52 protein-coding genes, 1 tRNA gene, 1 other RNA gene and 1 pseudogene (2 of these 55 only partly in view) are annotated in these 56,783 nt (G+C 69.7%); 30 read left to right on the top strand and 25 right to left on the bottom strand.

Going from position 1 to position 56,783, the window contains the following annotated elements:
* The 3 genes in view from G6N60_RS17500 to G6N60_RS17490 are tightly spaced (at most 10 nt apart) and all read left to right on the top strand, a layout consistent with a single transcriptional unit that may run on beyond the window.
* Window positions 1–1,069, top strand: partial view of an NAD(P)H-dependent amine dehydrogenase family protein gene (locus tag G6N60_RS17500; protein WP_163739625.1) — the 3' portion only. Its footprint begins 5 nt before the window's first position; 1,069 of the gene's 1,074 nt are visible here — the last part of the coding sequence; the start codon falls outside the window, past its left edge; it ends in the stop codon at window positions 1,067–1,069.
* Between the two features lies 1 nt (window position 1,070).
* Entirely contained in the window at window positions 1,071–2,783 is a 1,713-nt protein-coding gene (locus G6N60_RS17495) for an Hsp70 family protein (RefSeq protein WP_163739623.1), read from the top strand.
* Window positions 2,784–2,793: 10 nt separating this feature from the next.
* Entirely contained in the window at window positions 2,794–4,539 is a 1,746-nt protein-coding gene (locus G6N60_RS17490) for an acyl-CoA dehydrogenase family protein (RefSeq protein ID WP_163739621.1), read from the top strand.
* Here the strand turns inward: G6N60_RS17490 and G6N60_RS17485 are convergent.
* On the bottom strand, window positions 4,521–5,609 hold the full coding sequence (locus tag G6N60_RS17485; protein WP_163739619.1) for a class I SAM-dependent methyltransferase: 1,089 nt from the start codon (window positions 5,607–5,609) through the stop codon (window positions 4,521–4,523). The two genes, G6N60_RS17490 and G6N60_RS17485, sit on opposite strands and share 19 nt — an antisense overlap.
* Before the next feature lie 48 nt (window positions 5,610–5,657).
* Between G6N60_RS17485 and G6N60_RS17480 the strand changes: the two genes are divergently transcribed.
* Window positions 5,658–6,404, top strand: coding sequence for an SHOCT domain-containing protein (locus tag G6N60_RS17480; RefSeq protein ID WP_163739617.1), 747 nt, complete (start codon window positions 5,658–5,660; stop codon window positions 6,402–6,404).
* Window positions 6,405–6,406: 2 nt separating this feature from the next.
* On the opposite strand, the gene G6N60_RS17475 is transcribed toward G6N60_RS17480, so the two are convergent.
* Entirely contained in the window at window positions 6,407–7,042 is a 636-nt protein-coding gene (locus G6N60_RS17475) for an MBL fold metallo-hydrolase (protein WP_163739615.1), read from the bottom strand.
* A 28-nt stretch (window positions 7,043–7,070) separates the two neighbouring features.
* On the bottom strand, window positions 7,071–8,156 hold the full coding sequence (locus G6N60_RS17470) for an S-(hydroxymethyl)mycothiol dehydrogenase (protein WP_163739613.1): 1,086 nt from the start codon (window positions 8,154–8,156) through the stop codon (window positions 7,071–7,073).
* Window positions 8,157–8,232: 76 nt separating this feature from the next.
* Here G6N60_RS17470 and G6N60_RS17465 point away from each other — a divergent pair, with 76 nt between their 5' ends.
* From G6N60_RS17465 to G6N60_RS17455, 3 genes are all read left to right on the top strand, one after another.
* Window positions 8,233–9,087, top strand: coding sequence for a hypothetical protein (locus G6N60_RS17465; RefSeq protein WP_163739611.1), 855 nt, complete (start codon window positions 8,233–8,235; stop codon window positions 9,085–9,087).
* 3 nt (window positions 9,088–9,090) lie between these two features.
* Window positions 9,091–9,915, top strand: coding sequence for a serine hydrolase domain-containing protein (locus tag G6N60_RS17460; protein ID WP_163739609.1), 825 nt, complete (start codon window positions 9,091–9,093; stop codon window positions 9,913–9,915).
* 111 nt (window positions 9,916–10,026) lie between these two features.
* The gene (locus G6N60_RS17455; protein WP_163744139.1) at window positions 10,027–10,539 is read left to right on the top strand and encodes a DUF3145 domain-containing protein; all 513 of its coding nucleotides are present in this window, start codon (window positions 10,027–10,029) and stop codon (window positions 10,537–10,539) included.
* A gap of 46 nt (window positions 10,540–10,585) precedes the next feature.
* On the opposite strand, the pseudogene G6N60_RS29110 reads toward G6N60_RS17455, so the two are convergent.
* From G6N60_RS29110 to G6N60_RS17440, 3 genes and pseudogenes are all read right to left on the bottom strand, one after another.
* A pseudogene (locus G6N60_RS29110) lies at window positions 10,586–11,742 on the bottom strand (IS30 family transposase).
* 312 nt (window positions 11,743–12,054) lie between these two features.
* Window positions 12,055–12,936, bottom strand: a complete 882-nt coding sequence (locus G6N60_RS17445) for a diacylglycerol kinase (RefSeq protein WP_163744137.1) — start codon at window positions 12,934–12,936, stop codon at window positions 12,055–12,057.
* 2 nt (window positions 12,937–12,938) lie between these two features.
* A complete protein-coding gene (locus tag G6N60_RS17440; RefSeq protein WP_179969708.1) occupies window positions 12,939–14,519 on the bottom strand; it encodes an FAD-binding oxidoreductase in 1,581 nt (526 codons plus the stop codon).
* 50 nt (window positions 14,520–14,569) lie between these two features.
* On the opposite strand from G6N60_RS17440, the gene G6N60_RS17435 reads away from it, so the two are divergent.
* The 3 genes from G6N60_RS17435 to G6N60_RS17425 are packed head-to-tail and all read left to right on the top strand — an operon-like array spanning window position 14,570 to window position 17,485.
* Complete coding sequence (locus tag G6N60_RS17435) at window positions 14,570–15,154, top strand: TetR/AcrR family transcriptional regulator (RefSeq protein ID WP_179969799.1); 585 nt, start codon at window positions 14,570–14,572, stop codon at window positions 15,152–15,154.
* Entirely contained in the window at window positions 15,151–16,689 is a 1,539-nt protein-coding gene (locus tag G6N60_RS17430) for a glycerol-3-phosphate dehydrogenase/oxidase (RefSeq protein WP_163739603.1), read from the top strand. The genes G6N60_RS17435 and G6N60_RS17430 overlap by 4 nt, the downstream gene beginning before the upstream one ends.
* Before the next feature lie 22 nt (window positions 16,690–16,711).
* Entirely contained in the window at window positions 16,712–17,485 is a 774-nt protein-coding gene (locus tag G6N60_RS17425) for an RsiV family protein (protein ID WP_179969707.1), read from the top strand.
* A gap of 14 nt (window positions 17,486–17,499) precedes the next feature.
* Here the strand turns inward: G6N60_RS17425 and G6N60_RS17420 are convergent, their stop codons facing one another.
* The 7 genes from G6N60_RS17420 to aceE form a co-directional block, all read right to left on the bottom strand.
* Window positions 17,500–18,921: an acyl-CoA carboxylase subunit beta gene (locus G6N60_RS17420; RefSeq protein WP_163739601.1), complete on the bottom strand. Its 1,422-nt coding sequence runs from the start codon at window positions 18,919–18,921 to the stop codon at window positions 17,500–17,502.
* A gap of 17 nt (window positions 18,922–18,938) precedes the next feature.
* A complete protein-coding gene (gene kasB, locus G6N60_RS17415) occupies window positions 18,939–20,210 on the bottom strand; it encodes a 3-oxoacyl-ACP synthase KasB (RefSeq protein WP_163739598.1) in 1,272 nt (423 codons plus the stop codon).
* A gap of 37 nt (window positions 20,211–20,247) precedes the next feature.
* Window positions 20,248–21,498, bottom strand: a complete 1,251-nt coding sequence (gene kasA, locus G6N60_RS17410; RefSeq protein ID WP_163739596.1) for a 3-oxoacyl-ACP synthase KasA — start codon at window positions 21,496–21,498, stop codon at window positions 20,248–20,250.
* On the bottom strand, window positions 21,495–21,788 hold the full coding sequence (acpM, locus tag G6N60_RS17405; RefSeq protein WP_163739594.1) for a meromycolate extension acyl carrier protein AcpM: 294 nt from the start codon (window positions 21,786–21,788) through the stop codon (window positions 21,495–21,497). The genes kasA and acpM overlap by 4 nt, the downstream gene beginning before the upstream one ends.
* 73 nt (window positions 21,789–21,861) lie before the next feature.
* Window positions 21,862–22,761 carry an ACP S-malonyltransferase gene (locus G6N60_RS17400; RefSeq protein ID WP_276028651.1) on the bottom strand — a complete coding sequence of 300 codons (900 nt, stop codon included), beginning with the start codon at window positions 22,759–22,761 and terminating at the stop codon, window positions 21,862–21,864.
* A 169-nt stretch (window positions 22,762–22,930) separates the two neighbouring features.
* Complete coding sequence (locus G6N60_RS17395; protein WP_163739589.1) at window positions 22,931–24,187, bottom strand: PucR family transcriptional regulator; 1,257 nt, start codon at window positions 24,185–24,187, stop codon at window positions 22,931–22,933.
* 48 nt (window positions 24,188–24,235) lie between these two features.
* On the bottom strand, window positions 24,236–27,028 hold the full coding sequence (aceE, locus tag G6N60_RS17390) for a pyruvate dehydrogenase (acetyl-transferring), homodimeric type (RefSeq protein WP_163739587.1): 2,793 nt from the start codon (window positions 27,026–27,028) through the stop codon (window positions 24,236–24,238).
* Window positions 27,029–27,202: 174 nt separating this feature from the next.
* On the opposite strand from aceE, the gene G6N60_RS17385 reads away from it, so the two are divergent.
* The 8 genes from G6N60_RS17385 to G6N60_RS17350 all read left to right on the top strand — a co-directional run bounded on the left by G6N60_RS17385 (window position 27,203) and on the right by G6N60_RS17350 (window position 31,154).
* Window positions 27,203–27,754 carry an Rv2240c family protein gene (locus tag G6N60_RS17385; RefSeq protein WP_246240798.1) on the top strand — a complete coding sequence of 184 codons (552 nt, stop codon included), beginning with the start codon at window positions 27,203–27,205 and terminating at the stop codon, window positions 27,752–27,754.
* Window positions 27,755–27,838: 84 nt separating this feature from the next.
* Window positions 27,839–28,261, top strand: coding sequence for a DUF3052 domain-containing protein (locus G6N60_RS17380; protein WP_163739585.1), 423 nt, complete (start codon window positions 27,839–27,841; stop codon window positions 28,259–28,261).
* 1 nt (window position 28,262) lies between these two features.
* Window positions 28,263–28,745 (top strand): redoxin domain-containing protein, encoded by a 483-nt coding sequence (locus G6N60_RS17375; protein WP_163739584.1) that lies wholly within the window; start codon window positions 28,263–28,265, stop codon window positions 28,743–28,745.
* 13 nt (window positions 28,746–28,758) lie between these two features.
* Window positions 28,759–28,833: transfer RNA gene (locus G6N60_RS17370), tRNA-Val, on the top strand.
* 176 nt (window positions 28,834–29,009) lie between these two features.
* A complete protein-coding gene (locus G6N60_RS17365; RefSeq protein ID WP_246241263.1) occupies window positions 29,010–29,861 on the top strand; it encodes a hypothetical protein in 852 nt (283 codons plus the stop codon).
* Window positions 29,862–29,928: 67 nt separating this feature from the next.
* Window positions 29,929–30,075 carry a hypothetical protein gene (locus G6N60_RS17360; protein WP_163739580.1) on the top strand — a complete coding sequence of 49 codons (147 nt, stop codon included), beginning with the start codon at window positions 29,929–29,931 and terminating at the stop codon, window positions 30,073–30,075.
* 220 nt (window positions 30,076–30,295) lie between these two features.
* Window positions 30,296–30,526: a microaggregate-binding protein 1 gene (mbp1, locus tag G6N60_RS17355; protein ID WP_163739578.1), complete on the top strand. Its 231-nt coding sequence runs from the start codon at window positions 30,296–30,298 to the stop codon at window positions 30,524–30,526.
* Window positions 30,527–30,656: 130 nt separating this feature from the next.
* On the top strand, window positions 30,657–31,154 hold the full coding sequence (locus G6N60_RS17350; protein ID WP_163739576.1) for a MarR family winged helix-turn-helix transcriptional regulator: 498 nt from the start codon (window positions 30,657–30,659) through the stop codon (window positions 31,152–31,154).
* Here G6N60_RS17350 and G6N60_RS17345 read toward each other — a convergent pair.
* Genes G6N60_RS17345 through G6N60_RS17335 form a run of 3 tightly spaced genes read right to left on the bottom strand, consistent with a single transcriptional unit; the run spans window position 31,149 to window position 33,110 of the window.
* On the bottom strand, window positions 31,149–31,973 hold the full coding sequence (locus G6N60_RS17345) for an SURF1 family cytochrome oxidase biogenesis protein (protein WP_163739574.1): 825 nt from the start codon (window positions 31,971–31,973) through the stop codon (window positions 31,149–31,151). The two genes, G6N60_RS17350 and G6N60_RS17345, sit on opposite strands and share 6 nt — an antisense overlap.
* Window positions 31,973–32,470, bottom strand: a complete 498-nt coding sequence (locus tag G6N60_RS17340) for a low molecular weight protein-tyrosine-phosphatase (protein WP_263992864.1) — start codon at window positions 32,468–32,470, stop codon at window positions 31,973–31,975. Before G6N60_RS17340 ends, G6N60_RS17345 begins: the two co-directional genes overlap by 1 nt.
* Entirely contained in the window at window positions 32,463–33,110 is a 648-nt protein-coding gene (locus G6N60_RS17335; RefSeq protein ID WP_163739570.1) for an HAD-IA family hydrolase, read from the bottom strand. Before G6N60_RS17335 ends, G6N60_RS17340 begins: the two co-directional genes overlap by 8 nt.
* 104 nt (window positions 33,111–33,214) lie before the next feature.
* On the opposite strand from G6N60_RS17335, the gene G6N60_RS17330 reads away from it, so the two are divergent.
* From G6N60_RS17330 to G6N60_RS17320, 3 genes are read left to right on the top strand one after another with little or no spacing between them, the layout of a single operon-like run.
* Window positions 33,215–34,339 (top strand): Nif3-like dinuclear metal center hexameric protein, encoded by a 1,125-nt coding sequence (locus G6N60_RS17330; protein WP_163739568.1) that lies wholly within the window; start codon window positions 33,215–33,217, stop codon window positions 34,337–34,339.
* Window positions 34,340–34,343: 4 nt separating this feature from the next.
* Window positions 34,344–35,081, top strand: a complete 738-nt coding sequence (locus G6N60_RS17325) for a zinc ribbon domain-containing protein (RefSeq protein ID WP_163739566.1) — start codon at window positions 34,344–34,346, stop codon at window positions 35,079–35,081.
* Window positions 35,078–36,160 carry a bifunctional RNase H/acid phosphatase gene (locus G6N60_RS17320; RefSeq protein ID WP_163739564.1) on the top strand — a complete coding sequence of 361 codons (1,083 nt, stop codon included), beginning with the start codon at window positions 35,078–35,080 and terminating at the stop codon, window positions 36,158–36,160. The genes G6N60_RS17325 and G6N60_RS17320 overlap by 4 nt, the downstream gene beginning before the upstream one ends.
* Here G6N60_RS17320 and G6N60_RS17315 read toward each other — a convergent pair.
* The gene (locus G6N60_RS17315) at window positions 36,157–36,744 is read right to left on the bottom strand and encodes a type II toxin-antitoxin system RelB family anti-toxin (protein WP_163739562.1); all 588 of its coding nucleotides are present in this window, start codon (window positions 36,742–36,744) and stop codon (window positions 36,157–36,159) included. The genes G6N60_RS17320 and G6N60_RS17315 overlap by 4 nt on opposite strands.
* A gap of 47 nt (window positions 36,745–36,791) precedes the next feature.
* On the opposite strand from G6N60_RS17315, the gene G6N60_RS17310 reads away from it, so the two are divergent.
* Window positions 36,792–38,357, top strand: a complete 1,566-nt coding sequence (locus G6N60_RS17310; RefSeq protein WP_163739560.1) for a bifunctional NAD(P)/FAD-dependent oxidoreductase/class I SAM-dependent methyltransferase — start codon at window positions 36,792–36,794, stop codon at window positions 38,355–38,357.
* Window positions 38,358–38,462: 105 nt separating this feature from the next.
* Window positions 38,463–38,860: RNase P RNA component class A (rnpB, locus tag G6N60_RS17305), an RNA gene on the top strand.
* 7 nt (window positions 38,861–38,867) lie between these two features.
* On the opposite strand, the gene G6N60_RS17300 is transcribed toward rnpB, so the two are convergent.
* Entirely contained in the window at window positions 38,868–40,385 is a 1,518-nt protein-coding gene (locus tag G6N60_RS17300; RefSeq protein WP_163739558.1) for a CYTH and CHAD domain-containing protein, read from the bottom strand.
* Window positions 40,386–40,495: 110 nt separating this feature from the next.
* On the opposite strand from G6N60_RS17300, the gene G6N60_RS17295 reads away from it, so the two are divergent.
* Complete coding sequence (locus G6N60_RS17295; RefSeq protein WP_163739556.1) at window positions 40,496–41,275, top strand: enoyl-CoA hydratase/isomerase family protein; 780 nt, start codon at window positions 40,496–40,498, stop codon at window positions 41,273–41,275.
* 3 nt (window positions 41,276–41,278) lie between these two features.
* On the opposite strand, the gene panB is transcribed toward G6N60_RS17295, so the two are convergent.
* A complete protein-coding gene (panB, locus tag G6N60_RS17290) occupies window positions 41,279–42,121 on the bottom strand; it encodes a 3-methyl-2-oxobutanoate hydroxymethyltransferase (RefSeq protein WP_163739554.1) in 843 nt (280 codons plus the stop codon).
* 156 nt (window positions 42,122–42,277) lie between these two features.
* Between panB and G6N60_RS17285 the strand changes: the two genes are divergently transcribed.
* The 5 genes from G6N60_RS17285 (at window position 42,278) to G6N60_RS17265 (ending at window position 51,264) form a co-directional block, all read left to right on the top strand.
* Entirely contained in the window at window positions 42,278–43,669 is a 1,392-nt protein-coding gene (locus G6N60_RS17285; protein ID WP_163739552.1) for a WS/DGAT/MGAT family O-acyltransferase, read from the top strand.
* 54 nt (window positions 43,670–43,723) lie between these two features.
* Complete coding sequence (locus G6N60_RS17280; protein ID WP_163739550.1) at window positions 43,724–45,232, top strand: alpha/beta hydrolase; 1,509 nt, start codon at window positions 43,724–43,726, stop codon at window positions 45,230–45,232.
* A gap of 113 nt (window positions 45,233–45,345) precedes the next feature.
* Complete coding sequence (locus G6N60_RS17275; RefSeq protein ID WP_163744132.1) at window positions 45,346–46,878, top strand: alpha/beta hydrolase; 1,533 nt, start codon at window positions 45,346–45,348, stop codon at window positions 46,876–46,878.
* Between the two features lie 48 nt (window positions 46,879–46,926).
* Window positions 46,927–48,267, top strand: coding sequence for a type I glutamate--ammonia ligase (glnA, locus tag G6N60_RS17270; protein ID WP_163739548.1), 1,341 nt, complete (start codon window positions 46,927–46,929; stop codon window positions 48,265–48,267).
* Window positions 48,268–48,300: 33 nt separating this feature from the next.
* A complete protein-coding gene (locus G6N60_RS17265; protein WP_163739545.1) occupies window positions 48,301–51,264 on the top strand; it encodes a bifunctional [glutamine synthetase] adenylyltransferase/[glutamine synthetase]-adenylyl-L-tyrosine phosphorylase in 2,964 nt (987 codons plus the stop codon).
* A 381-nt stretch (window positions 51,265–51,645) separates the two neighbouring features.
* Here the strand turns inward: G6N60_RS17265 and G6N60_RS17260 are convergent, their stop codons facing one another.
* Window positions 51,646–52,026 carry a CDGP domain-containing protein gene (locus tag G6N60_RS17260; protein WP_246240796.1) on the bottom strand — a complete coding sequence of 127 codons (381 nt, stop codon included), beginning with the start codon at window positions 52,024–52,026 and terminating at the stop codon, window positions 51,646–51,648.
* Window positions 52,027–52,279: 253 nt separating this feature from the next.
* A complete protein-coding gene (gene glnA / locus G6N60_RS17255) occupies window positions 52,280–53,716 on the bottom strand; it encodes a type I glutamate--ammonia ligase (RefSeq protein ID WP_163739543.1) in 1,437 nt (478 codons plus the stop codon).
* A gap of 127 nt (window positions 53,717–53,843) precedes the next feature.
* Here glnA (G6N60_RS17255) and G6N60_RS17250 point away from each other — a divergent pair, with 127 nt between their 5' ends.
* On the top strand, window positions 53,844–54,338 hold the full coding sequence (locus G6N60_RS17250; RefSeq protein WP_163739541.1) for an RDD family protein: 495 nt from the start codon (window positions 53,844–53,846) through the stop codon (window positions 54,336–54,338).
* Between the two features lie 13 nt (window positions 54,339–54,351).
* On the opposite strand, the gene G6N60_RS17245 is transcribed toward G6N60_RS17250, so the two are convergent.
* The 4 genes in view from G6N60_RS17245 to G6N60_RS17230 are tightly spaced (at most 26 nt apart) and all read right to left on the bottom strand, a layout consistent with a single transcriptional unit that may run on beyond the window.
* Window positions 54,352–55,107 carry a DUF4191 domain-containing protein gene (locus G6N60_RS17245; protein ID WP_163739539.1) on the bottom strand — a complete coding sequence of 252 codons (756 nt, stop codon included), beginning with the start codon at window positions 55,105–55,107 and terminating at the stop codon, window positions 54,352–54,354.
* A 4-nt stretch (window positions 55,108–55,111) separates the two neighbouring features.
* Window positions 55,112–56,056 (bottom strand): lipoyl synthase, encoded by a 945-nt coding sequence (gene lipA, locus G6N60_RS17240; protein ID WP_163744128.1) that lies wholly within the window; start codon window positions 56,054–56,056, stop codon window positions 55,112–55,114.
* 26 nt (window positions 56,057–56,082) lie between these two features.
* On the bottom strand, window positions 56,083–56,763 hold the full coding sequence (gene lipB / locus G6N60_RS17235) for a lipoyl(octanoyl) transferase LipB (RefSeq protein ID WP_163739536.1): 681 nt from the start codon (window positions 56,761–56,763) through the stop codon (window positions 56,083–56,085).
* A gap of 18 nt (window positions 56,764–56,781) precedes the next feature.
* A protein-coding gene (locus tag G6N60_RS17230) for a TIGR01777 family oxidoreductase (protein WP_163739534.1) crosses the window boundary here: on the bottom strand, window positions 56,782–56,783 show a 2-nt sliver of it. Its footprint extends 934 nt past the window's final position; just 2 of its 936 coding nucleotides fall inside the window; the start codon falls outside the window, past its right edge; the stop codon is cut by the window's right edge — 2 of its three bases fall inside, at window positions 56,782–56,783.

Below are 56,783 nucleotides of genomic sequence, written 5' to 3'. Positions count from 1 at the left end.
CAAGCGAATCGTGGTGTGGGGCACCGGTTTCGTGGGGAAGATGGTGATCGCCGAGATCGTCGGACACCCGGGCTTCGACCTCGTCGGGGTGGGCGTCGGCAATCCGGAGAAGGTCGGCCGCGACGTCGGTGAGATCTGCGGGCTGCCTGCGCCGATCGGCCTGGCCGCGACCGACGACGTCGACGCGCTGATCGCGCTGGCGCCGGACGCCGTCGTGCACTACGGGCCGACGGCCGCGCACGCCGACGACAACATCGCACTCATCACGCGGTTCCTGCGGGCGGGCATCGACGTCTGCTCGACGGCGATGACGCCGTGGGTCTGGCCGGCGATGAAACTCAACCCGCCGAACTGGATTCAACCGGTCACCGATGCCTGCGAGGCGGGCGGGTCGTCGTGCTTCACCACCGGCATCGACCCCGGCTTCGCCAACGACCTGTTCCCGCTCACGCTGATGGGGTTGTGCGCCGAGGTGCGCACGGTGCGCGCGTCCGAGCTGCTCGACTACACGAACTACGAGGGGGACTACGAGTTCGAGATGGGCATCGGCATGCCGCCCGAGCACCGCCCGCTGCTGCAGACCCCTGAGATCCTCGTCTTCGCTTGGGGCGCAACGGTTCCCATGATCGCCCACGCCGCGGGCATTGAGCTCGACGACATCACCACCACGTGGGACACGTGGGTCACCGACCAGGAGATCAAGACCGCGAAGGGCGTCATCCAGCCCGGCAACGTCGCCGCGGTCCGCTTCACCATCAACGGCGTGTTCCGGGGCGAGACCCGCATCCAGCTCGAGCACGTGAACCGGGTGGGCGAGGGCTCGGCGCCGGACTGGCCGTCGGGCCAGCAGAACGACGTCTACCGCGTCGACATCGAGGGCACCCCGAGCATCTTTCAGGAGACGGCGTTCCGGTTCACCGACGGTTCGGGACGCGACGCCGCGGCGGCGGGCTGCCTGGCGACGGGGCTGCGGGCGCTCAACGCCGTGCCCGCCGTCAACGACCTGCCGCCCGGCTGGGTGACGGCACTGGATTTACCCCTGATTCCGGGAGCTGGCACGATTCGATGACGTGGCACACGGCATAGGGCTCTCGATCGGGGCCACGACGCTGCGGGCGGTGGCGGTCGGCCGGTCGGCACTGACCCGCTCGCCGGTGCTGACCCGCTATCCCCACCGGCCCGCCGAGGTCGGCGTCCCGGCCGAGAACCCGAACCTCGTCGAGCGCGGACTGGTGATCACCGGTTTCGTGGACCGCGTCGGCGACCCGGTGCCGATCGTGGCGGCCGACGGCTCCTCCCATCGCGCCGAGACGGTGCTCGCCGAGGCGCTGCGGGCACTGCGCGACGCCCTGCCCGGCCGCGGGCCCGTCGACGAACCGCTCGGCGTCACCCATCCTGCGCACTGGTCGCCGTCGGCGGTCGCCGCGCTGCGCCGGGCGCTGGAGGAGCAGACGCTGCTCACCTCCGACGCCGTCGCGGGCCTGCTGGCCGTGGGCGACGATCCGGGCCTGCCGACGCGCGGTGTCGTCGCCCTGTGCGACGTCGGGGGCAGCGGCGCCAGCCTGGTGCTCGCCGACGCCGCCAACGGCTACCAGCCGATCGGGCCGGCGATTCGGTCGACGGACTTCTCCGGTGACCTCGTCGATCAGGCGCTGCTCAGCCGCGTCGTCGGCGACCTGGGTGCGGTGGATGCGTCGAGCACGTCGGCGATCGGCAATCTCGGCAGGCTGCGCGGGGAGTGCCGCGCCGCGAAGGAGCGGTTGTCGACGACGGCCGCCACGTCGCTGCCGGTCGAGCTGTCCGGGCGCCGCACCGAGGTCAGGGTCACCAGGACCGAGCTCGAGGACGCGATCCGCGGGCCGCTCGACGGGTTCGTCGATCTGCTGCAGGAGACGTTGCAGCGCACCGGGATTCGCGGTGCTGATCTCGCCGCCGTGGCGACGGTGGGGGGCGGTGCGCGGCTGCCGATGCTGACGACGACGCTGTCGGAGCGGCTCCGGGTGCCCGTCGTGACGCCGGCCCAGCCGGAGCTGGCCGCGGCGATCGGCGGCGGCCTGAGCGCGGCGCGGGCCCGCGTGCCCGACGTCGCGACGGCGCTGGCGCCCGCCGCGCCACCACCCGCGGCCGCCGCTGCGGACCCGAGCGCGGGACCGGCATCGTCGACGTTCCGGGCCCTGGCGTGGTCGCAGGCCGACGACTCACCGGAGCCGGCGCTCGTCGAGCCCGCCCCCGACGAGCCCTACGAGCCCCGCCCCCGGCTGGCGTTCACCGAACCCGAGGACGAGGCCGTCCGCGCCACGCCGGCGCCCTGGTACCGCGGTCCGGCCGGCTACGTGGCCGCCGGCGCGCTCGCGGCACTGCTGGCCGTCGGCGGCGCGGCCTACTACCTGCTGCGCGACGACGGGTCGCCCACCACGACGGCACCCTCGACGTCCGCGCCCGCGTCGTCGTCCCCGGCGACGGCCACCACCACCCCGTCGGCCTCCGACCAACCGTCGGCGGTGCCCGCGCCGGCGCCGGAGCAGACGGTCTATCAGCAGGCGCCCCCGCCGCCCGCCAGCACCGTGACCCAGGAGGCGCCGCCGGCGACCGAGACCCCGGCGCCCACCACCGAGGCCCCGCCGCCCCCGACGACGACCGACGCGCCACCGACGACCGTCACCGAGACGACGACGGAGAGCCCCGGTCCCACGACGCGGCAGCGGATCATTCCGTCGCTGCCGTACCAGACCATCCCCGGCCTGCCGTTCGTCCCCGCCCCGATCCAGCCGCCATCCCCTTAGGAGAACAACCATGACCGCGACCGACGGCCTGCTCTTCGATCCGAACACCTACGACCCGCAGGAGTTCGACGCCGAAACCCGTCGCCTGCTGCGCGCGACCATCGACTTCTTCGAGGGCCAGGGCAAGAAGCGCCTCCTCGACGACGACCTGAAGGCGCAGTGGCCCGCCGACTTCGTCGACTTCGTGAAGCGGGAGAAGCTGTTCGCGACGTTCCTGACCCCCGCGGAGTTCGCCGGTGCGAACCCCGACAAGCGGTGGGACGGCGCCCGCAACGCCGCGCTGGCCGAGATCCTCGGGTTCTACGGGCTCACCTACTGGTACACCGAACAGGTCACCATCCTCGGTCTCGGACCGGTCTGGCAGAGCGAGAACAAGGACGCCAAGCTGCGGGCCGCCGACGACCTCGAAGCCGGTGAGGTGATGGCGTTCGGGCTCTCCGAGCGCGCGCACGGCGCCGACGTCTACAGCACCGACATGGTGCTGACGCCGGCCAGCGAGCAGGACCAGGCCGACGGCATCCTGTACCGCGCGTCGGGGGCGAAGTACTACATCGGCAACGGGAACGTCGCGAGTCTGGTCTCGGTGTTCGGCCGTCGCGACGACGTCGACGGCCAGGACGGGTACGTGTTCTTCGCCGCGGACAGCCGCCACGAGGACTACCACCTGATCGACAACGTCGTGCACATGCAGATCTACGTGAGCACGTTCCGGCTGGAGAACTACCCGGTGCGCGCCGAGGACATCCTGCACACCGGCGTGGAAGCCTTTGCGGCCGCCCTGAATACGGTCAACGTCGGCAAGTTCAACCTGTGCTCGTCGTCGATCGGCATGTGCGAGCACGCCTTCTACGAGGCCATCACCCACGCCCAGAACCGCATCCTCTACGGCAAGCCGGTCACCGACTTCGGTCACGTGCGCGCCAACTTCGTCGATGCCTACTCGCGCATGATCGCCATGAAGGCGTTCAGCAGGCGCGCGGTCGACTACTTCCGCAGCGCCAGCCTGCAGGACCGGCGCTACCTGCTGTTCAATCCGATGACCAAGGCCAAGGTCACGATGGAGGGCGAGACCGTGATGCGTGCGCTGCACGACGTCATCGCCGCCAAGGGCTATGAGAAGAACACCATGTTCCGCGAGGTCGCCCAGCTCATCGGGTGCCTACCGCGACTGGAGGGCACGGTGCACGTCAACGTCGGCCTGGTGCTCAAGTTCATGCCCAACTACATGCTGAATCCCGCTGTCTACGATGATGTTCCGACGCGCAACGACCCGAGCGACGACACCTTCTTCTGGCAGCAGGGACCGACCCGCGGCGCCGGTAAGATCCAATTCGCCGACTGGACGCCGGTGTACGAGAACCACTCCCGCATTCCGAACGTGGCACGGTTCTACGAGCAGGCCCTGGCATTCCGGGAGTTCCTGCTGACCGCCGCACCCGACGCCGACCAGGTGACGGATCTGGACTTCATGCTCGACGTGGGTCACCTGTTCTCGCTCATCGTCTACGGGCAGTTGATCCTCGAGCAGGCCGCGCTGACCGGGCTCGACGACGACGTCGTCGACCAGATCTTCGGCTTCCAGATCACCGACTTCAACGCCTACGCCGTTGCGCTGCAAGGCAAGCCGACGTCGACGCAGGCGCAGCAGCAGTGGGCGCTCGGGGCGATCCGCAAGCCGGTGGCCGACGCCGAACGGTTCGACCGGATGTGGCAGCGGGTGCGCGCCTACGACGGCGCCTACGAGATGGCGCCCTGAGCGCGCTGCTTCTTCTCGATCACCGCCAGCGCCATGGGAATTCGCATCTCCGCCGGTGCTGCGCTCAACCGTTGCGCGACGCCCTCGCGCAGCGCGTCGAGCAGCCCCGCACGGCGCTCGGCGGGCAGGGTCGCGGCGAGGGTGGGAAACGCCGACGCCACCAGGAAGTCCGCCCAGCGCGCACCGAACGCGTCGGCCTCGTGGTCGAGCCGGTACTGCGCCCAGAACCGGTCCTCGGCGTCGAAGACCTCGAGGTGCTCGACGGTGAGCTTCTCGAACGTGCCCGACGGGGCGAAGGGGGACAGGAAGTCCCGTGCCTTGCGTCCGACGACCGGGATCGTCAGGACCCGTGCCTCGTCCTCGGTGAGCACGTCGCGCGCGACGAGCTCGCTCAGCGTCTCGGTGACGGCGTCGAGCAGGGGCCCGTACCCGAAGTCACCGTCCTCGCCGAGGGCCATCGTCATCACCACCAGCCGCCCGCCCGGGCTCAGCTCGCGACCGCGGAACGCCACGAACTCGTGCCAGTCCCGCGCCGCCTGCTTCTGGTAGGCGGCGCGGACGGCGTCGTCGCGGCTCAGCGCCACCACCACGTGATCGGGAACCGGCGCAGGCGTGTGCGCCAGCCACTGCACCGACCACGCCGACCACGCCAGGTTGACGCTGTTGGACGGCACGATCTGGGTGTAGTAGGACCGGCCGACCGCCGAGGCGAAGCAGGCCGCGTCGCTCTTCAGGTAGCTGTCGGGATCGTCGGCCAGGGTGCGGAACAGGGCCGTGAAGTCGTTGTCCGGCACGTCGGTGTGGGTGACGAGAATGGAGTGCTCGGGACGGGTCCGCGTGCGCACCGCGGCCACCGCGGCGCCGATCGGCAGCAGCGAGTTGTGCCCGGTCGCGGCCCCGTAGTCGGCGATCACGATGGGCCTCGGCGAGCGGGGGAGTGGCACCACCGCGGCCGCCTGTTCGAAAAGGCTTGTCGCCCGCCGCAATCCGGCCGCCTGCAGCCGCGACGCGGTTGAGTGAGGGCCGCCATCCCTGGGCTGCGGTCGCACCACGACACTCGATTCCGGCATGATCAAACGGTAACCCGATATCGGCGCCGACGTGACAGACTGCGGTCCATGAAGACCCCGACCGCGACTCGGATCCTGACCACCGCGGCCGTCGTGACCATGGTCGTCTCGGCCGTCGGGTTCGTCGCGATGCTGAGCCTCAACGCCTTCGTCCTCGACGACTACGCCAAGTACGGCGAGGTGCCGATCCCCGGGTCGGCCAGCGTGCAGCTGCCGGCGGGCGACGTGACGGTCACGTTCCACACGATGCTCGTCGGCGGTGGCGGTGGCGGCGGGCTGCCCGTGCCCCCGCTCACCTACAGCATCACCGGACCCGGCGGCGCCGACGTGGTGCTCAGGGAGGACTACGGCGGCACGACCACCGTCAACAACGATGCGCGGGTGCGCATCGGGTACCTGCACCTGCCCGCGGCGGGCACCTACGACGTCAAGCTGGACGGCAAGGTCAGCGCGTACGTCGAACCGAGGCTGGCGTTCGGCACGGGCAGCGCCTTCAGTTCCCTGCCGTGGATCTGCGCGGTGGTCTTCGGGTGTGCCCTCGTCGGCCTGATCGTGGTGCGGGTCGTGGCGGCGCGCACCCGGCGCCGCGCGGTGACGCCACCGCCGCCGCCGACGTCGACCTGGATTCCGCGATCGGTGCCGACGGAGTCACCGCAGCAGTCGGCCTCGTTCAGCCCGTCCGACGAGGGCATTCGCGTACAGACCCTGGAAACGCTTGCCCGCCTCCATGATTCGGGTGCGCTGACCGACGACGAGTACGAGGCGGAGAAGAAGCGCGTCCTGGACGGGCGCTGAACTCAGCTGCCGCGCGCGACCCAGTCGTCGTAGTGGACGATCTCGTCGCCGACGGTGGTGGTGTCGCCGTGACCGGTGTAGACCACCGTCGGGCCGGGCAGCGTGCCCAGGCGGTCCTTGATGGACTCCAGGATCGTGGGGAAGTCCGAGTAGGACCGACCCGTGGCGCCGGGCCCGCCGCTGAACAGGGTGTCGCCGCTGAAGACGGCGCCGAGGTCGGGGGCGTACCAGCACACCGAGCCCGGTGAATGACCAGGGGTGTGCAGAGCGCGCAGCTCGACCCCGCCGACGGTGAGCACCAGACCGTCGGTGACGGCGCGAAAGTCGTCGTCGGGGTGGGTCATTCGCCACAGCACGTCATCAGCCGGGTGCAGCAGCACCGGCGCGTCGAGCGCCGCGGCGAGCTCCGGGGCGACGGTGACGTGGTCGTTGTGGCCGTGGGTGCAGATGACGGCGACCACGTTGCGGCCCCCGACGGCGTCGATGATGGGCTGGGCGGTGTGGGCGGCGTCGAACACCACCACGTTCTTCTCGTCGCCGACGATCCAGATGTTGTTGTCGACGTCCCAGCTGCCGCCGTCGAGTTCGAACGTGCCGCTGGTGACCAGTCGTTGGATGCTGGTGGGGGCGGCGCTCATGAGAGTCCGTTCTTCGCGCAAGCGCTCATCACAGGATCACCACGGAGCGCAGGACCTCACCGGCGTGCATCTTGTGGAACGCGTCTTCGACGTCGTCGAGCCCGATGCGCTCGGAGACGAACTTCTCCAGCGGCAGGCGGCCTTCGCGATAGAGGCTGATGAGGGTGGGGAAGTCGCGTTCGGGCAGGCAGTCGCCGTACCAGGAGGACTTCAATTGCCCGCCGCGGGAGAAGAAGTCGACCAGCGGCATCTCCAGGGTCATGTCGGGGGTGGGCACGCCGACCAGGACCACGGTGCCGGCCAGGTCGCGGGCGTAGAACGCCTGCTTCCAGGTCTCGGGGCGTCCGACCGCGTCGATGACGACGTCGGCGCCGTTGCCGCCGGTGAGGTCCTGGATGGTCTCGACGACGTCGAATTCCTTGGCGTTGATGGTGTGGGTGGCGCCGAAGTCGCGCGCCCAGTCCAGCTTCTGGTCGTTGGTGTCCACGGCGATGATCTGCTTGGCGCCGACGAGGCGGGCGCCGGCGATCGCGGCGTCCCCGACGCCGCCGCAGCCGATGACCGCGACGGTGTCGTCGCGCTGCACGTTGCCGGTGTTGATGGCCGCGCCGATGCCGGCCATCATCCCGCAGCCCAGCAGGCCCGCCACCGCGGGATCGGCCTCGGGATCGACCTTGGTGCACTGCCCTTCGTGGACGAGGGTCTTGTCGGCGAAGGCGCCGATGCCCAACGCGGGGGTCAGCTCGGTGCCGTCGGTGAGCGTCATCTTCTGGGCGGCGTTGTGGGTGTCGAAGCAGTACCAGGGCCGTCCGCGCTTGCAGGCCCGGCACCGCCCGCACACCGCGCGCCAGTTCAGCACGACGAAGTCACCGACCGCGACGTTGGTGACGCCCACGCCGATCGACTCGACCGTGCCGGCGGCCTCGTGGCCCAGCAGGAACGGGTACTCGTCGTTGATGCCGCCCTCGCGGTAGGTCAGGTCGGTGTGGCACACCCCGCAGGCGATGACGTCGACCACCACCTCGCCGGGACCCGGATCGGGGATCACCACCTCGACCACCTCGACGGGCTGCTTCCTACTCCTCGAAATGACACCGCGCACCGTCTGACTCATGGGCTACAACCTAACGGGTCTGGCCAACGGGGCGGGGGAGCTGGTGAGATGAGGGCAACCGTCGAGGAGGTGCGCCATGGATCTGATGACCGACCATCTCGCCGAGGCGCGCAGTGCCCACCAGCGCCGCGACTGGGACGCCAGCCACGGCGCGTATGCCCGGGCGGACGCCGTCGGACCGCTCGCGACCGACGACGTCGAGGCGTATGCGGCCACCGCGTGGCGACTCGGGCACGCCCAGGAGGCCGTCCGACTCGCAGAGCGGGTGTACGGGCGCGTGGTGCGCGCCGACCCGGCGGCCGCGGCGCAGGCGGCGGTCGACCTCGCCCAGAAATGGCTGACCCGCGGCGACGTCAACATCTGCCGGATCTGGATGGATCGCTCGCGTCGTCTGCTCGATCCGGCGTCGGCCGTGCCGACACACGGCTACCTCGGCTATCTGGAGGCCGTCGTCGCCCTGCGCACCCGCGCCGTCGAGGGCCTGCCGGCCCGGGCCCTGCACGACACCGCCACGGCGACCGGCGATCCCGCCCTCCTCGTACTGTCGTCGGTCGTCGCGGGCTGCGAGGCCTGGGCTGCGGGCCGCGTCGACGACGGACGGGCACTGATCGAACGGGCCATCCCGGCACTCGAAGCGGGTGAGGTGCGCCTGGAGTGGGCGGGTGATGCCTACGCCCTGGTGCTCTTCGACTGTCGCGAGCTCGTCGACCCGCCGACGCTGACCCGCTGGGCCGCGTCGATGGCGACGTGGTGCGGTATGCACGACGCACCGATCTACCACCGCGTCCTGCGGGTCCATCACGCCGACTCCGATGGTGAATTGCTCACCGCGGCATCGTCGTTGAACGGCGTGCACGCGGGCGCCGCGGCGGCGGCCCTGCGTCGGCTCGACGAGCTGCGGCGGCGCGGCGACGCCCGCGGGACCGGCTGACGCGTGGGTGCACTCGATGCGCTGGCCGACTGGCCGGTGCCCAACGTCGCGGCCGCGGTGGTCGGACCGTCGGGCGTGCGGGCCGAGTTCGGCGACGGGGAGCGCACGTTTGCGCTCGCGTCGGTGACCAAGCCGTTGGTGGCGCGTGCCGTGCAGGTCGCGATCGAGGAGGGCGTCGTCGACCTCGACTCGCCGCTGGGGCCGCCGGGGTCCACCGTGCGCCATCTGCTCGCCCACGCCTCCGGGTTGGCGATGCGCTCGGCGGACGTCATCGCCGCGCCGGGCACGCGGCGGGTCTACTCGAACGCGGGCTTCGGCGTGCTGGCCGAGGGCATCGAGCGGGCGTCGGAGATTCCGTTCGACCGGTACCTGACCGAAGCCGTCTTCGCACCGCTCGGCATGGGCGCGTCGACGCTGGCCGGTGGCGCCGCCGCCGCCGGCTATGGGGCCGAGTCCACGGTGGCCGACCTCGCCCGCTTCGCCGGTGACCTGCTGCGCCCCGCGCTGGTGTCCGAGCCGATGCACGCCGACGCCGTCGCGGTGCAATTCCCCGGACTGGCGGGCGTGTTGCCCGGCTACGGCGCCCAGCGGCCCAACGACTGGGGGCTGGGCTTCGAGATCCGCGACGGCAAGTCGCCGCACTGGACGGGCTCGGCCAACGGCGCGTCGACGTACGGCCACTTCGGTCAGACCGGCACGTTCCTGTGGGTGGATCCGGCCGCCGACCTGGCCCTGGTCGTCCTCACCGACCGCGACTTCGGCGAGTGGGCGCAGCCGCTGTGGCCCGCCATCTCTGATGGAGTACTGAGAGAATTCGGGGCACCCTAGCGCAACACACGTCCCACAGGGCACAATGGACACGCACGAAACAACTGCAACTTGTGGCAGTCCAGCAGGTCGTCGGGGAAGACGTCCCTTTTGGAGCCGAAGGAGCAGATGATGCGTGCGTCGAACCAGTTCGCCGACACGGCCACCGGTGTGGTGTACGTCCACGCCTCGCCCGCGGCGGTATGTCCACACGTGGAGTGGGCGCTTTCGTCGACCCTGTCGGCGCGGGCGAACCTCAAGTGGACGCCGCAGCCGGCGCTGCCTGGGCAGCTTCGTGCTGTCACCAACTGGGTGGGTCCCGTGGGGACCGGTGCTGCGCTGGCCAATGCGCTGCGGTCGTGGTCGGTCCTGCGCTTCGAGGTCACCGAGGATCCCAGCGAAGGCGTCGACGGGCACCGCTGGTGCCACACCCCGCAGCTCGGACTGTGGAGCGGCGCGATGAGCGCCAACGGTGACGTCATGGTCGGAGAGATGCGCCTGCGCGCACTGATGGCCTCGGGTGCCGACGCGCTGGCCGCCGAACTCGACACCGTGCTGGGCACCGCGTGGGACGAGGCGCTGGAGGCCTACCGCGGTGGCGGCGACACCGGTGAGGTCACGTGGCTGAACCGAGGCGTGGGCTAGCGGGTCGCGCGAGATTGCACTCACGCGAATGGCTTCTCGCTTGGATTCAGGCGGTCGCTGCAACGAATGTGGACGGGTCTGAGAGTAACCGGTCGAGTTCTTCGGCGGGGGTGCGGAAGCCGAGGCGTTTGCGGGGTCGGGCGTTGAGTTCGGCGGCGACTTCGTCGAGCCAGCCGGGTCCGTAGAACGACAGGTCGGTGCCTTTGGGGAAGTATTGGCGGAGTAGGCCGTTGGTGTTTTCGTTGGTGCCGCGCTGCCAGGGGCTGTGCGGGTCGCAGAAGTAGATCGGCAGTCCGGTGGCCTCGGTGATCGTGGTGTGCAACGCCATCTCACTGCCCTGATCCCAGGCCAGTGAGCGGCGCAGCACCTCGGGGATCTCGGGGATCCTCGTCGTCATCGCCTCGGCCAGGGTGGCCGCGGTGCGGTCGCCGCGCAGGTGCAGCAGCATGACGAACCCGGTGGTGCGCTCCACCATGGTGCCGATCGCGGAGTTCGTCGCGGTGGCACCCAGGATGAGATCGCCCTCCCAATGGCCCGGGATCGCGCGGTCGTCGGCTTCGGCGGGTCGTTCGCTGACGTTGACCATGCCCTTGAGCTTGCCTACACCGGAGGTGTTGCGGCCCTGCGCCTTTCGGCGAGTGCGCCCGGTTCGCAACGCGTCCTGACCAACCTGGCCAACTCCCCGCGTGGCTGCACGTACAGCGCCTGATAGATCGTCTCGTGTGACACCCACATCTCCGGATCCTCGGGGAAGTCCACCCGCAGCCGGCCCGCGATCTGCTCGGGACTGTGCCGCGACCTCAACCCTTTCAGAACCTCGGCCAACACGACAGGATCGCCTTCGAGCTTGCGCACCTTCGGACGGCGACGATTGACCTCGGCGACGTCCTGGCCGACGCGGGCGCGATACCCCGACGAGGTCAGTCCCTTGGCGATCTCGCGGCGGACCGTGCTGTGGTGACGGGCGAGCAGTTCAGCAGCGCGGACTGCGGTGCAACCGGTCTCCAGCAGGTCTTCCAGGCGGCAACGCTCCAGAAACGACAGCGGCGCACGCTGCCGTGGCGAGCGATCGACGGCGCCGAGGGCACGAGCTGGAGCAGCGGTTCTGGGCACGTAACCAGCCTGTTTGACCCAGGCCGCACCGGCGATCTCCGACACGCCCGCGGCCACCGCGGCCTGCGTGACGTCGGCCCCGCCGCGCATCGCCGCCCAGAACACCTCCCGCACCGCTGCCGGGTACCGAATCCCCCGATGCCTCGTATCGGCTGCGACCCCCGCCTCTGCGGCCCATTTCGAACCGGTTTGATGCGACACCCCGGCCACCGTCGCAGCCGCCGACTGCGACAGCCCCAACCTCAGCGCCCTCAAGAACTCCCCACGAGCCGACTCCGGCGCTTTGCTACCCCGAGCACGAAAAGCCATCGAACAACACCTCTCAACAAATCAGGTGTTGCAGCGATCACTTGAGCCCGCCTCGACGTTTCGTCGACTGAGTGCAATCTCGGTGCCGCAGGTTCACGGCGTGAGGATCCGTAGCGCCCCGGGTACGGCCGACACCTCGACCGGCAGCGGACACACGAACTCGCCGTCGGCGTAGGCGTTGATCCCCGGGGAGTCCACGGTGATGACCGATCCTCGCGCCGTGCGCACCTCGTCGAGCGCGGTGTGGGTGCCCTTGAACACCGTGGGGAACAACCGAATCAGCCGCGTCCGCGACGCCGAGGTCACCATCGTGGCGTCGAGCATGCCGTCGGTGGGATCGGCGTCCGGGCAGATGAGCATCCCGCCGCCGTAGCTCCTGGTGTTCCCGAACGCCGCCAGCGTGAGGTCGGTGACCACCTCGTCGCCGCCGTCGAACGTCAGTCGGAACGGCAGCAGACGTAGCTTCGACAGCTCGGCCACCATGGCGACGTTGTAGCGCATCCGCCCGTGCGGCCAGCGCATCCGGTTGGTGCGGTCGGTCACCAGCGAGTCGAAGCCCGCGGCCATCACCGTGCCGAACCAGCGCTGGGTGCCGTCGGCGCCGCGGATGTGGCCGAGGTCCACGGTGTCGGCGTGGCCGTCGACGACGACGTCGGCCGCCGCCTCGGGATCGTGGGTGGGTAGCCCGAATTGGCGGGCGTGGTCGTTGCCCGTGCCGGCCGGGATGATGCCGAGCGGGACGTCCGTCTGCGCGAGCACCTGCAGTGCCAGGGCGACGATGCCGTCACCGCCGACGACGACGAGGGCGTCCATCCCGCGCTCGAGGGCGCCCTCGGCGAGCCGTCGCGCGTGGTCGGCGTCGGCGCCGGCGATCGCCACGACGTCGACGCCCCGACGGTGGAACTGCGCGATGGCCCGCTCGGTCGCCCGAGACGCGCTGCCGTGTCCGGACGCGGGGTTCGTCAGCAGCGTGATCCTCACGGAATCAGCTTGCCCGGGTTGAGGATTCCCGCGGGGTCGAGCACCGCCTTCACCGCGCGCAGCACCTCGACGCCCAGATCCCCGATCTCGTCGCGCATCCACGGCCGGTGGTCGGCGCCGACGGCATGGTGGTGGGTGATGGTTCCCCCGGCCCGGATGATCGCGTCCGACGCGGCGGCCTTGGCCGTGCGCCACTGCTCGATCGGGTTGCCGCGCTGCCCGGCCACAACCGTGAAGTACAGCGACGCCCCGGTCGGGTAGACGTGGGAGACGTGGCACAGCACCAGCGCGGGGGTACCGCTGTCGGCGAGTGACGTCACGAGGGCCTCGGTCACCGCGGCCTTGAGGGCACCGATGCCCGACCAGTTGGTGGCCGTCTCCAGCGTCTCGCACAGCGCTCCGGCCGCCAGCAGGGAGTCGCGCAGGTAGGGCGCGCCGAACCGGCCGTGTTCCCAGGCTCGGGCGGGTTCCTCGCCCAGGGACGTGGCGCCGTGCGCCTCGAGGACGGCGCGCGTCTCGGCGTGCCTGCTCTCGGCGTGCGCGGCGGTGCCCTCGAACACCGTGATGGCCAGGCAGCCACCGGTGCTGCTGCGTTCGCCGATGGTGTCGGTGGTGGCGAGGCTGACGCCGGTCTCGGCCTCGTCGGAGAGCCGGATGACGGTGGGCCCCGTGCCGTTCTGGACGACGGCGCGCAGGGCGGCGGCGCCGGTCGCGAAGTCGGGGAACGACCACGCCTCGTAGCGGGTGGCCTCCGGGACGGGGTGGACGCGGACCCGCACGCGGGTGATGACGCCGAACACGCCTTCGGAGCCCAGGATCACCTGCCGCAGATCGGGGCCCGCCGCCGACGCCGGGGCGCGCCCGAGGTCGAGCACCCCGGCCGGCGTGACCACCCGCAGCCCGCGGACCATGTCGTCGAACCGGCCGTATCCGGCGGAGTCCTGGCCCGAGGAGCGCGTCGCCGCGAAGCCGCCGATGGTGGCGAACTGAAAGCTCTGCGGGAAGTGGCCGAGCGAGAAGCCTTGCGCGCCAAGCAGTTCCTCGGCGGCCGGCCCGGTGACCCCGGCGCCCAGCTCGGCCTCGCCGGAGACCGCGTCGAGGCCGTGCAGGGCATCGAGGCGTCGCAGGTCCAGCGACACGACGGCCCGGAAGTCCCCGCGGAGGGGGTCGAGGCCGCCGACGACGCTGGTGCCGCCGCCGAACGGGACCACGGCGATGCTGCGCAGCGCGCAGTGCCTCAGCACGTCGGCGATCTGCTCCTCGTCGGCGGGCAGGAGCACGGCATCGGGTGCGTCTTGTACGTCGGATCCGTTGCGCCGCAACAGGTCCAGGGTGGACTTGCCGCCCGCGCGCAGCAGTCTGCCGAGATCGTCGCAGACGCAGTACGGCTCGCCGACGATGGCGGCCAGCGCGGTGCGGTCGGCGTCCGGCAGCGCCGAGGGCCGCAGCCGGACGCGGGCCAGGTCGGGTGCGACGGTGGCCGAGGGGTCGACGCCGAGCGCCTCGACGAGGAGGGTGCGGATGGCGTCGGAGAGCGGGGTGGCCGCCGCCGGGTCACCCCAGGCGTTCCACGCCATGGGAGGCAGCAGGTCGTCGTTGGCTCGCGTCATGGGTTACAGTATTACAGATCATGTCAATCCGTAACGAGCGCCCGGCGAGGCCCGTCGAGGACCGCATCCTCGACGCGGCCGCCGAGTGCGTGCTCGCCTTCGGCGTGGACCGGGTGACGCTCGCCGAGATCGCCCGCCGCGCCGACGTCAGCCGCCCCACGATCTATCGGCGGTTCCCCGACACCGACTCGATCCTCGCCGCGCTGCTGACCCAGCGGATCACCGAAGCGCTCGACGACGTGCCCCGCCGCGGGGTCGGGCGCAAGCCCCTGGTCCGGCGGATCATCGGGCTGGCCCAGCGGGTGCGCGACGACGACGTCGTCATGTCGGTGCTGCACCAAGCGCCCGGGCTGGCGATGTTCTACCTCTCCGAGCGCCTCGGCACCAGCCAGCAGCTGCTGCTCGACACCGTGGCCGCCGAGATCGCCGCCGCGCAAGGGGAGGGCAGCGTCCGGCCGGGGGAGCCGCGCGAACTGGCCGCCATGACCATGCTGATCACCCAGTCGACGATCCTGTCGGCGCAGGTGGTCGCGCCGATCCTGCCCGCCGAACGGTTGGCCACCGAACTCGCCCACGCACTGAACGGATACCTCGCGCCATGACCGACACCTCCGCCCTGAACGCGGCTCGCCGGGCCGCCGACCTCGCCGCCCTCGGCGATGGCGCCACCGTCGACGTCGTCGTCATCGGCGGCGGCATCACGGGAACGGGGATCGCCCTCGACGCCGCGAGCCGCGGGCTGTCGGTGGTCCTCGTCGAGAAGCACGACCTCGCGTTCGGGACCAGCCGCTGGAGTTCGAAGCTCGTCCACGGTGGACTTCGCTACCTGGCCACGGGCAACGTGGGCATCGCCCGCCGCAGCGCCGTCGAACGCGGCATCCTGATGACGCGCACCGCGCCACACCTCGTCACCGCGATGCCGCAGCTGGTGCCGCTGCTGCCGTCGATGAGCCGGGGCTCGCGCGCCCTGGTCCGATTCGGGTTCGCCGCCGGTGACGGCCTGCGCAGGCTGGCGGGCACGCCGGCGACGACGCTGCCGCGGTCCCGGCGCATCGACGCCGCCAGGGCCGTGGAGTTGGCGCCGACCGTGCGGCGCGCGGGGCTCGACGGCGCGCTGCTGGCCTACGACGGGCAGCTGATCGACGACGCGCGGTTGGTCGTCGCGGTCGCGCGCACGGCGGCCAAGCACGGCGCCCGCATCCTCACCAGGGTCGCGGCCTCGGCGGCGACCGGAACCTCGGTGCGGCTCACCGATCAGCTTACCGGCGCCGCGCTGGACGTGTCCGCGCGCGCCGTGATCAACGCGTCGGGGGTGTGGGCGGGGGAGGTCGACCGGTCGATCCGGTTGCGGCCCAGCCGCGGCACACACCTGGTGTTCGACGCGGCCGCGTTCGGCAATCCGACTGCGGCACTGACGATTCCGATACCCGGTGAACTCAACCGGTTCGTGTTCGCCATGCCGGAGCAGCTCGGCAGGGTCTATCTCGGACTCACCGACGAGGACGCGCCGGGGCCGATCCCCGACGTGCCCGAGCCGACCGCCGCCGAGGTCGCCTTCCTGCTGGACACCGTCAACACCGCCCTCGACGTCGCGCTCGGTCCCGACGACGTCGTCGGCGCGTACGCGGGGCTGCGCCCACTCGTCGACACCGGCGCGGGCAGGACGGCCGACGTGTCGCGCGAACACGCCATCGTCGAGTCGGCCGACGGGGTGCTCAGCGTCATCGGCGGCAAACTCACCGAGTACCGCTTCATGGCCGAGGACGTGGTGAACCGCGCGGTGGCGCGACGACGCCTCGCGGCCGGGCCCTGTCGAACTCGCCATCTTCCGCTGGTGGGCGCACCCGCCAACCCGGTCTCGGCGACGGGAACGCCCGCAAACCTGCCGCCGGCGCTCGTCGCACGATATGGTGCCGAGGCGCCCAACGTCGTCGCGCACGCTACCTGCAGTCGTCCGACGGCCCGGGTGGCCGACGGCATCGACGTCATCCGAGCCGAGTTCGAGTACGCCACGACCCACGAAGGAGCCCTCACCGCCGACGACATCCTGGACCGCCGTACCCGAATCGGTCTCGTCTCCGACGACCGCGCTTCGGTAATTGACGTTGCCAACGAATTCCTCGCCGCGACAAGGTGATTGGCTGAACGAAAGGTGTGCAGTGACCCGAGCACTAGGGCTGATCTGCATACTCGGCGTCCTCGCACTGACCGGGTGCAGCCGGGACGGGGATGCCATGGAGTCCTCGGCGACGGCCGCGGCGGCGTCGGCGGCCGCGACGTCGGAGGCCCCTCCGCAGACCGGAACATCCAACGGCGTCGCCTACGGTGTGACCCCGACGTCGGTCGACGGCTTCTCACCCGACGGGCTCGGCACCTGGAAGGCCATGCGCGGGCAGCTCGAGGGCGGTGACCCTGCGGTCGCCAAGGCCTTCAACGACGCCAGCGCGGCGGTGGTGCGCGGCCAGCTCGCCCACGCGGTCGCCGAGGCGAAGAACGGCACGCCGTGGAGCTTCGAGTCCAGCGGTCAGGTGACGTTCCGGCGGCTCGTCGTCGCGCAGGTGATCACCAGCGCGTACTACGTGGGGTCGCAGTCGGAGACCGAGGCGGGCACCGTCGTGATCGACAGCCGCACCGCCCGCCCCGTCACCCTGACGGATCTGTTCGCCAACGAGCCGGCGGGCCTGCGGATGCTGTCCGAGCAGACCAAGGTGCTGGTGGCCAGGGAGAACGGCATGACCGGCGTGATGGCCGACGAACCGGGCAACGCGCCGCGCCGCGAGAACTTCGCCAACTGGATCCCCACGACCGACGGCATGGAGCTGCACTTCCCGCCGCACCAGCTGCGGATGGGCGTCCCCCTGACGATCACCGTGCCGTGGGCGCAGCTGACGCCGCTGCTGTCGCCCAGGATGGCCGACATCGCCAGGGCGTGAGCCCGGCCGCAGCCCTACAGCGGGATGTTCTTGTGGCGGCCGCGGCGGGCGGGCGCCTCGGCCAGCGCCTGGGTGACGACGCTGCGGGTGTGCGCGGGATCGATCTTCGCGTCCACGACGCCGATCTCGATGGCGCTGTCGACGCCGCCCGCGATGCGCTCGTGTTCGGCGGCGAGCTCCTCGTGCAGGGCGTCGCGGTCCTCCGGGGCGGCGGCAGCGAGCTTGCGCTTGTGCAGGATGCCGACGGCGGCCTTCGCGCCCATGACGGCGACCTCGGCGTCGGGCCACGCGAACACCTTGGTGGCACCCAGCGAGCGCGAGTTCATCGCAATGTAGGCGCCGCCGTAGATCTTTCGCGTCACCAGCGTGACGCGCGGGACGGTGGCCTCACCGAACGCGTGCAGCAGCTTGGCGCCGCGGCGCACCACGCCACCCCACTCCTGGTCCACGCCGGGCAAGTATCCGGGCACGTCCACGACCACCACGATCGGGATGCCGAACGCGTCGCACAGGCGCACGAAACGTGCTGCCTTCTCGGCACTCTCGGAGTTCAGGCAGCCGCCGAGGCGCAGCGGGTTGTTGGCGAGCACGCCGACCGTGCGCCCGGCGAGGCGGCCGAGGCCGACGACCATGGACGGCGCCCACTTCGCCTGGAACTCGTCGAAGGGTGCCTCGTCGTCGAGCAGCGCGGTGACGAGCGGGTGCACGTCGTAGGCGCGGCGGGCCGAGTCGGGCAGCAGTGCGCGCAGGTCGGTGTCGCCGGCCTCGGCCTTGCTGCGGTCGAAATGTCCCTGCTGGCAGAACAATCCGATGAGTCGGCGGCCGCGTTCGTAGGCGTCGTTTTCGTCGTCGGCGACGATGTGGCAGACACCGGACTTCTTGTGGTGGGTGTCGGGGCCGCCGAGTGACGCCATGTCGACGTCCTCACCGGTGACGCTGCGGACCACGTCGGGTCCGGTGACGAACACCCGGCCCTCGGGCGCCATGATGACGACGTCGGTGAGGGCGGGGCCGTACGCCGCTCCGCCCGCGGCGAATCCGACGACCACCGAGATCTGCGGGATGAAACCCGACGCCCGGATCATGGCCTCGAAGACGAGCCCGACCGCGTGCAGCGCCTTGACGCCCTCGGCCAGGCGGGCCCCGCCGGAGTGCCAGATGCCGATGATCGGGCTCTGCTCCTCGATGGCGGTGTCGTAGGCGTCGACGATGTGACGGCAGCCCTCGACGCCCATCGCACCGCCCATGACGGTGCCGTCGGTGCAAAAGGCAACGGTGCGAACGCCGTTGACGGTGCCGCCCGCGGCCAGCACGCCGGACTTGTCGCGCTCGTGCAGCAGCTCGACGCTGCCGTCGTCGAAGAACGTGCGCAGTCGCAGCAGGGGATCGCGGGGGTCGACGGACTCGTCTACCGATTCGGGCGCCATCGTCGTCATCTACATCTCCTCGAATCTCAGTATTTCCCGAAGGCGATCGCGACGTTGTGCCCGCCGAAGCCGAACGAATTGTTGATTGCGTACTGGTAGTTGCCGTGCCGCGGCTCGCCCGCCACCACGTCCAGATCGATCTCCGGATCCAGGTTGCGCAGGTTGAGCGTCGGCGGCACGACGCCCTCGCGCAGCGCCATCACCGTGAGGATGGCCTCCACCGCGCCGACGGCGCCGACGGAGTGACCGAGGGCCGACTTGGGGGCGTAGACCGCGGGCCGGGTGCTGCCGAGCGCGTTGTTGATGGCCTTGCCCTCGGCCACGTCGCCGACCGAGGTGCCGGTCGCGTGAGCGTTCACGTGGTCGATGTCGCTGGGCTGCAGACCGGCCAGCTGGACCGCCCGCGTGATCGCGTGGCCCGCCTGATCGCCGGTCGGGTCGGGCGCCACGATGTGGTAGCCGTCCGACGTCACGCCGGCGCCCATCAGCCTGGCGAGGATGTTCGCCCCGCGGGCCTTGGCGTGCTCCTCGGTCTCGAGGACCATGAGCCCCGCGCCCTCACCGAAGACGAACCCGTTGCGGTCCTTGTCGAACGGCCGGCACGCACCGGCCGGGTCGTCGTTGGTGGTGGACAGCACGATGCGCATCTGCGCGAAGCCCGCGATCGGCACCGCCTCGATCCTGGTCTCGACGCCACCGCAGATGGCGACGTCGGCCTCGCCGAGGACGATGTTGCGCCACGCGTTCGCGATGGCCTCGCTGCCGGACGCGCACGCCGACACGGGCGTCACGACCCCCGCCTTGGCGCCGCGCTCCAGACCGACCGCCGCGGCAGGGGAGTTGGGCATGTACGTCTGGACCGCCAGCGGCGACACGGCCGCCGCGCCCTTCTCCCGCATCCCGTCGTAGGCGTAGAGCAGTTCTTCGCTGCTGCCCATGCCGGTGCCGATCGACACCATCAGGCGTCGGCCGTCCACCTCCGGCGAGCCGGCGTGCTCCCAGGCCCGCCGCCCGACGACGATCGCCATCTTCTGCAGGTAGGACCACCGGGCGAGTTCCTCGGGCGTCAGCTCGCTGTCGAAGTCCTCGAGGAGGTGTCCGCCGATACGCACGGGCAGGTCGTACTGCTCGACGAAGTAGTCGTCCAGCGTGCGGATGCCGCTCTCGCCGTCGAGCAGACGCTTCCAGGTGCCGTTGGCGTCGGTCGCCAACGCGGTCGTCATGGCATAGCCAGTGACGACCACGTTGGGGAGACCGTCGCCCGTCGAGGGCCGAGAAGAACCGGTCAACGCTGCCATACCTGCTCCGAACGTATCTCTCGAGCCCAACCGCTACTCAGTAGCGGCCGAAGGCCAGGGCGACATTGTGTCCACCAAACCCGAACGAGTTGTTGATGGCGTACTGGTACTCGCCGTATCGAGGCTCACCCGCAACGACATCGAGATCGATCTCGGGGTCGGGCGTCTCGTAGTTGAGCGTCGGCGGGATGACGCCGTCGCGCAACGACATCACCGTGAGGATCGACTCCAGGGCACCGACGGCGCCGATCGAGTGACCCAGCGCCGACTTCGGCGCATAGACCGCGGCGTGCTCCACCCCGGCGACCCGGATGGCGTTCGCCTCGGCGGTGTCGCCGATGGACGTCGACGTCGCGTGCGCGTTGACGTGCTGAATGTCCTTGGGGGACAAGCCAGCCGTCTCCATCGCCCGCTTCATCGCGTGGCCGGCCCGGAGGCCGTCCGCGGCCGGAGCCACCATGTGGAAGGCGTCCGACGAGATGCCCGCACCCATCAGCCGGGCCAGCGGCTTGGCGCCACGGGCCTTGGCGTGCTCCTCGGTTTCGATGATCATCATCGCTCCGGCCTCGCCGAAGACGAAGCCGTCGCGGTTCTTGTCGAACGGCCGCGACGCACCGGCGGGGTCCTCGTTGCGCGTCGACATCGCCCGCATCATCGAGAACGCCGCGATGGGCAGCGCCTCGATCATCCCTTCGACGCCACCGCAGACCGCGAAGTCCGCGTCGCCCATGACGATCTGACGCCACGCGTGCGCGATGGCCTCCGAGCCCGACGAACAGGCCGACACCGGGGTGATGACGCCGGCGCGGGCGCCGAGCTCGAGCCCGACGACCGCAGCCGCACCATTCGGCATGATCATCTGAACGGCGAGCGGTGACACCTTGCGGGGGCCGCCCTCGTTCATCGCGTCATAGGTCTCGACGATCTTCTCGCCGCCACCCAGCCCGGTGCCGATCACGACCGAGAATCGGTCGGGATCGACCTCGGGCCTGCCCGCGGATTCCCACAGGCGGTTGCCGACGTACTTCGACATCCGCTGGACGTAGGACATCCGACGCAACTCGAGCCGCGTCATCTGCGGATCGAGGGCCTCCTTGAGGTGGCCGCCGATCTTGACCTGGAGGTCCCACTTGTCGACGAACGGGTCATCGAGGACGCGGATGCCGCTTTCGCCGGCCAACAAACCCTTCCACGTGCTCTCGATGTCCGGCGCGATGGAAGTAGTCGCCTCGATGGCGGTCACCACCACGCTGGGGAAACCGCCGTTAGCCGTGGAAGGGCGCGTCACGAGGTGAACTTGTCGCGGAGTGCGGCGGCGGCCTCGGGGTTCTCTTCTTCCAGCTTCTGGATGTAGGCGACGACGTCACCGACGGTGCGCAGGCCCGCGAGGTCCTCGTCGGGGATCTTCACGCCGTACTTGTCCTCGGTCTGCACCGCGATCTCCACCATCGACAGGGAGTCGATGTCCAGATCGTCGACGAAGGACTTCTCGGGGGTGACCTCGGACGGCTCGATGCCGGTGACCTCTTCGATGATCTCGGCGAGGCCGGCGATGATTTCTTCCTGCGTGGCAGCCACGTTGGCTCCTTCTATTCTGTGTTTCCTCGGGCATCGACGCCCCCTGATGGAACGCCGATATGGACTTCTCTGGCTAGAGCTCGGCGAGCCCGTCCAGGTCTGCGGGGGTCTTGACGGCGTACGTCGGCACACCCCGAAGTTCTCGTTTGGCGATGCCCACCAGTGTGCCCGCGGGCGGGAACTCGATGATCGCCCGCACCTCGCGCGCACGCATGGTCTCGGTGCACAGGTCCCAGCGCACCGGCCGGGTCAGCTGCGCCACCAGCTTGGTCATGGCGTCGGCCGCCGAGGTCACCGGCTGGCCGTCCGCGTTGGACAGCAGCGTGGCCGCCGGGTCGGCGGCCGTCACGTGCTCGGCTGCGGCGGCGTAGCCGTCGAGCGCGGAGGACATGTAGTGGGTGTGGAACGCGCCCGCGGTCGCCAGCAGTCGCACCCTGGCCTTGGCGGGCGGATCCTCGGCCAGCTTCTCCAGCGCGGCGATGGCGCCGGCCGCGACGATCTGACCCGCGGCGTTGCGGTTGGCGGGCACCAGGTCGAGCGCGTCGAGGCGACCCAACACCTCGGTCTCATCGCCGCCGAGGACGGCGGCCATCCCGGTCGGCTCCACGGCGCAGGCCTTGGCCATCTCCGAACCGCGGGTGGCGGCCAGGGTCACGGCGTCGTCCGCCTCGAGCACGCCGGCGATCGCGTAGGCCGCGATCTCACCGACGGAGTGGCCGGCGACGATGGTCTGCGCACCGGCCAGCAGGCCGCGCCCGGTCAGTTCGCGGTGGGCCAGCAGCGTGGCGGCGACGACGAGGGGCTGGGTGACGGCCGTGTCGGTGATCTCGTCGGCCGTGGCGGTGGTGCCCAGCCGGGCCAGGTCCAGACCGATGGCCTCCGACCAGGCGGCGACGCGCTCCTCGGCACCGGGGAGCTCGAGCCAGGGGGCGAGCATGCCGGGAGTCTGCGATCCCTGTCCGGGAGCAAGCAGCGCAAGCGCGGGTGTTTGGGGCACGAATTAAGAGAACACTGTGAAACCGGTTTTGCGTGGTGTAAGAGATTATGAACCTGGTCTTATGTTTTTGTGGACATCCCACAAAACCGCATGTGATGGGATGTCAACGAGACCTGACCGCGACCTGCGAATCCAGTGATGCCCGTCACGCCGGGTTCGTGAGAGGCGCCGCGGTCGCCGTCGACGTCACCGTATGCGACGCCTGTCGGCCCAGCCTGCCCACCGTCGACGCCACCCGCAACACGTACGCATCGCGCGGCAGCGTGGGATCGCGTCCGGTGAAGTCCGCGATGCGCTTGAGGCGGTAGCGGACGGTGTTTGGATGAACGAACAAGGCGCGCGCGCAGGCCTCGATCGCACCGCCGGAGTCCAGATAGGCGTCGAGCGTCTCGGTCAGGGCGGGCCCGGCGTCGGCGAGGGGACGCATCACGTCGGCGTCGAGTGCGGCCATCGCCGACGGGTCGCCGAGGAGCGCCCGCTCCGGGAGGAGCTCGCGCGCCGAGACCGGCCGCGGCGCCCCGCTCCACCCCGCGACGGCGTTCATGCCCGCGATGGCCTCGGCCGCGCTGTAGTGGGCGGCCACCAGCGACGAGGCGAACGGCCCGATGACGACCGGCTCGGCGGAGAACACGTCGAGCAACTCGGCGAGCACGCGGTCGGTGGGGGACAGATGGCCGGACACGATGGCGACCAGCCAGGTGCCGTGCACGTCGGACAGCGCAGCCCTGCCGTTGCGGTTGACGATCTCGTGGACGTCCTCGCTGGCGAACTCCGCGCGGCCGGGCTGGGGAAACCCGACGAGGACCGTCGCGGGCGCGGTGGCATCCCAGTTCAGCGCCGCCGCCTGCGACTGCAGCTGGGGCCCGATGTCCCCGCGGACCACCGCATCGACGACGTTGGCCTCCATGCGGGTGTCCCAGGCGCCGCGGGCCTCGGCGGCATCGGCGTACCCCGACGCCGCCGCGAACGCGAGGTTGCGGCTGTACCTCAGGATGCCGATCGTCAGCGCCGTCATCTGATCCTCGTTGCGTGCGAGATTCGGCACGGCCTCCTCGAAGTGCTCCATGGTCACGCGGACCATGTCGACGGTCTGCCGCAGCGCGATGCGCCGCGTCAGCTCCTGGGGCACCAGCGCGAACGCCTCGGCCGTGTACCCGACGTCGCCGCGCGGGTTGCGCATCCATTCGGCGAAGTTCACCAGGGCGGTCTGCACGACGAGCTGGACGCTCGCGCGCTGCGAGGCCTCGAGTTCGGCGAAGAACGGCAGCCGCTCGCCCATCACGTGCACGGCCTCGGTGGCGAGCCGGCCCGAGTACTGCTTGACCCGGCGCAGGAGCGATTCCGGCACCGAGTCCAGCAGCGCGAGCGGGGTGGCCCCCGGCGACGGATGGTTGTCGGGCATCCCTAAAAACTACGCCCCATTTCTGGAGACAACCTCCAACCCGCGGCGTTAGGCCCCCGCGCCAGGATCGGAGGTCTGTGCGGGTGCGGCCAGCACGTCGTCGATCCGGTACTCCTTGGCGGCGGCGACCGCGACCGACGGGTCGATCTCGCCGTCGCGGGCGAGCGCTTCGAGCACGGCGACTACGACCGATTCGGCGTCGGTGTTGAAGTACCGCCGGGCCGCGGGCCGGGTGTCGGAGAACCCGAACCCGTCGGTGCCGAGCGTGACGTAGGTGTTGGGCACCCACGGCCGGATCTGCTCGGAGACCGCCCGCATCCAGTCCGACACCGCGACGACCGGGCCCGCGGTGGACTCCAGCGCCGAGGTCACGTAGGGCACGCCTGCGGGCCGGTCGGGATGGCGGAGCAGTTCCTTCTCGACGGCGACCCCGTCGCGATTGAGCTCGCCCCAGCTGGTCACCGACCACACGTCGGCCGCGACGTCCCAGTCCGCGGCGAGCAGGTCGGCGGCCCGCAACGCCTCGGGCATGGCCACGCCCGAGGTCAGGATCTGCGCGACGTTCGTGCGTTTCTCGGTTGCGCTGCGATATTTGTACATGCCCTTCAGCAGACCCTGCGGGTCGAAGTCCTTCGGCTCCGGCGGCTGCACGTAGGGCTCGTTGTAGATGGTGAGGTAGAAGAAGACGTTCTCGGGGTCCTCGCCGTACATCCGGGCCAGGCCGCTTTCCACGATGTAGGCGATCTCGTAGGCGAACGCCGGGTCGTAGGCCACGACCGCCGGGTTGGACGCCGCCAGCAGCAGCGAGTGCCCGTCGGCGTGCTGCAGGCCCTCACCGGTCAGCGTCGTGCGACCGGCGGTGGCGCCGAGCACGAAGCCGCGGGCCATCTGATCGGCCGCCGCCCACAGTCCGTCACCGGTCCGCTGGAACCCGAACATCGAATAGAAGATGTAGATCGGGATCATCGGCTCGTCGTGGGTGGAGTAGGACGTGCCGACGGCGGTGAACGACGCCGTCGAGCCGGCCTCGTTGATGCCCTCGTGCAGGATCTGGCCGACCTCGCTCTCCTTGTAGGCGAGCATCAGTTCGGCGTCGACGGCGGTGTACAGCTGGCCGTTGCGGTTGTAGATCTTGAGGTTCGGGAACCACGAGTCCATGCCGAACGTGCGCGCCTCGTCGGGGATGATCGGCACCAGACGCTTGCCAATCTCCTTGTCCCGCAACAGTTCCTTGAACGTCCTCACGGTCGCCATGGTGGTGGCGACGGCCTGGGTGCCCGAGCCCTTCTTCAGCGACTTGTAGACGTCGCGGCTGGGCAGGGGCAGCACCTTGGTCTTGTTGCGACGCGCGGGAACGAAGCCGCCGAGCGTGCGGCGCCGGTCCAGCAGGTAGCGGATCTCCGGTGCGTCCGGCCCCGGGTGGTAGTACGGCGGCAGGTACGGGTTCTCCTCGAGTTGGGAGTCCGGGATCGGGATGCGCTGGGAGTCGCGGAAGTCCTTGAGGTCTTGCAGCGCAAGCTTCTTCATCTGGTGGGTGGCGTTGCGGCCCTCGAAGTGCTTGCCGAGGGTGTAGCCCTTGATGGTGTGCGCCAGGATCACCGTCGGCTGGCCCTTGTGCTCCATCGCGGCCCGGTAGGCGGCGTACACCTTGCGGTAGTCGTGACCGCCGCGCTTGAGGTTCCAGATCTCGGCGTCGGTCATCGGCTCGACGAGTGCCTTGGTGCGGGGGTCGCGGCCGAAGAAGTGGTCGCGGACGTAGGCGCCGTCGTTGGCCTTGTAGGTCTGGAAATCGCCATCCGGTGTCGTATTCATCAAATTCACCAGGGCGCCGTCCTTGTCGGCGTGCAGCAGGGCGTCCCACTCGCGGCCCCACACCACCTTGATGACGTTCCAGCCCGCGCCGCGGAAGAACGACTCCAGCTCCTGAATGATCTTGCCGTTGCCGCGGACTGGTCCGTCGAGGCGCTGCAGGTTGCAGTTGATGACGAAGGTCAGGTTGTCCAGACCCTCCAGCGCCGCCACGTGGGCCAGGCCCCGGCTCTCGGGCTCGTCGGTCTCGCCGTCGCCCAGGAACGCCCAGACGTGTTGGTCGGAGGTGTCCTTGAGGCCGCGGTCGTGCAGGTAGTGGTTGAACCGCGCCTGATAGATGGCGTTCATCGGGCCCAGGCCCATGGACACCGTCGGGAACTCCCAGAAGTCGGGCATCAACCGCGGATGCGGGTAGGACGGGATGCCGCCGCCCGGATGGGAGTGTTCCTGACGGAACCCGTCGAGCTTGTCCGCGGTTAGCCGGCCTTCGAGGAAGGCGCGCGCGTAGATGCCGGGGGAGGCGTGGCCCTGGATGAAGACCTGATCGCCACCGCCGGGGTGGGACTTGCCGCGGAAGAAGTGGTTGAACCCGACCTCGTACAGTGCGGCCGACGACGCATACGTCGAAATGTGGCCGCCCACACCGACTCCCGGCCGCTGGGCGCGGTGCACCATGATGGCGGCGTTCCATCGGATCCAGGCGCGGTACCGGCGTTCGACGTCCTCGTCACCGGGGAACCACGGCTCGAGTTCGGTGGGAATGGTGTTGACGTAGTCGGTGGACGTGAGTGCCGGAATCGCGACGCGCTGTTCGCCAGAACGCTCCAGTAGGCGCAACATCAGATACCGCGCGCGGGCCGGGCCGGACCGTTCGAGCAAGGCGTCGAAGGACTCGAGCCACTCGGTGGTCTCCTCGGGATCGATGTCTGGCAGATAGGAGGCCACACCGTCCCGGATGACTCGCACCCGATCGGGTTCGCCTGCGGTGCCAGAGTTTTGGGCCAGGTCTTGGCGCGCGAACTCGGTGGTCAACTACGGCTCCTCGGTAGGCGTGATCGGGGGCTCGTGGCCCCGTCACCCGCGATTTCGGCGCTGTGTCCAGCGTCGTGTCCATCGTGCCCCCATCGTGCCGTACTCGGGCGGCCGGGGTTGGCATAGGAGGAATGACCCGGCGACCGGTGGGGCCAACCGGTACCGTCGGAAACTGTGAGTACGTTGTGGCACGGCGGGCGACTGCGCGTGGCCGGCATGGTGGCCGGCAGCCTCGCTGCCCTGGCGATGATCGTCGTGGGGTGTAGCTCCCTCACCCAGGGGGTGGCGCGGGTCGACAGTGCGCAGGCTCCCGAGTACCGCGCGTCGGTCAGCTCGGCGAGCGCGGCCTCCGAGTCCGCCCGCCAGGTGGCGGTGACCAAGGCCGCCGTGCATACGTCCTGCGATGCCCTCGGGGACAGCAGCAATGCCTCCGTGCAGGCGGTGAACACGTACGTGGAGGCCTACAACGACGACGCGCCCGACGCGTCGAGCAAGATTGGGCCCGCGGTGGATTCGCTGAATCAGAGCGCTGACCAGGTCGCGGGAAGCCTGTCCGCGCCGCTGTCGCCCGATCTGACCAATGCGCTCAACGGGTGGGTCGACTCGGCGCGGCAGTTGGCCGTCGTGCTGACGCGCAACCCGGGCCCCGACGAGTTCAACGGCGCGATCCGCCAACTGAACGACGCGAAGACGGCCGCAGGGACGGCCTGCGATGCCGCATATTGATGCTTCGGAGCGCCAGACGTCGGGTAAGTGCCCAAGGCGTGCGACGATAGGGCAAAGCTGACACGCTGGCTGAAGGAGGAAACGGTGGTTGCGGCGGACTCGCCGAACTACGCCCGAAAGCTGGGCATCGAGAAGAATCAGGTCGTCCAAGAGCTGGGTTGGGACGAGGACACCGATGACGACATCCGGTTCGACATCGAGGACGCAAGCGGCAGCGAGCTCCTCGACGAGGACGCCGAGGAGGTCGTCGACGTCGTCCTCCTCTGGTGGCGCGACGACGACGGCGATCTCGTCGACCGTCTGATGGACGCCATCACGCCGCTGGCCGAGGACGGTGTCGTCTGGGTCGTGACGCCCAAGACGGGCCACCCCGGACACGTGCGCCCCGCCGACATCGCCGAATCCGCCCCCACCGCAGGTCTCGTGCAGACCTCGTCGGCCAACCTGGGCGACTGGATCGCCAGCAGGCTGGTCCAGCCGAAGTCGAAGTCCGCGCCGCGGCGCTAGCGTGTTGGACGTTGGCGCCGACGCGCCCGACTTCACGCTGAAGGATCAGCACGGACGACCGGTCACGCTGAGTGCGCGACTGCGCGTCGACGACGTGCTCCTGGTGTTCTTCCCGCTCGCCTTCACTGGCATCTGCGCACGCGAACTCGCCGACATCCGCGATCACCTCGGCGACGATCCCCGCGTACTCACCGTCTCCGTCGGCCCCCCGCCGACGCACAAGGTCTGGGCCAACCAGCAAGGCCTCACCATGCCGATACTGTCCGACTTCTGGCCGCACGGAGCGGTGGCCCAGGCCTACGGGGTGTTCGACGAGGCAACGGGCGTCGCCAACCGCGGCACCTTCGCCGTGCACCGCACGGGGGTCATCACCTTCGCCCAGATGAAGGGGCCAGGAGAGCTGCGCGAACCGTCGGTCTGGGCGGCCGCACTGGCCAGCCTGACTGCCCGGCAGGATTTCCCGTCGCACCCGCCCGCCGTGTAGCCTGCCCGAGCACGGGCGTGTAGCTCAGTGGTAGAGCTCTGGTTTTACACACCAGCGGTCGTGGGTTCGATCCCCTCCGCGCCCACCACCATCGAACTCATATCTCTGGATCTCGTGTCCGCGGATCCCGATGGGGTTCGACTCCCCTGATGCCCAAGGAGATTCGCATCCGCGTCATGGGCACGGCAAGGGGTCCGACGTTGCACGAGTAGGCGCGCATCAGGCGGTGACGTCGCCCCTGTATGCCATGCTGCCGCGGTGCCGATGGAGCAGACGAAGCCCGTCAAGGATCAGGCGGTCGTCTTCACCTTCGCGCTGGCGGTGGTGGCCGTTCTGACGGCGGCGGCCACCTTCGCGGTCAGTCTCGTTCCGCCGGGCAATTGGCTCGTAGGTGTGCGGATCCTGGCGGCCAGCCTCGCGGTGTCGACCGCCGTCGTCGGCTTCTTCAAGTTCGGGAACGAGCGCGCGTTCAAGCTCCAACAGGAACACGAGCGGGCGTCGCTCGACCAAGCCTTGAAAGCGGAGTCTCGTCGGACGTCGCTTCTCATCAATGGAGCCATGCTCGGCACTGCCGACAAGCTGCGCCGACTCTCCGTGCTGGATCAGGCATCCAAGGACGCAGAGATCAGCGGGTTTCGTACGTCGATCGTCAGCAAGGTCTGCGATCTGGTCCAGAGCGAAGCGCCACGCGCCGCCTACTTTCGGGTCCAAGACCTGGCTGCCCGATCCCGGGTGATGCGGTCGGGCCCCTACAGCGACTCGCGAAATCGCGAGGACGCCTTCACGAGCGAGTTCATCGAGGGCCATGGAGGTGACCAGGGGGTATGGACCCTGATAGACAGCGGCGACGTCGAGTCCAGCAACGACACGAACGCCACGGTTCCCGACTCGTGGGACGCCTCGAGGAATCGGCAGTACAGGTCGTTCGTGTCGGTCGCAGTTCGCGCCGACAAACTGGCCTTCGGCATGCTGACGGCCAACACGCTTGAGGCCGAGGGATTCTCGCTGTCAGACGTCGCATCGATCAAGGTGCTTGCTCACCTGCTTGCCGCTGCCGAAGCCACGTCGATGACACCCGCCCGCATCACCAAAGCCTCCCAGCAGCGAGGGAACTGAAGATGTGTCCAATGGGTCTTCGTCGTAGCGCCCAACTATCCTGGTGTCGTTCCGGAAGGGGTGCGTGATGGCCAAGACCGTCGAGTTCCATGACGCCGACATGCGTCGCGCCTGGGCGGAAGCCGATGCCGCCGAACGTGACGCGGAGCAGAATCCCGAGCGCGCGGCAGAACGCCGGCGTCGGCTGATCGAGTGGGTCGAAGCACGCGCCTGACGGCCTGGTGTGCGTCGTCTACGAGACGTTGCGGCCCCTGGATCGTATTGCTTCCTACCGACGCCACCGTCCACCCTCGGCGGCCACCGCCGCCCACCGCCAACAGCACGTCGGCCCCCCGGCTCCCACGCAGATCCGTCGCCCGCGTCACCAAAATGTTCAGTCGGCGGCGTCGACGGGTAGAGACGAACTGACAACGTCGACTAGGAAAGGACTCGTCATGGGAGACAGCGGACCCGAAGAAGCAGCCAAGGGCATCGTCGAAGACGTCAAGGGCAAGGTCAAGGAAGTCGCCGGCATCGTCACCGATCGTGACGACCTGAAGAAGGAAGGCGAGGCCCAGCAGGACAAGGCCGAGGCGCAGCGCGACGTCGCCAAGAAGGAAGGCGAGGCCGAAGCGGCTCGCAGTGCCGAGAAGGCCGCCGAAGCGCGCCAGAAGGCAGCCGAGTAGCCACCTTCACGACTGCACCGACCCGGCGGAATGTCCTCGCGCAGAGGGCATTCCGCCGTTGTCGTTTGCGCGTACCGGGCACCTGACTACAGTGAGGTGCCCACCCGGCCCGACGCGTAGAGGGGCAGCCATGGATCCCGAACCGACGTCGGCACCGATACGCGCGGACCTGGAGTGGCTGCTCGGCGTCGACCTGAGGGACCTGACGTCGGAGTCGGGCTGGATCGCAGCGGCATTCTGCGAGCAGAACGGGTTGTCGATCAACGAGTTTCGGGCCCTGCTGTTCGTCATGGTCGCCGAGGCCAACGGTATGGCGCTCTCCGCGGGCGATCTGCGCGACAGGATGGGTCTGTCCGGCGCGGCCATCACCTACCTGGTGGACCGCATGGTGGGCCAGGACCACCTGTGCCGTGAGACCGACCCCACCGACCGGCGCCGGGTCATCCTCCGCCACGCCGACCACGGCAGGGACATCGCGCAGACCCTGTTCGCGGGCTTCGGCGAGGCGGGGGACATGGCGTTGGACGGTGTTCCCGACGCCGATCTCGAGGCCGCCCACCGCGTGCTGCGCGCATTCATCGAGGCGATGACCACCGCCAGGATCCCGGAGCGCTCCGAGCAGCTATGACCGCCTGCCGTACCGGTCGGCGAGCTTCTCCTCGGTCGTGAGCGGCGCGGGGTCGGTGGCCCGCGACTCGATCTGCGTCCTTTCGAGGCGACGCTGCCTGACCTCGGCGAACACGAAGTAGCCGACGCCGATCGGCGCGATGATGCCGAACGCGATCCACTGGATGCCGTAGGACAGGAAGGGTCCGGCGTCGAGGTGCGGCAGTCCGATCGTGCCGAGACCGCCGGGCTGGTCCCCGACGAGTTGCAGGTAGGACCCCGCCAGGGGCACACCGGTGACGGCGGATATCTGCGGGACGTTGATGGAGTACACCTGCTGCAGACCGTCTTGGCGGAACGGATCCTTGCCCGCGACGACGCCCTCGGAGTCCCGCAGACGCGCGGTGATGGTGACGGGGCCGCTCGGTGCGGCGGCGAACTCGGGCACGCTCTCGCCCTTGACGGGTTTGACGTAGCCACGGTCGACGAGCACGGTGGGGCCCCCGTCTACGTGGAACGGCAGCAGCACCTCGTAGGCGGGATGCCCGTCCACGACCCGGAGTCTGGCGAGCACCTGGGCGTCGGTCTGATACCGGCCGGTCGCCGTCACCTGGCGCCACTGCGCGCCGGCCGCGGACGAATCCTGTTGCGGCAGAAGGCTGCTCACCGGTACCGGGGCCTGGGACAGCGAGCGGGCGATCTGATCGTTCTCGCGCGAGGTCCTGGTGTTCTTGCCGAGCTGCCAGGGCGCCAGCACCGTGAAGCAGAGATAGGCGAACGCGATGGCGACGACGTACAGCGCCAGCCACTGGGGCTTGAACAGGAACGTCAACCGGCGCATCAGCTCGCGACGTCCCGCTGCTCGAGTTGGTCGTCGATCCAGTCGTGCAGTCCCGGCAGCGACGCCTCGATGACCGCCAGGGTCTCCTCGAAGTCCTCGACGGTTCCGTAGTAGGGGTCCTCGACGTCAAGGGGATGGGCGCCCGAGCGCGGATCGAAGGATCGCATCATGCGGACCCGCTCCGGTGCCACCCCCTGGTCGTGCAGGATGCGGAGGTGGTTGCGCCCCATGGCGACGACCAGGTCGGCATCCCTGTGGTCGTCGTCGAGGAGCGACGCGCTGTGCGCGGTCGGGTACCCGTGCTCCCGCAGCACGCGGGCGGCCAGTTCGTGAGTGGGTTCCCCGACGTGCCAACCACCTGTGCCGGCACTCGTCACGCGCACGGCGTCGGCGAGGCCCCGCTCGGTGAGTTGGTGGGCGAGCATCTTCTCGGCCATCGGTGAGCGGCAGATGTTTCCCGAGCAGACGAACGTCACGTGCAGCGGTGGGCTAGACACCCAGCACCTCCCGCAGGTCGGCCATCGTGGCCACGTGCCGGAAGGCGACCACGGAATCGGGTTGCCCGAAGTCCGTTGCGCCATAACCCCATTCGACGACGACGGTGTCGATGCCGTGTGCCGCCGCGCCGACGACGTCATGGGAGCGATCGCCCACCATGAGCACGTGTTCCGGCAGCGGTGCCAGCTGCGCGAGGGCGTGGGCGAGCACGTCGGCCTTCGCCGAGCGGACGCCGTCGGTGCTGGCCCCGGCGATCACCTCGAAGTAGCCGTCGATGCCGAAGTGCTCGACGATGCGCCGCGCCGTCACCTCGTTCTTCGACGTGGCGACCGCGAGGCGCACGCCGGCCGCGCGCAGGTCGACGAGCAGGTCTTCGATGCCGTCGAAGAGGCTGTTGTTCGACCACCCCCTGGCGGTGTAGTCCGCGCGGTAGGCGGCGAACGCCTCGTGGGCCTTGGCGCCGAGTCCCATCGCGGTCAGCGTCTGGTGCATGGGCGGCCCGACGACTCGGCCGGCGAGGTCGCCGTCGGGCACCGGGGCCCCGATCTCGTCGAGCGCGTGCCGGAAGCTCGCCACGATCCCCGCGGCGGAATCGGTCAGCGTGCCGTCGAGATCGAATATGACTAGCTGGGGGCTCACCCGTCCATTGTCTACTGTCTTCTTGTGGGCAGTCCTTCCCGGTCGTTCGAAGCGCGGAGCCGCGGTGTGGCACCGCGGGCCGCCACGACGGCGGGTACCTCGCGGTGAGCGCGCGACTGTCCGACGTCATCGGCGTGCTCGAGGCCGCCTACCCGCCGCACCTGGCGGCCGACTGGGACTCCGTCGGGCTGGTCTGCGGCGACGCGAGCGAATCGGTCGACTCGGTGACGATCGTGGTCGACGCCACCGCGGCCACCGTCGCCGAGACACCCGAGCGCGGCCTGCTGCTGTCGCACCATCCGCTGCTGCTTCGGGGCGTGGACTCGGTGGCCGCTCACACGGCGAAGGGCGCCATCGTGCACGGCCTCATCCGCCGCGGCAGTGCCCTCTTCACCGCTCATACCAACGCCGACTCCGCGGCTCCCGGCGTGTCGGACGCCCTCGCCGAGGCGCTCGGTCTGGTCGTCGAGGGCGTGCTGTCCCCGGCCGACGCCGGCGAGCACCTCGACAAGTGGGCGGTGTTCGTCCCCCCGGAGTACGCAAAACCCGTGCGCGAGGCCATGTTCGACGCCGGAGCCGGCCACATCGGTGACTACGCGCACTGCAGTTGGAGCGTCGCGGGCAGCGGTCAGTTCCTGCCACTGGACGGCGCGTCCCCGGCCATCGGGACCGTGGGATCGGTCGAGCACGTGGCCGAGGACAGGATCGAGATGGTCGCGCCCGCGGGCCGCCGCGGCGCAGTCCTGGCCGCGCTGCGGGCCGCGCACCCCTACGAGGAGCCCGCCTTCGACGTGCTCGCGCTCGCGCCGCTGCCCTCCGACGTCGGCATCGGCCGCATCTGCGCGCTGCCTGCGCGAGAAACCCTGTCGCAGTTCGTGTCCCGGGTCTCCCGCGGGCTGCCCGCCACGTCGTGGGGAGTCCGCGCCGCGGGGGATCCCGATGCGGTGATCGGCCGCGTCGCGGTGTGCGGGGGAGCGGGGGACTCGCTGCTGCACACGGTGGCCTCGGCGGGTGTGGACGCCTACGTCACGGCGGATCTGCGGCACCATCCCGCCGACGAGCACCTGCGGGTCTCCGACGTCGCCCTCGTCGACGTCGCGCACTGGGCCAGTGAATACCCGTGGTGCCACCAAGCCGGCGCGCTGCTCAGCGCGCAGTTCGGCGACGCGCTCGACGTGCGCGTCAGCCAGATCCGCACGGATCCATGGAATCTAGAGAAGGACGCATAGCGCAATGAAGGCTCAAGAGATGCAACAACGTTCGGTTCTCGAACTGGCCAAGCTCGACGCCGAACTGGGCCGTCTGGCCCATCGCGCCACGCACCTCGACGAGCAGCGCGCGCTCGACGAGGTGCAGGCCGCTCACCGGGCGGCCAACGATGCGCTCGCGGCGCTGGGCATCGCGCTGGAGGACCTGGACGGCGAGATCGCCAAGTTCGAGGCCGAGATCGAGTCGGTGCGCAAGCGCGAGGACCGCGACCGTGCGCTGCTCGACGGCGGCACGGTCGACGTCAAGCACGTCGGTGAACTGCAGCACGAGCTGGAGACGCTGGAACGCCGGCAGGGCAGTCTGGAGGACTCGCTGCTGGAGGTCATGGAGCGCCGCGAGACGCTGCAGAGCGATCGGGCCGAGCAGCTGGTCCGCATCGACGAACTGCAGACCCAGCTGGCCGCGGCACGGGCCGCCCGCGACGCGGCGCTGGTACTGATCGACGAGGCCAGGCATCAGGCGACCGAGCGACGGGCCGAGGTGTCCGCATCGGTGGACGCCGACCTGGTGGCGCTCTACGAGCGGCAGCGTGCCGGTGGCGGTGTCGGGGCGGGCCGGCTGCAGGGCGGCCGGTGCGGTGCGTGTCGCATCGAGATCGATCGGGGGGAGTTGGCCCGCATCTCCGCCGCCCCCGAGGACGAGGTGCTGCGTTGTCCGGAGTGCTCGGCAATCCTGGTGCGCGTCAGGGACTTCAGCGAATGAGAGTGATCGTCGAGACCGACGGCGGAGCGCGCGGCAACCCGGGGCCCGCCGGATACGGCGCCGTGGTGTGGTCCGCCGACCACGACCGCGTCCTCGCCGAGAGCAGCGCGTCCATCGGCGTCGCGACCAACAACGTCGCCGAATACCGCGGGCTCATCGCGGGTTTGGAGGCGGCCGCCGAGGCCGGGGCCACCGAGGTGCTCGCCCAGCTGGACTCCAAGCTCGTCGTCGAGCAGATGTCGGGCCGGTGGCGCGTCAAGCATCCCGATCTGATCCCGTTGCGCGAGCAAGCCCTCGACCTCGCGGCGGGCTTCGACGACGTCGACTACCGGTGGATTCCGCGCGCCGAGAACGCCCATGCCGACAGGTTGGCCAACGAGGCGATGGACGCGGCGGCCGACGTTTCCGAGCCCAAATCGTCTGCCGCGGAAGCCATCTCACCCGCCGGCTGGACGGGTGCCCGCGGTGCCCCGACCCGCTTCCTGCTGTTGCGCCACGGCCAGACCGCGCTGTCGGTGGATCGGCGCTACTCCGGCCGCGGCAATCCGGCGCTGACCGACGTCGGCCGGCGCCAGGCCGAGGCGGCCGCCCGTCATCTTGGGCAGCGGGGCGGTGTCACGGCCGTGGTGTCCTCGCCGCTGCAGCGCGCGTTGGAGACCGCCACGCTCGCAGCCAAGGCCCTCGGGTTGGACGTCACGGTCGACGACGACCTCATCGAGACCGACTTCGGCGAGTGGGAGGGGCTGACGTTCGGCGAGGCGGCGCAGCGTGACCCCGACGTCCACGGTCGGTGGCTGCGCGACACCGGGGTGGCCCCTCCCGGCGGTGAGAGCTTCGACGCCGTGGCCACGCGCATCGGGCGGGCGCGCAGTCGGCTCATTGCGCAGTACGGCGATGCGACGGTCCTGGTGGTGTCGCACGTGACGCCGATCAAGACCATGCTGCGGCTGGCCCTCGACGCCGGGCCCGGCATCCTGTACCGCCTGCACCTCGACCTGGCGTCGCTGTCGATCGCCGAGTTCTACCCCGACGGCGGCTCGTCGGTCCGGCTGGTCAACGAGACGGCGTATCTCGACTAGGCCCCTTCGTCGCGGTGCAGGTGCAGTCGTTCCCCGTGCGGACCGAAGATCGCCACCGCCTCCACGGGACCGTCCACGGCACCGAACCAGTGGGGCGTCCACGTCGAGAACTCCACGGCCTCACCGGGTTTGATCGTGAAGTCGCGCTCGCCGAGGATCAGCCGCAGACGTCCGGCGAGGACGTACATCCAGTCCTGACCGTCGTGCACGGGGAGCACGTCGGGCGGCGTGCGCCGGCGCGCGCTGACCCGGATCTTGAACGCGTGCAGTCCGGCGGCCGGCCCGTCGTTGGTCAGCGGCCAATAGGTCACGCCGTGGCGGGTGTGCGCCGTGCCCCTGACCCGTGGGTCCTCCGTGTCCGGCGCACGCAGCAGATCGTCGGTGCTCACCGCGAGCGCCGCGGCCAACCGGGGCAGATGGTCCAGCGCCAGGCGGCGCTTGCCCGATTCGAGCCGACTCAGCGTCGACACGTCGAGGTCGGCCCTGGTGGCCACCTCCTCGAGCGTCAGCCCCCGCTGGGTGCGCAGTTCGCGTAGCCGCCGACGGACCCTTAGGTCCACGTCCTCGGCGCTCTTTGCCTGCATGGCAAAAGATGTTGGCAGTTCGCGTTCGGATCGGCAAGGTGGACGTCATGGATCACGAAGCGAACGAATGGGATTGCGTCGTCGTCGGTGGCGGAGCGGCGGGTCTGAGTGCGGCACTGGCGTTGGGGCGGGCCAGGCGGCACACGCTGGTGGTCGACGCCGGTGCGCAGAGCAACCTCCCGGCACCGGGGATCGGCGGGCTGCTCGGGCACGACGGTCAGCCGCCGTCCGCGCTCTACGACGCCGGTCGCACCGAACTGCAGGCGTATCCGAGCGTCGAGGTTCGCCGGGGTGAGGTGGTCACGGGTAGGGCAGCTACGGACGGCCTGGCACTCGAACTCGCCGACGGCAGCCGCGTGCGCGCGCGGAAGGTGCTGCTGGCGACCGGGATGACCTACCGGGCGCCGGAGCTGCCCGGGTTGGCGGAGCTGTGGGGGAGATCGGCGTTCCACTGTCCGTTCTGTCATGGCTGGGAGATGCGCGACCAGCCGCTCGCGGTGCTCGCCGACGGGGATCGCGCGGTGCACATGGCGCTCATGCTGCGCGGCTGGACCGATGACGTCGTGGTCCTACCGAATGGCGGCAGCGAACTCGATGCCGAGCAGTCGGCGGCGCTGACCGCAGCGGGGGTCAGGGTCGACGACCGGAAGATCACTGAATTCGTCGGCGCAGCAGGTGAATTGCGCGAGGTCGTCTTCGCCGACGGAACCCGCCTCGCCCGCGCGGGGGTGCTCGTCGCCACGTCACTGCACCAGCGTTCGCCGCTCGCGGCGCAGCTCGGGGTCGCGACGGCGGCCGCGGGCCCGGTCGTCGCGGACGCACTGCAGGTCGACGCGTTCCAGCGCACCTCGGTCGAGGGTGTCTTCGCCGCCGGTGACGTCTGCTCGCAGATGCCCCAGGTCGCGGCCTCGATCGCGACGGGCTCGCTGGCCGGTGCGGCGATCGTCCAGAGCCTGCTCGGCGACGACTTCGGACTGCCCGTGCCGCCATGGCCGACGTCGGAGGCGCAGACCTACTGGGAGGCGCACTACGGCCAACGGGAGAAGATCTGGAGCGGCAGGGTCAACGCTCAGCTCGCCGTCATCGCGGGCGACCTCGTCGCGGGCCGGGCGCTCGACCTCGGCTGCGGGGAAGGGGGCGACGCGGTGTGGCTCGCCGAACGCGGCTGGCAGGTCACCGCGGTCGACGTCGCCGACACCGCCCTCGAGCGGGCCGCCGCCGAAGCCGAGGGCCGCGGCGTCTCCGACAAGATCCGCTTCGAACGCCACGACCTGTCCGACACCTTCCCCGCGGGCACCTACGACCTGATCTCCGCGCAGTTCCTGCACTCGACGGTGCGTCTCGAACGGCCTCGGATCCTGCGTCGCGCGGCGGAGGCGGTGGCGCCCGGCGGCCTGCTCGTCATCGTCGACCATGCCGCCGCCCCGCCGTTCGCGAAGAAGATTCCGCACGACCACCCGTTCCCCAGCCCGGAGGAGGTGCTGGCCGAGCTGAATCTGCCTGCCGGACAATGGGATCGCCTGCGCGTCGAGCAGGTGGACCGCGATGGCACGGGGCCCGACGGGGAACCCTTCACCTGGCGCGACAACGTCATGGTGCTGCGCCGCCACTAGGGTTCGGCGTCGACTCTGCGGTGAGGGCGCAGAAGTGCGGGAGAGCCTCGGTGAGGCACGCCCTCACCGCAGAGTCGAGCGAGGGGAGTACGGTGATCGCGCGGACGAGTTGGCCGGGCGGCCGCGGACGTCGGATCTCCGGCGTTCGAGGAAAGTCCGGACTTCACAGAGCAGGGTGATTGCCAACGGCAATCCGAGGTGACTCGCGGGACAGTGCCACAGAGAACAGACCGCCACCCGAGAGGGTGGTAAGGGTGAAACGGTGCGGTAAGAGCGCACCAGCATTCCGGGTGACCGGAATGGCTAGGCAAACCCCACCCGAAGCAAGGCCAAGAAGGCCGCAACCTGGTTGCGGCTGCGCAGACGTTCGAGGGCTGCTCGCCCGAGTCTGCGGGTAGGCCGCTCGAGGCACCCGGTGACGGTGTGTCCAGATGGATGGTCGCCGCCTCGCCGTCAGTCATGACGGCGCGGAACAGAATCCGGCTTACAGGCCAACTCGTCCGCCCTCGCTCAGGTGGCGGCGCGCACCGACTTCTTCAGCTGCTTGAGCGCCTCGCCGAGTAGCTCTTCCGAACGCCGGGCGACCTCGGACTCCAGTTGGTACAGCACGCCGTAGGTGAAGGTGTCCTCACCCGCGGCGTGCGCCGCGAGCGCCTCGGACGACAGGTGGGTCCGACTGACGACACTGTCCTGGTGGTCGCCGAGCAGCGACTGGATCGACTTGGCGCTCTCGGCGACCTTGGGCTCGCCCAGCGCGGACGCCGTGTAGCGAAGTTGCTTGGCGCGCTTGCGAATCTTGTGCAGCGCTTCGTCGGCGTCCCGGTCGGAGACCGCGTCGTCCGCGGCCGCGGCGTCGGCCTTCTTGGCGGCCTTGCGCACCCGCGCGTAGGCGGCGCCGACGGTAACCTGGCCGGCGTCGCCCCCGTCCTGCGACGGCTGCGGCGCCGTGGCGATCACGGCGTCGAGCGCGTCGAGCATGCGGAAGTACCGTTCGGAGCGCAGCGCCACCAGGGTGCGCTTCCACCCGGCGTGGTAGCGCCGCTTGGCGCCCTCGACCAGCCGTTCGCGGACCGGACCGCGCACCAGCTCCTCGGGCAGCCCGTCGAGCGCGTCGGCGTACTTCTCGGCCAGCACCTCGGCGTCGCGGGCCACGCCGAGGATGCCCGCCAGCTCCTTGAGCTCGGTGAGCAGCAGCGAGTCGTCGCTGATGCCGAACGACGCCTCCGACCCGCGCAGCAGGCTGCGGATCTTGCGGGTGACCACCCGCATCTGGTGCACCGCGTCCCACGCGTCGGCGCGCACCGCCCGGTCCCAGACGAGCAGCTCGTCGACCTGTTCGGCGACCGCGCGGTGCACCGGGTCCTTCGATCGCGGCGGGGGTTTCGGCGCGGTGGCGCTGAGCACCTTGGCCAGCTTCGAGCCGTGGCCCGCCGGCTCGGCGCCCGCATCGAGCAGACGATTGGCGAGTCGGTCCAGCAGCGCGGCGCCGGGATCGGCCGCCACGCCCTCGGCGAGTTCGAGCTCCCACTCCCGCCATTCCTGCGGCGGGCCGTCGGATTCGGCGGACGCGCGGACGATGTCGTCGCAGAACTCCGCGACCACCGCGTCGTCGGGCCCGTACAGCAGGTCCACGATGCGGGTGGTGGAGATCGTGGCGACCGGGCGCAGCGGACGGTCCCGCACGATCGCGAGGACGACGTCACGCAGTTCCTCGGGCACGACGTAGTCGGGCGCGTCCGCTCCGCCGAGCGGGAGCCGCACCTCGGTTCTGGCATCGGCGCCGGCGGGCAGCTTGAGATGCCAACCGGCGTCGGGTCCGCCTGTGCGACGACGCAGCGTCACGCGGTGCGCGGCGAGGTCCTGGCCGGGGGTGTCGAAGTACACCGCGTCGAGCCGTTGCGCGGGCGTGCGCTGCACCCGGGTCACCGCCGACAGTCCCTCGAAGGACGGGGCGACGGTGCCCTCGACGACCGCAAACTTGCGCTCGACCTCCGTGTGGCGCGACGGTGTGCGCTTGTCGGTTGGCATCTTCACCTTCTGAGAGCTGGGGGGCACGAGGTGAACAGGTTGCCACACGCAAGTGAACAGACGGCCCCGCGCGACGGGGGCGTTACAAACGGGTGCGATAACGTCTCGGCATGCCTGAATTCGACACGCTGACGTTCGCGCAGTCCGGACCCGTCACCAGCATCGTCCTCGACCGGCCCGACGCGGCCAACGGCCTGAACGACACGATGACGCGCGAGCTGGCCGAGGCCGCCGCGCTGTGCGACACCGACGCGACGAAGGTGGTGACGCTGACCGGCGCGGGCCGGTTCTTCAGTGCCGGAGGCGATCTCAAGGCCATGGCCGCTGCGCCCGACCCCGGCGCGTTCGTCAAGGGCATCGCCGACGACCTGCACCGCGCGATGTCGACGTTCGCGCGGATGGACGCGGTGCTCATCACCGCCGTCAACGGTGTCGCGGCGGGGGCGGGCTTCCCGCTCGGGGTGTCCGGGGATCTGGTGCTCGCCGCGGAGTCGGCGTCGTTCACGATGGCGTACACGAAGGCGGGGCTGAGCCCCGACGGCAGTTCGTCGTACGTGCTGCCCCGGCTCGTCGGGCTGCGACGCACCCAGGAACTGATGATCACCAACCGCGTGCTGACCGCGGCCGAGGCACTCGACTGGGGCCTGGTGACGGCCGTCGTCCCCGACGCGGATTTGCCCACCCGCCTGCAGGAGTTGGCCGCCAAGACGGCCGCCGGCGCGCGGGGTTCGCAGTCCGCGGTGAAGAGGCTGCTCCTGACGACCTATGCCGCGCGCTTCGAGGACCAGCTGGACTACGAGGCCCAGCTGATCTCCGAGTGCGCGAACTCCGCCGACGGCAAGGAGGGCATCAACGCCTTCCTCGGCAAGCGCAAGCCGGAGTTCTCCTAGCCGCTAGAAGGAGTGTTCCTCGGCGGGGAACGAACCGGCCGCCACCTCGGCCGCGTATTGCGTTGCCGCCCTGCGCAATTCGCCGCCGACGTCGCCGAAGCGCTTGACGAACTTTGCGGTCTTGCCCGCGGTCATGCCCGCCATGTCCTGCCACACCAGCACCTGGGCGTCGCAGTTCGGTCCGGCCCCGATGCCGATCGTCGGGATGGTCAGCTTGCCGGTGATCTGGGTGGCCAACTCGGCGGGCACCATCTCGAGCACGACGGCGATGGCCCCGGCCTCGGCCACCGCGATCGCATCGTGGATGGTCTGCTCGGCGGCGTCGCCACGCCCCTGGACGCGGAACCCGCCGAGGCCGTTGACGCTCTGCGGCGTGAAGCCGATGTGCGCCACGACCGGGATGCCCGCCTGGGTCAGCGTCGCGATCTGGTCGGCGACCCGCTCGCCGCCCTCGATCTTGACCGCCGCAGCGCCGGACTCCTTCAAGAACCGCGTCGCGGTCGCGAGCGCCTGCTGCGCGCCCGCCTCGTAGCTGCCGAACGGCAGATCAGCCACGACCAGAGCGTGGGGAGCGCCGCGGACCACGCCGCGGACCAGGGGTATGAGTTCGTCGGCCGTCACGGGCACGGTCGTGTCGTAGCCGTAGACGACGTTGGCCGCCGAGTCGCCCACCAGGAGCACGGGGATCTCGGCGTCGTCGAAGGCGCGGGCGGTGGAGTAGTCGTAGGCCGTCAGCATGGCCCACTTATGGCCCTCGGCCTTCCACTTCAGCAGGTGATGGGTGCGTACCTTGGTGCGGGGCTTGGCCGGATCGGACACAGCGCCATACACGGTCTGCTCAGACATCGTTGTCCCTAATCTCGTCGAGGCGTTCCTCGAGGCCCATTCGGGTCCCCGGGTCGTTGTGACCTCCCCAGTGTGGCACTGCGACCGGCGTAGGTGAACTCCCGGTGAAGTGCATTTCCTCACACCGATACCGGCGACGCGCCTAGCATCGGCGGAATGCAACGGCTCAGCGGACTCGACGCCAGCTTCCTCTACCTCGAGACCGCGGCCCAGCCGCTGCACGTGTGCTCGGTGCTCGAGATCGACACGTCGACGATTCCCGGCGGCTACTCCTTCGAACGGCTGCGGGAGGCGCTGAGCCTGCGCATCAGGGCGATGCCGGAGTTCCGGGAGAAGCTCGGCGACAACCGATTCAACCTCGATCATCCGGTGTGGGTGGAGGACAAGGACTTCGACGTCGATCGGCACCTGCACCGCATCGGTCTGCCATCGCCGGGTGGCCGCGTCGAGCTGGGGGAGATCTGCGGACACATCGCGTCGCTGACCCTGGACCGTAGCCGCCCGCTGTGGGAGATGTGGGTCATCGAGAACGTGGCGGGCACCGATCCGAACGACGGCGGGCGGCTCGCGGTCCTGACGAAGGTGCACCATTCCGGCGTCGACGGCGTGACGGGGGCCAACCTGATGTCGCAGCTGTGCACGACCGAGGCCGACGCGCCCGCACCCGAACCGGTCGACGGCGTCGGCGGCGGCTCGGATCTGGAGATCGCGGTGAGCGGCGCCGTGCGGTTCGCCACCCGTCCGCTCAAGCTGTTCGACGTCGTGCCCGCCACGCTGTCGACGGTGGTCGACACCGTCAAGCGGGCCCGCAGCGGGCTGACGATGGCCGCACCGTTCGCGGCTCCCAAGACCCGCTTCAACGACACCGTCACCGCCCGCCGCAACGTGGCCTTCGCGCAACTCGATCTCGAGGACGTCAAGGCGGTCAAGAACCACTTCGGCGTCAAGGTCAACGACGTCGTGATGGCTCTGGTCGCCGGTGTGCTGCGCACCTTCCTGGAGGACCGCGGCGAGCTGCCCGACAGCACGCTCGTCGCGATGGTTCCGGTGTCCGTCCACGACAAGTCCGACCGACCGGGCCGCAACCAGGTCTCCGGCATGTTCGCCAATCTGCGGACCGACGTCGAGGATCCCGCCGAGCGGCTCAAGCTCATCGCGGACGCGAATTCGGTTGCGAAGCAACACAGTGCGGCCATCGGGGCGACACTGCTGCAGGACTGGTCGCAGTTCGCCGCGCCGGCGGTCTTCGGCGTGGCGATGCGGGTCTACGCCTCGAGTCGGCTGACGAGCGCCGCCCCCGTGCACAACCTGGTCGTGTCCAACGTTCCCGGCCCGCAAGACCCGCTGTACTTCCTGGGCGCCAAGGTCAAGGCGATGTACCCGCTCGGTCCGATCTTCCACGGCTCCGGCCTCAACATCACCGTGATGTCGCTGAACGGCTCGGTCGACGTCGGCCTCATCTCGTGTCCCGATCTGATGCCCGATCTGTGGGACATGGCCGACGACTTCGCCGTCGCGCTGGATCAGTTGCTCGCCGCCACGCGGTAGTCGCGGGCACCGCCCTCAGCTGGAGCGACGGTGGCTCATGGCAGCATGACAGCCATGAACTTCAGACGCGGCGTCCTCGCGGCCACCTTCGTGGTGTTGCTGGTAGCCGGGTGCAGCCGGGTGGTGGACGGCCGCAGCGTCATCGCGACGCCGCGCCCGGGCAGTCCGGTCGAATGGTCGCAGTGCGACCTCGCGTCGTCCGACGTCCGCATCCCGGCCGGCGCGCAGTGCGGAATGCTCTCGGTCCCCGTCGATTACGCCAAACCCGACGGCGCGGTCGCGCGACTGGCGATGATCCGGTTCAAGGCCACCGGCCAGAAGATCGGCTCCCTCATCGTCAACCCCGGCGGGCCCGGCGAGTCCGGGGTGCAGGCCGCCGCGTCGGTGGTGGGAGCATTGCCAGAATCGGTCAGGCAGCGTTTCGACCTGGTCGGGTTCGACCCGCGCGGGGTGGGTGCGTCCACGCCCGCGGTGTGGTGCAACTCCGATGCCGACAACGACAAGCTGCGGGCCGACCCGCAGGTCGACTACACCCCCGCCGGCGTCGCGCACATCGAGTCGGAGACCAAGGACTTCGTCGGCCGCTGCGTGCAGAAGATGGGCGACGAGTTCCTCGCCAACGTCGGAACCGCAAGCGTCATCAAGGATCTCGACGCCATGCGGGCTCAGCTGGGTGACCAGAAGCTGACCTACCTCGGCTACTCCTACGGCACCCGCATCGGGTCGGCCTATGCGGAGGCCTACCCGCAGAACGTGCGCGCGATGATCCTCGACGGCGCCGTCGACCCCAACGCGGATCCGGTCGAGGCCGACATCCGCCAGGCCGCCGCCTTCCAGACCGCCTTCAACGACTACGCCGCCGACTGCGCCAAGAGTCCGAGCTGTCCGCTGGGCACCGACCCCACCAAGGCCGTCGACGTCTACAAGGACATCGTCGAGCCGCTGGTGCAGCACCCCGCCGCGACCAGGGACCCGCGCGGCCTGAGCTACAGCGACGCCATCGTCGGCACCATCCTGCCGCTGTACTCACCGAACCTGTGGCGGCATCTCACGCAGGCGCTGACGGAGCTGAAGAACGGGTCGGGCGACACCATGCTCACGCTGGCCGACCTCTACATGGGCCGCGATGCGCAGGGGCACTACAACAATTCGACCGACGTCCGGGTCGCCGTGAACTGCGTCGACCAGCCCGCCGTCACCGACCGCGCGAAGGTCGTCGACGAGGACCGGCGCACGCGCGAGGTCGCCCCGTTCATGAGCTACGGACAGTTCACGGGCCACGCGCCCCTGGGCACGTGTGCCTTCTGGCCGGTGCCGGCGACTTCCACGCCGCATCGGATCGACGTGAAGGGCCTGCCTCCCGTGCTGGTGGTGTCCACCACGAACGATCCGGCGACGCCGTATCAGGCGGGCGTCGAGCTCGCCAAGGAGCTCGGCGGTTCGCTGCTGACCTTCGACGGCACCCAGCACACCGTGGTGTTCCAAGGCAATTCGTGCGTCGACGACATCGCCGCGAAGTACCTCGTCGACGTCGTCGTGCCGCCGCCGGGCGCCAGGTGCTGATCCGGCCACTGCACCAATCACGTTCGCGTTAGGTCACCATCGCATCACCGTACGGTTGCCGAGTGGTCTCTGCTCGCACCGGCCAGGTACCCCGGCGCTCGCCGCATGTCACCATGATCGCCATGTGGTGGGTGGGCAGGCTGACCGCGGCGCTGCTCGTCATCCTGGTGTCGACGGCGCTCGGCCCGCGGGCATCGGCGGCGCCGGAGGATCAGGCCGCGCTGCCCTACGGCCAACCCCCGGTCTGGGGCAGCTGTGCCGGGTTCCTCGGAGCCGTCCAGACGCTCCCGACCGCGCAGTGCGGACAGGTCACCGTGCCCATCGACTACGCGAATCCCGAAGGGCCGCAAGCGCAATTGGCGGTCATCCGAGTGCCCGCGACCGGTGACCGCATCGGCGCGCTGATGGTCAACCCCGGCGGTCCCGGCGCGTCCGCCGTCGACACCGTGGCCACCATGGCGGCGGGTCTCGTCGACACCGACATCGGTCGCCGCTTCGACCTGGTCGGGTTCGATCCGCGCGGCGTCGGTCACTCGACACCGCAGATCCGCTGCCGCAGCGACGCCGAGTTCGACGCCTTCCGCCGCGAGCCGCTGGCGGACTACAGCCCGGCCGGCGTCGCGCACATCGAGGCCGTCTACCGCCAGCTCGCCAGGGAATGCGTCGCCGGTACGGGGCGCGACTTCCTCGCCAACGTCGGGACCGCGTCGACGGCGCGGGACATGGACGTCGTCCGCGCGGCACTGGGGGACGACCAGATCAACTATCTCGGCTACTCCTACGGGACCGAGCTCGGCGCGAAGTATGCGCAGCTGTTCGGCGACCGGGTGCGCGCCATGGTGCTCGACGGCGCCGTCGATCCGAGCGCCGATCCGGTGAGCGACGGCGTCCGCCAGCTGGCCGGGTTCCAGACCGCGTTCGACGACTACGCCGCCGCCTGCGCGCAATCCACCGACTGCCCGCTCGGGCAGGACCCGACGCAGTTCGTCGCGCGGTACCGCCAGCTGGTCGACCCCCTGGTGCAGCGACCGGGGCCTACGTCGGATCCGCGCGGGCTCAGCTATCAGGACGCCATCACCGGCACCGCCAATGCGCTATACACGCAACGCTATTGGAAGTTTCTGACGAGCGGTCTGCTGGGCCTGCAGCGCGGCACCGACGCGGGTGATCTGCTGCTGCTGGCTGACGACTACCAGGGCCGCAACTCCGACGGGCACTACTCCAACCAGCAGGACGCGTTCACCGCGATCCGGTGCGTCGACTCGCCCTATCCGACCAGTCCGGCGGTGTGGGCCGAGGCGGACCGCGAGGGCCGGGCCGCGGCGCCGTTCATGGCCTACGGCGACTTCACGGGTCAGGCGCCGAGCGACGTGTGCGCGATGTGGCCGGTGCCCCCGACGTCCTCACCCCAGGACGTCGCCTCGCCGGGTCCCGGCAAGGTCGTGGTGGTGTCGACGACGCACGACCCGGCGACCCCGTACGACTCCGGTGTGGACCTCGCCCGCGAACTGGGCGCGTCGCTCATCACGTTCGAGGGGACCCAGCACACCGTGGTGTTCCACGGCGACGCCTGCGTGGATTCCGCGACGGTGGCGTTCCTCGTCGATTCCGTCCAGCCCCCGGCGAACCTGGTGTGCGAGCACTAGCACCAGCGGCGTAACACGGAATTAACAGCCGGTGCCTACGCTTCGCACATGGATCGGCAGAAGGAATTCGTCCTCCGGACGCTCGAGGAGCGCGACATCCGGTTCGTCCGGTTGTGGTTCACCGACGTCCTGGGGTACCTGAAGTCCGTCGCGATCGCGCCCGCCGAGCTCGAAGGCGCCTTCGAGGAGGGCATCGGTTTCGACGGTTCGTCGATCGAAGGCTTTGCCCGGGTGTCCGAATCGGACACCGTCGCCCGCCCGGATCCCTCGACGTTCCAGGTGCTGCCGTGGACGACGAGCGGCGGCAAACAGCACTCCGCCCGGATGTTCTGCGACATCACCATGCCCGACGGTTCGCCGTCGTGGGCGGACTCGCGCCACGTGCTGCGTCGCCAACTGGCCAAGGCCAGCGATCTCGGCTTCTCCTGCTACGTGCATCCCGAGATCGAGTTCTTCCTGCTGGAGCCCGGGCCCTACGACGGCTCGGAGCCCGTGCCCGCCGACAACGGCGGGTACTTCGACCAGGCCGTGCACGACTCGGCGCCCAACTTCCGGCGCCACGCCATCGACGCCCTGGAGTCGATGGGCATCTCGGTGGAGTTCAGCCACCACGAGGGCGCGCCGGGCCAGCAGGAGATCGACCTGCGCTACGCCGACGCGCTGTCGATGGCCGACAACGTCATGACGTTCCGCTACGTCGTCAAGGAGGTCGCGCTCGGCGAGGGCGTGCGTGCGTCGTTCATGCCGAAGCCGTTCAGCGAATATCCCGGCTCGGCGATGCACACCCACATGAGCCTGTTCGAGGGTGAGACCAACGCCTTCCACACACCCGACGACCCGCTGCAGCTGTCGGCGGTCGGCAAGTCCTTCATCGCCGGCATCCTCGAGCACGCCAGCGAGATCAGCGCCGTCACCAATCAGTGGGTCAACTCCTACAAGCGGCTGGTGCAGGGCGGCGAAGCGCCGACGGCGGCGTCCTGGGGCGCGGCCAACCGGTCGGCTCTGGTGCGGGTGCCGATGTACACGCCGCGCAAGGCGTCGTCGCGGCGCATCGAGGTGCGCAGCCCGGATTCCGCGTGCAACCCGTACCTCGCCTTCGCGGTCCTGCTCGCGGCCGGACTGCGCGGCGTCGAGAAGAACTACGTCCTCGGGCCGCAGGCCGAGGACAACGTCTGGAACCTGACACCCGAGGAACGCAAGGCGATGGGCTACCGGGAACTGCCGGGCAGTCTCGGCATCGCCCTGGCCGAGATGGAGAACTCCGAGCTGGTCGCCGAGGCGCTCGGCGAGCACGTCTTCGACTTCTTCCTGCGCAACAAGCGTGCCGAGTGGGAGAACTACCGAAGCAACGTCACGCCGTACGAGCTGAAGACGTACCTGTCGCTCTAGGGAACGCCCTACCGGCTGCGCTATCTTCGGGGCGTGCCGAAACCCGCGACGCAGCGACCCACGCTGCCCAGCGTGGGCAGGCTGGGACTGATCGAACCGCCCGCCCGCGCCGACCTCGACCGGTTGGGCTGGAACACCGACGCCTACGTCGAGCTGCTGTGGTCGCTGTCGCGGGCCCCCGACGCCGACGTCGCGCTGCGCACCATGGTGCGGCTGGCCGACGCTCTCGGCGACGGCTGGGACGAGCTCAATCGGGCCCTGGTCAAGGACCGCGGGTTGCGCGGTCGGCTGTTCGGCGTGCTCGGCTCGTCGCTGGCGCTGGGGGACCACCTCGTCGCGAACCCCCGGTCCTGGCATCTGCTGGCGGGCCGCGTGGTCCTGCCGACGGCCGCCGAGCTGCGCGAGACGTTCGCCAGCCTCGCTGAGAAGTCTTCCAGCACAAGCGATTTCCGCATCCTGTACCGCGACCGCCTGCTGGTGCTGGCGGGGTTGGACCTGGCCCCCACGGTCGAGAACGAGCCGGTGCTGCCGTTCCCCACGGTCGGTGCGCACCTCGCCGATCTGGCCGATGCCGCCTTGGGCGCCGCGCTCGTCGTCGCCACCAGGTCGGTGTGCAAGGACCACAAGCCGGGAGCGCCGGGACCCCGACTCGCAGTGATCGCGATGGGCAAGTGCGGCGCGCGCGAACTGAATTACGTGAGCGACGTCGACGTCATCTTCGTCGGCGAGAAGGCCGATTCCGTCACCACCAGGGTGGCCGGTGAGATGATGCGGTTCGCCGGAGAGGCCTTCTTCGAAGTCGACGCTGCCCTGCGGCCCGAGGGCAAAAGCGGAGAACTGGTGCGCACGTTGGCCTCTCACGTGGCCTACTACGAGCGGTGGGCCAAGACCTGGGAGTTCCAGGCGTTGCTGAAGGCCCGCCCGGCCGCCGGGGACGCCGAGCTGGGCGCGCAGTACGTGGCGGCCTTGATGCCGATGGTGTGGACGGCCTGCGAACGCGAGGACTTCGTCTCCGAAGTGCAGTCGATGCGCCGCCGCGTCGAGCAGCTCGTGCCCGCCGGGGTGCGGGCCCGCGAGCTGAAGTTGGGGACCGGGGGGCTGCGCGACGTCGAGTTCGCGGTCCAGCTGCTGCAGCTGGTGCACGGCCGCACCGACGACGCGTTGCACGTCGCGTCGACCGTCGACGCGCTCGCCGCTTTGGGCGAGGGTGGCTACGTGGGTCGCGACGACGCGGCCAATCTCACGGCGTCCTATGAATTCCTGCGACTGCTCGAGCACCGCCTGCAGCTGCAGCGGCTCAAGCGCACCCACCTGCTGCCCGAGCCGGATGACGAGGAGGGGCTGCGGTGGCTGGCCCGCGCCGCGCACATGCGACCCGACGGTCAGCACGATGCGCTGGGCGTCCTGCGGGAGGAACTCAAGCGCCAGAGCCTGCGCGTCTCGCGTTTGCACGCCAAGCTGTTCTATCAACCGTTGCTCGAATCCGTGGAGGGCCAGACCGTCGAGTTCTCGGCGTCGATGTCACCCGAGGCCGCCGAACGTCAGCTCGCCGCACTGGGTTACGAGGGTCCGCAGAGCGCGCTCACCCACCTCGCCGCGCTGACCGGGAGCAGCGGGAGGCGCGGCCGCGTCCAGCAGGTGCTGTTGCCGACGTTGCTGGACTGGCTGTCGGACACGCCGGACCCCGATGCCGGGCTGCTGTCCTACCGGCGGCTCAGCGACCACCTCGCCGACCAGCGGTGGTTCCTGGCGTCGCTGCGCGACGAGGGCGCCGTCGCGAAGCGCTTGATGCACGTGCTCGGCACGTCGGCGTTCGTGCCGGAACTGCTGATGCGTGCCCCCGAGGTGATTCAGCAGTACGCCGACGGGCCGAAGGGACCGAAGCTCCTCGAGGTCGAGCCGGACGGGTTGGCCCGTGCGCTGATCGCGGCGGCGTCGCGGCAGGAGGAGCCGGCCCGCGCCATCGCCGCGGCCAGGACGCTGCGCCGTCGGGAGCTGGCGCGGGTGGCCTCGGCCGACCTGCTCGGCATGCTCGAGGTCACCGACGTCTGCGCGGCGCTGACCTCGGTGTGGGTCGCCGTCCTGCAGGCCGCCCTCGACGTCGTCATCCGCGCGAACACCCCCGAGGGCGGTCCGCCGGCCCGCATCGCGGTGATCGGAATGGGCAGGCTCGGCGGCGGCGAGTTGGGCTACGGCTCCGATGCCGACGTCCTATTCGTGTGCGAACCCCTCGGTGGCGCAGAGGAATCCGTGGCCGTGAAGTGGTCGGTGACGATTGCCGAGCAGGTGCGCAAGGTCCTCGGTTCGCCGAGTGCCGATCCGCCGCTCGACGTGGACGCCAACCTGCGGCCGGAGGGCAGATCCGGCCCGCTGGTACGCACGCTCGCCTCGTATGAGGCCTACTACACGCGCTTCGCCCAGACCTGGGAGGTGCAGGCGCTGCTGCGCGCGCACCGCGTCGCCGGCGACGACGACCTCGGCCTGCGGTTCCTGCTGATGGTGGACCGGGTGCGGTACCCGCCGGGCGGCGTGTCGACCGACGCGGTGTTCGAGATCCGGCGGCTCAAGGCCCGTATCGATGCCGAGCGGCTACCTCGCGGCGCGGACCCCAACACCCACACCAAGCTGGGCCGCGGCGGCCTCGCCGACGTCGAGTGGACCGTCCAGTTGCTGCAACTCCGGTACGCCCACCAGATCCCAGCACTGCACAGCACCTCGACGCTGGACACGCTCAACGCCATCGGAGCGGCCGAGCTGATCGCCGAGGGCGACGTCGACCTGCTGCGGCAGGCGTGGCTGACGGCCACGCGGGCCCGCAATGCGCTGGTGCTGGTGCGCGGCAAGCCGACCGATCAGCTACCGGGGCCCGGCCGCCAGCTCAATGCCGTCGCGGTCGCCGCGGGCTGGCGCAACGGCGACGGTGGTGAATTCCTCGACAACTACCTCCGGGTGACCCGCCGCGCGAAGGGCGTGGTGCTCAGGGTGTTCGGAAGCTAGGGCGGCAGACGAACTCAGCGCTTCCGCCCGGACGTGGCCCCGCAGCTGACGCGTGTGGGCGGCTCCGGCACTGACAACGGAGCGCGAGGCGTCAACATTTGTTGACGACACCCGCCAACTAGGGTGCGCCGACTGGCGATCTTCGCGCGCGGCATCGCTGCCGCCGTTGGCCGACGCGCGTCATCATCTGTTGACGCATGCGCGCGGGGTATCGCCGCGGACGTGGCCCCGCAGCTGACGGGTGTGGGCGGTCCGGTACTGACAACGGACTGTAGGGCGTCAACATCTGTTGACGACGGCCGCCAAATCGGTTGTGTCGACTGATGATTCATCCGTCGGGGCGCAGCGAGCGACGCGAGCCAAGAGGTCCGCTACTCCCGGTTAGTTGAAGTTCACCGGTGTGAATCCACCTGCGTCGGTGTACGTAGGCGGCAGCCAGTCGGGTTCACCCGGCACCACCGTGTCCGGGGTGACGGGATACTTCACCTTCTCGAAGACCTGCTCGTCCTGCCAATAACCGCCGCTGGTGGAACAGCTGTATTCGTCGCAGCTGGTACTGATCGGGACTTGATGCGCCGGCACCCACACCATCCGAAAACGCACCCAACTGCCGTCTGCCTGCTTAGGCCCGTCGCAGATACTGCGCGTCTGTAGGCCCAGAAATCCCCAGCGATCATTCTGACAGCCGGGATGTACATCGGCGTTTGCCTGCGGAGCCCAAGCCATCCCCGCGATAGCCGCCATCGAGACGGCAAAGACCATTCTTTTCTTCATGTTTATCCCCCCTAGCAGGGAATATAACGACAGCTAGGTGGTCTGGCAAATAATGACGATGACGCATGACACAGGTGATAAGTACGTTGCTGGTGTTACCAGTGGTGCATACGCAGACGGCCGAGGAACTAGCCCGCGAGAGCGCCACGTTCGGGCTTAGCGGTCTCCCAAGCCGGGTACGAACGAGTCCACCCGCCCGGCGAAACGCCGGACGGGTGGACCCGGGTGCTGTGTGGCCGACTTACACGTCGTAGTACAGCGAGAACTCGTAGGGGTGCGGACGGATCTGAATCGGCATGATCTCGTTCTCGCGCTTGTACGAGATCCAGGTGTCGATCAGGTCCTCGGTGAACACGCCGCCCTCGGTGAGGTATTCGTGATCCTCCTCGAGACGGTCGATCACCGCCGACAGCGACGTCGGCGCCTGCGGGATGTTGGCGGCCTCGTCCGGAGGCAGCTCGTAGAGGTCCTTGTCGACGGGCGCCAACGGCTCGATCTTCTTCTTGATGCCGTCGATGCCGGCCATCAGCATCGCCGCGAACGCCAGGTACGGGTTGCCGGAGCTGTCGGGGCAGCGGAACTCGAGGCGCTTGGCCTTCGGGTTGTTGCCGGTGATCGGGATGCGCACGCACGCCGACCGGTTGCGCTGGCTGTAGACCAGGTTGATCGGGGCCTCGTAGCCCGGCACCAGACGCTTGTAGGAGTTGACCGTCGGGTTGGTGAACGCCAGCAGCGACGGCGCGTGGTGCAGGATGCCGCCGATGTAGTGGCGGGCCAGGTCGGACAGCCCGGCATACCCCGACTCGTCGTGGAACAGCGGCTTGCCGTCCTTCCACAGCGACTGGTGGGCGTGCATGCCCGAGCCGTTGTCACCGAACAGCGGCTTCGGCATGAAGGTGACGGTCTTGCCGTTCTTCCACGCGGTGTTCTTGATGATGTACTTGAACAGCAGCACGTCGTCCGCGGCCGCCAGCAGCGTGTTGAACTTGTAGTTGATCTCGGCCTGGCCAGCGGTGCCGACCTCGTGGTGGCCGCGCTCGAGCGTGAAGCCCGCGTTCTGCAGGTTGGTCGCCATCTCGTCGCGCAGGTCGACGTAGTGGTCGTACGGCGCGACGGGGAAGTAGCCACCCTTCTGGCGGACCTTGTAGCCCAGGTTGGGGCTGCCGTCCGACTCGAACGGTTCGCCGGTGTTCCACCAGCCCGACTCGGAGTCGACCTCGTAGAAGGTGCCGTTGATCTTGGAGTCGAAGGTCACTGAGTCGAAGATGTAGAACTCGGCCTCGGCGCCGAAGTACGCGGTGTCGGCGATGCCGGTGCTGGCGAGGTAGTTCTCGGCCTTGCGGGCCACGTTGCGGGGATCGCGCGAGTACGCCTCGCGGGTGAACGGGTCGTGCACGAAGAACTGGAGGTTGAGTGTCTTGGCGTGCCGGAACGGGTCGATGCGCGCGGTCTCGGGATCCGGCAACAGCATCATGTCGGACTCGTGGATCGACTGGAAACCGCGGACGGACGAACCGTCGAACGCGAGGCCGTCCTCGAAGACGCTCTCGTCGAAGGCCGAGGCCGGGATCGAGAAGTGCTGAACCACACCGGGCAGATCGCAGAATCGAATGTCGACGTACTCGACGCTCTGGTCCTTGATCAGCTTGAAGATGTCGTCCGCGGTCTTTTCTGCCACTGCGTAGTCTCCTTCTTGGTGGTAATCCGCCGGTTACGCTAGGTACAACACATTGCGCTGCGGTCAAACGCATGTTGCGCCGACGTTACGCAGTCTGTGTCTCGAACGCCCAACCTATGCTGAATACATGGCGCGTACCTTCGGTTCCTGGCTGTCCGGCCCGCCGCCCTCGGAGGCCGGCGACGCCACCCAGGGGCCCAACGACTTTCCCGGCCAGCGTCTCGGTTTGCCCGCCGCCGGCGCGGGCTCGCTCGTCGGCGTGGGCCGCCGCATCGTCGCGCTACTGATCGATTGGTTCATCGCTTACGGGCTGGCCAGTCTGGCTGTCACGGTCGGCGTCGTCAGCTCCGAGAAGTTCTTCGGATCGCAGATCGGCTCGACCGCGATCATGGGCGTCTGGCTGCTGCTCGGCGTCGCCTCGGTCCGGCTGTTCGGGTTCACGCCGGGGCAATACGCGCTCGGGCTGCGGGTGACGTCGGTCGATCATCGGGTGCACGTCGGCCTCGGCCGGGCGCTCTGCCGCGGGTTGCTCGTCGCGTTCGTCGTGCCGGCGCTATTCACCGACGCCGACGGGCGCGGCTTTCAGGACCGGTTGACCGGCACGGCCATCGTGCGGCGCTGAGGTCGCGCCTGCCCTACTTGCGGCGTGCGCTCCGCTGCATGCCGCGCACCTTGGCGCCGGCGGGCAGCGGACCCTTCGGCATCGCGGAGGGGCCGATGCGCGATCCCAGCGCAGCCAGCCGCGACTCCAACCCGTCCATCTGCTTGGCCGTGATGTTGGCGGGCAGCTTGGTCAGGTGTCGTTCGAGCTTCGCCAGTGGCACCTCGCCCTCGCCGTTGCCGACGACGAAGTCATAGATCGGGACGTCGCCGATCAGCCGGGCGGTGCGCTTCTTCTCCTGCGCCAGCAGCGGCTTGACGCGGGTGGCCGAGCCCTCGCCGACGAAGATCACGCCGGGCCTGCCGATCACGCGGTGCACGGCGTCGAAGTGTCCGGTCGCAGCGACCCCGGGGGTGACCCGCCACTTGCCCCTGAGGTTCTCCAGGGCCCACGCCGCGGCGCCGCTCTGGCCCTCGGCCTTGCGGTACACCGACTTCTGCGCCCGACGCCCGAAGATGATGAAGGCGACGAGGGCGCCGAGCACGATGCCGAGCAGGATGACCATGACCGCGGTGAACGCGCTGCCGCTGAGCACGGCGACGACGACCGCGACCGCGACGATCAGCACGAAGGCGCCGATCATGTACGGCAGGAGTCGGGTGTCCTCCTTGCGCTGGATCTGGAACGCCTGCCAGAGCTGACTCCGGCGCTCCTTGGAGGCAGCCTTGCGCGCAGCCTTTGCCTCGGCCTTGGCGGCCTTGTCCGCACCCGTGTTGCGAGTCTTCGCCATGGGATCAGGATACGGGTGGGCCGCTGGGATTCCGCAGCTGTGCCGCCTGGGCGTACAACTTTCCGGCCCGATAGGACGAGCGCACCAGCGGCCCGGCCAGCACGCCGGGGAACCCGAGTTCCTCGGCGAAGCGGGCGTGCTCCACGAACTCCTCGGGCCTGACCCACCGATCGACCGGATGGTGCCGCACGGTGGGCCGTAGGTACTGGGTGATGGTGATGATGTCGCACCCCGCGTCGCGCAGATCCCGCAGGGCCGTGCGCACCTCGTCGGGCGTCTCGCCCATGCCGAGGATGAGGTTGCTCTTGGTGACCAACCCGTAGTCGCGCGCCGCGGTGATCACGGCCAGGCTGCGGTCGTAGCGGAACGCCGGTCGGATGCGCTTGAAGATGCGCGGCACGGTTTCGACGTTGTGCGCCAACACTTCCGGCCGCGTCTCGAAGACCGTCTCGAGCTGTTCGGGGATCGCGTTGAAGTCGGGGATCAGCAGCTCGACACCGGTGTTGGGGTTGAGTTCCTTGATCTGGCGCACCGTTTCGGCGTACAGCCACGCGCCGCCGTCGGGCAGGTCGTCGCGGGCGACGCCCGTGACCGTGGAGTAGCGCAACCCCATCGCCTGCACGCTCTCGGCGACGCGGCGGGGCTCGTCGCGATCCAGCTCTGCGGGCTTGCCGGTGTCGATCTGGCAGAAGTCGCACCGACGGGTGCACTGTTCGCCGCCGATGAGGAACGTGGCCTCGCGGTCCTCCCAGCACTCGTAGATGTTGGGGCAGCCCGCTTCCTCGCAGACGGTGTGCAGGCCCTCGCGCCGGACGAGCTTCTTGAGCTCCGTGTACTCCGGACCCATCTTCAGCTTGGTCTTGATCCACGGCGGCTTGCGCTCGATCGGCGTCTCGGCGTTGCGGACCTCCAGCCGCAGCAGCTTGCGGCCGCTGGGCGACACGGGCAGCTTGGCGATCTCGGAAGGCTCGATGCTCACTGGGTCAATGCTAGCGCCGGTCGGCCGTCGAGGGAGTCGAGGACGGCCCGCCCCACGGCGTCGGCGACGTCGTCGACCGTGATCCGTCGCCCCAGTTCGGCCGTCAGAGACGTGACACCGGCGTCGGAGATGCCGCACGGCACGATCGATTGGTACGCCGAGAGGTCGCAGTCGCAGTTGAGTGCGAAGCCGTGCAGCGTCGTCGCCCGCGCCACCCTGATGCCGATCGCGGCGACCTTGCGCGCGGGCCTGCCGGCGTCGGACGGGACCCACACCCCCGAACGCCCCTCGACCCGCCCGGTGGTCAGCCCGAACGCCGCGCACACCGCGATCAACGAATCCTCAAGTCGGCGAACGAATTTCACCACGTCGAGGGGTTCGGCCAGGCCGATGATGGGGTAGCCGACGAGTTGGCCGGGGCCGTGCCACGTGATCTTGCCGCCGCGGTCGGTGTCGACGACGGGCGTGCTCGAGGCGACCGGACGCTCGTGCGGTTCGGTGCGCTTGCCCGCGGTGTAGACGTCGGGGTGTTCGAGGAGCAGGAGCGTGTCGCGACCGCCGGCGACCCTGGCGTCGGCCAGTTCGCGTTGCAGTTGCCAGGCGTCGCGATAGTCCAGCGAGCCCAGTCGGCGCACGTCGACCGCCGTATTGCTCGACCGGACCGATGCTGCCGCCATGACGTCGACGCTACGCGGTC

Source organism: Mycolicibacterium madagascariense, from assembly GCF_010729665.1.
Classification (GTDB): Bacteria; Actinomycetota; Actinomycetes; order Mycobacteriales; family Mycobacteriaceae; genus Mycobacterium; species Mycobacterium madagascariense.
Note: the sequence above shows the minus strand (reverse complement) of the source record. Positions and strands in the feature narration are given on the sequence as shown.

Excerpts from the sequence above, each read along its gene's own strand:
- G6N60_RS17420 (WP_163739601.1), bottom strand. The coding sequence starts at position 18,921 with ATGACGACGATGGCGCCCGAATCGGTAGACGAGTCCGTCGACCCCCGC.
- G6N60_RS17455 (WP_163744139.1), top strand. The coding sequence starts at position 10,027 with ATGCGTGCGTCGAACCAGTTCGCCGACACGGCCACCGGTGTGGTGTAC.
- glnA (WP_163739548.1), top strand. The coding sequence starts at position 46,927 with ATGGATCGGCAGAAGGAATTCGTCCTCCGGACGCTCGAGGAGCGCGAC.
- mbp1 (WP_163739578.1), top strand. The coding sequence starts at position 30,296 with ATGGGAGACAGCGGACCCGAAGAAGCAGCCAAGGGCATCGTCGAAGAC.
- G6N60_RS17280 (WP_163739550.1), top strand. The coding sequence starts at position 43,724 with ATGAACTTCAGACGCGGCGTCCTCGCGGCCACCTTCGTGGTGTTGCTG.
- G6N60_RS17485 (WP_163739619.1), bottom strand. The coding sequence starts at position 5,609 with ATGCCGGAATCGAGTGTCGTGGTGCGACCGCAGCCCAGGGATGGCGGC.
- G6N60_RS17245 (WP_163739539.1), bottom strand. The coding sequence starts at position 55,107 with ATGGCGAAGACTCGCAACACGGGTGCGGACAAGGCCGCCAAGGCCGAG.
- panB (WP_163739554.1), bottom strand. The coding sequence starts at position 42,121 with ATGTCTGAGCAGACCGTGTATGGCGCTGTGTCCGATCCGGCCAAGCCC.
- G6N60_RS17395 (WP_163739589.1), bottom strand. The coding sequence starts at position 24,187 with ATGCCCGACAACCATCCGTCGCCGGGGGCCACCCCGCTCGCGCTGCTG.
- G6N60_RS17470 (WP_163739613.1), bottom strand. The coding sequence starts at position 8,156 with ATGAGTCAGACGGTGCGCGGTGTCATTTCGAGGAGTAGGAAGCAGCCC.
- G6N60_RS17275 (WP_163744132.1), top strand. The coding sequence starts at position 45,346 with ATGATCGCCATGTGGTGGGTGGGCAGGCTGACCGCGGCGCTGCTCGTC.
- G6N60_RS17345 (WP_163739574.1), bottom strand. The coding sequence starts at position 31,973 with ATGCGCCGGTTGACGTTCCTGTTCAAGCCCCAGTGGCTGGCGCTGTAC.
- G6N60_RS17490 (WP_163739621.1), top strand. The coding sequence starts at position 2,794 with ATGACCGCGACCGACGGCCTGCTCTTCGATCCGAACACCTACGACCCG.
- G6N60_RS17295 (WP_163739556.1), top strand. The coding sequence starts at position 40,496 with ATGCCTGAATTCGACACGCTGACGTTCGCGCAGTCCGGACCCGTCACC.
- G6N60_RS17360 (WP_163739580.1), top strand. The coding sequence starts at position 29,929 with ATGGCCAAGACCGTCGAGTTCCATGACGCCGACATGCGTCGCGCCTGG.
- kasB (WP_163739598.1), bottom strand. The coding sequence starts at position 20,210 with ATGGCAGCGTTGACCGGTTCTTCTCGGCCCTCGACGGGCGACGGTCTC.
- G6N60_RS17465 (WP_163739611.1), top strand. The coding sequence starts at position 8,233 with ATGGATCTGATGACCGACCATCTCGCCGAGGCGCGCAGTGCCCACCAG.
- G6N60_RS17320 (WP_163739564.1), top strand. The coding sequence starts at position 35,078 with ATGAGAGTGATCGTCGAGACCGACGGCGGAGCGCGCGGCAACCCGGGG.
- G6N60_RS17475 (WP_163739615.1), bottom strand. The coding sequence starts at position 7,042 with ATGAGCGCCGCCCCCACCAGCATCCAACGACTGGTCACCAGCGGCACG.
- G6N60_RS17325 (WP_163739566.1), top strand. The coding sequence starts at position 34,344 with ATGAAGGCTCAAGAGATGCAACAACGTTCGGTTCTCGAACTGGCCAAG.
- G6N60_RS17315 (WP_163739562.1), bottom strand. The coding sequence starts at position 36,744 with ATGCAGGCAAAGAGCGCCGAGGACGTGGACCTAAGGGTCCGTCGGCGG.
- G6N60_RS17440 (WP_179969708.1), bottom strand. The coding sequence starts at position 14,519 with ATGGCGTGGAACGCCTGGGGTGACCCGGCGGCGGCCACCCCGCTCTCC.
- G6N60_RS17260 (WP_246240796.1), bottom strand. The coding sequence starts at position 52,026 with ATGGTCTTTGCCGTCTCGATGGCGGCTATCGCGGGGATGGCTTGGGCT.
- G6N60_RS17430 (WP_163739603.1), top strand. The coding sequence starts at position 15,151 with ATGACCGACACCTCCGCCCTGAACGCGGCTCGCCGGGCCGCCGACCTC.
- G6N60_RS17300 (WP_163739558.1), bottom strand. The coding sequence starts at position 40,385 with ATGCCAACCGACAAGCGCACACCGTCGCGCCACACGGAGGTCGAGCGC.
- G6N60_RS17350 (WP_163739576.1), top strand. The coding sequence starts at position 30,657 with ATGGATCCCGAACCGACGTCGGCACCGATACGCGCGGACCTGGAGTGG.
- G6N60_RS17480 (WP_163739617.1), top strand. The coding sequence starts at position 5,658 with ATGAAGACCCCGACCGCGACTCGGATCCTGACCACCGCGGCCGTCGTG.
- lipB (WP_163739536.1), bottom strand. The coding sequence starts at position 56,763 with ATGGCGGCAGCATCGGTCCGGTCGAGCAATACGGCGGTCGACGTGCGC.
- G6N60_RS17310 (WP_163739560.1), top strand. The coding sequence starts at position 36,792 with ATGGATCACGAAGCGAACGAATGGGATTGCGTCGTCGTCGGTGGCGGA.
- G6N60_RS17250 (WP_163739541.1), top strand. The coding sequence starts at position 53,844 with ATGGCGCGTACCTTCGGTTCCTGGCTGTCCGGCCCGCCGCCCTCGGAG.
- G6N60_RS17285 (WP_163739552.1), top strand. The coding sequence starts at position 42,278 with ATGCAACGGCTCAGCGGACTCGACGCCAGCTTCCTCTACCTCGAGACC.
- G6N60_RS17365 (WP_246241263.1), top strand. The coding sequence starts at position 29,010 with ATGGAGCAGACGAAGCCCGTCAAGGATCAGGCGGTCGTCTTCACCTTC.